Annotated in this window: 53 protein-coding genes and 7 pseudogenes (2 of these 60 cut by a window edge); 25 read left to right on the top strand and 35 right to left on the bottom strand. The window is 37.7% G+C overall.

Translation table 11 applies throughout. The features are described from left to right. Positions 1–403, top strand: partial view of a CdaR family transcriptional regulator gene (locus NSQ71_RS06185; protein ID WP_339211216.1) — the final stretch only. The gene continues 728 nt to the left of window position 1, outside the view; only the last 403 of its 1,131 coding nucleotides appear in the window; the start codon falls outside the window, past its left edge; its stop codon occupies positions 401–403. 396 nt (positions 404–799) lie between these two features. On the opposite strand, the gene NSQ71_RS06180 is transcribed toward NSQ71_RS06185, so the two are convergent. The 4 genes and pseudogenes from NSQ71_RS06180 to NSQ71_RS06165 all read right to left on the bottom strand — a co-directional run. Further along, entirely contained in the window at positions 800–1,372 is a 573-nt protein-coding gene (locus tag NSQ71_RS06180; RefSeq protein ID WP_063386439.1) for a DJ-1/PfpI family protein, read from the bottom strand. 56 nt (positions 1,373–1,428) lie between these two features. Next, entirely contained in the window at positions 1,429–2,139 is a 711-nt protein-coding gene (locus tag NSQ71_RS06175) for an iron-sulfur cluster assembly protein (protein WP_339211215.1), read from the bottom strand. 68 nt (positions 2,140–2,207) lie between these two features. Then, positions 2,208–3,236 (bottom strand): amidohydrolase family protein, encoded by a 1,029-nt coding sequence (locus tag NSQ71_RS06170; RefSeq protein ID WP_339211213.1) that lies wholly within the window; start codon positions 3,234–3,236, stop codon positions 2,208–2,210. Between the two features lie 268 nt (positions 3,237–3,504). Further along, positions 3,505–3,675, bottom strand: a pseudogene (locus NSQ71_RS06165) (NAD(P)-binding domain-containing protein); the annotation flags it as partial. 408 nt (positions 3,676–4,083) lie between these two features. Between NSQ71_RS06165 and NSQ71_RS06160 the strand changes: the two are divergent. After that, positions 4,084–5,283: pseudogene (locus NSQ71_RS06160) on the top strand (GTP-binding protein). Between the two features lie 20 nt (positions 5,284–5,303). Next, the gene (gene dcd / locus NSQ71_RS06155; RefSeq protein ID WP_340733367.1) at positions 5,304–5,774 is read left to right on the top strand and encodes a dCTP deaminase; all 471 of its coding nucleotides are present in this window, start codon (positions 5,304–5,306) and stop codon (positions 5,772–5,774) included. A gap of 60 nt (positions 5,775–5,834) precedes the next feature. Here dcd and NSQ71_RS06150 read toward each other — a convergent pair whose 3' ends face one another. The 9 genes from NSQ71_RS06150 to NSQ71_RS06110 form a co-directional block, all read right to left on the bottom strand. Next, positions 5,835–7,445 (bottom strand): IS1634 family transposase, encoded by a 1,611-nt coding sequence (locus tag NSQ71_RS06150; protein ID WP_340733366.1) that lies wholly within the window; start codon positions 7,443–7,445, stop codon positions 5,835–5,837. 184 nt (positions 7,446–7,629) lie between these two features. Further along, entirely contained in the window at positions 7,630–7,782 is a 153-nt protein-coding gene (locus NSQ71_RS06145; protein WP_339199336.1) for a hypothetical protein, read from the bottom strand. A 47-nt stretch (positions 7,783–7,829) separates the two neighbouring features. After that, positions 7,830–9,116 (bottom strand): CapA family protein, encoded by a 1,287-nt coding sequence (locus NSQ71_RS06140; protein ID WP_340733365.1) that lies wholly within the window; start codon positions 9,114–9,116, stop codon positions 7,830–7,832. 15 nt (positions 9,117–9,131) lie between these two features. Then, positions 9,132–10,532 (bottom strand): allantoinase AllB, encoded by a 1,401-nt coding sequence (gene allB / locus NSQ71_RS06135; RefSeq protein WP_339199332.1) that lies wholly within the window; start codon positions 10,530–10,532, stop codon positions 9,132–9,134. Between the two features lie 18 nt (positions 10,533–10,550). After that, on the bottom strand, positions 10,551–11,474 hold the full coding sequence (locus NSQ71_RS06130; RefSeq protein WP_340733362.1) for a dihydroorotate dehydrogenase: 924 nt from the start codon (positions 11,472–11,474) through the stop codon (positions 10,551–10,553). Continuing rightward, positions 11,471–12,256: a dihydroorotate dehydrogenase electron transfer subunit gene (locus tag NSQ71_RS06125; protein ID WP_340733360.1), complete on the bottom strand. Its 786-nt coding sequence runs from the start codon at positions 12,254–12,256 to the stop codon at positions 11,471–11,473. Before NSQ71_RS06125 ends, NSQ71_RS06130 begins: the two co-directional genes overlap by 4 nt. Then, a complete protein-coding gene (locus NSQ71_RS06120) occupies positions 12,238–13,506 on the bottom strand; it encodes a M20 family metallo-hydrolase (protein WP_340733358.1) in 1,269 nt (422 codons plus the stop codon). The genes NSQ71_RS06125 and NSQ71_RS06120 overlap by 19 nt, the downstream gene beginning before the upstream one ends. Before the next feature lie 92 nt (positions 13,507–13,598). Beyond that, positions 13,599–14,372 (bottom strand): IclR family transcriptional regulator, encoded by a 774-nt coding sequence (locus tag NSQ71_RS06115; RefSeq protein ID WP_340733356.1) that lies wholly within the window; start codon positions 14,370–14,372, stop codon positions 13,599–13,601. Positions 14,373–14,418: 46 nt separating this feature from the next. Beyond that, positions 14,419–15,672 (bottom strand): MFS transporter, encoded by a 1,254-nt coding sequence (locus tag NSQ71_RS06110; protein WP_339199321.1) that lies wholly within the window; start codon positions 15,670–15,672, stop codon positions 14,419–14,421. Between the two features lie 371 nt (positions 15,673–16,043). Here NSQ71_RS06110 and NSQ71_RS06105 point away from each other — a divergent pair, with 371 nt between their 5' ends. Further along, on the top strand, positions 16,044–16,718 hold the full coding sequence (locus tag NSQ71_RS06105; protein WP_340734409.1) for a LysR family transcriptional regulator substrate-binding protein: 675 nt from the start codon (positions 16,044–16,046) through the stop codon (positions 16,716–16,718). Positions 16,719–17,077: 359 nt separating this feature from the next. On the opposite strand, the pseudogene NSQ71_RS18500 reads toward NSQ71_RS06105, so the two are convergent. From NSQ71_RS18500 to NSQ71_RS06080, 6 genes and pseudogenes are all read right to left on the bottom strand, one after another. After that, positions 17,078–17,182 (bottom strand): annotated as a pseudogene (locus NSQ71_RS18500) (transposase); the annotation flags it as partial. A gap of 238 nt (positions 17,183–17,420) precedes the next feature. Then, positions 17,421–18,392 (bottom strand): carbohydrate kinase family protein, encoded by a 972-nt coding sequence (locus NSQ71_RS06100; RefSeq protein WP_340733353.1) that lies wholly within the window; start codon positions 18,390–18,392, stop codon positions 17,421–17,423. A gap of 16 nt (positions 18,393–18,408) precedes the next feature. After that, a complete protein-coding gene (locus tag NSQ71_RS06095) occupies positions 18,409–19,890 on the bottom strand; it encodes a glycoside hydrolase family 32 protein (RefSeq protein ID WP_340733351.1) in 1,482 nt (493 codons plus the stop codon). Between the two features lie 79 nt (positions 19,891–19,969). Then, positions 19,970–21,412: a sucrose-specific PTS transporter subunit IIBC gene (locus NSQ71_RS06090; protein ID WP_063386454.1), complete on the bottom strand. Its 1,443-nt coding sequence runs from the start codon at positions 21,410–21,412 to the stop codon at positions 19,970–19,972. 96 nt (positions 21,413–21,508) lie between these two features. Continuing rightward, positions 21,509–22,507, bottom strand: coding sequence for a LacI family DNA-binding transcriptional regulator (locus tag NSQ71_RS06085; protein ID WP_340733349.1), 999 nt, complete (start codon positions 22,505–22,507; stop codon positions 21,509–21,511). A 769-nt stretch (positions 22,508–23,276) separates the two neighbouring features. After that, positions 23,277–23,786, bottom strand: coding sequence for a hypothetical protein (locus NSQ71_RS06080; RefSeq protein ID WP_340733347.1), 510 nt, complete (start codon positions 23,784–23,786; stop codon positions 23,277–23,279). Positions 23,787–24,063: 277 nt separating this feature from the next. Between NSQ71_RS06080 and NSQ71_RS06075 the strand changes: the two genes are divergently transcribed. Continuing rightward, positions 24,064–24,543, top strand: coding sequence for a hypothetical protein (locus NSQ71_RS06075; protein WP_340733346.1), 480 nt, complete (start codon positions 24,064–24,066; stop codon positions 24,541–24,543). 63 nt (positions 24,544–24,606) lie between these two features. Here the strand turns inward: NSQ71_RS06075 and NSQ71_RS06070 are convergent. Then, a pseudogene (locus tag NSQ71_RS06070) lies at positions 24,607–24,829 on the bottom strand (helix-turn-helix transcriptional regulator). Between the two features lie 133 nt (positions 24,830–24,962). On the opposite strand from NSQ71_RS06070, the gene NSQ71_RS06065 reads away from it, so the two are divergent. The 8 genes and pseudogenes from NSQ71_RS06065 to NSQ71_RS06030 all read left to right on the top strand — a co-directional run. After that, the gene (locus tag NSQ71_RS06065) at positions 24,963–25,391 is read left to right on the top strand and encodes a helix-turn-helix domain-containing protein (RefSeq protein ID WP_340733343.1); all 429 of its coding nucleotides are present in this window, start codon (positions 24,963–24,965) and stop codon (positions 25,389–25,391) included. Between the two features lie 71 nt (positions 25,392–25,462). Continuing rightward, complete coding sequence (locus tag NSQ71_RS06060; RefSeq protein ID WP_340733341.1) at positions 25,463–27,037, top strand: restriction endonuclease; 1,575 nt, start codon at positions 25,463–25,465, stop codon at positions 27,035–27,037. 194 nt (positions 27,038–27,231) lie between these two features. Further along, a complete protein-coding gene (locus tag NSQ71_RS06055) occupies positions 27,232–28,902 on the top strand; it encodes an AAA family ATPase (protein ID WP_340733339.1) in 1,671 nt (556 codons plus the stop codon). Positions 28,903–28,945: 43 nt separating this feature from the next. After that, positions 28,946–29,848, top strand: coding sequence for a DNA adenine methylase (locus tag NSQ71_RS06050; RefSeq protein ID WP_340733338.1), 903 nt, complete (start codon positions 28,946–28,948; stop codon positions 29,846–29,848). A 91-nt stretch (positions 29,849–29,939) separates the two neighbouring features. Beyond that, a complete protein-coding gene (locus NSQ71_RS06045) occupies positions 29,940–30,467 on the top strand; it encodes an ImmA/IrrE family metallo-endopeptidase (RefSeq protein ID WP_340733336.1) in 528 nt (175 codons plus the stop codon). Between the two features lie 355 nt (positions 30,468–30,822). Beyond that, positions 30,823–31,551, top strand: coding sequence for a hypothetical protein (locus NSQ71_RS06040; RefSeq protein ID WP_340733334.1), 729 nt, complete (start codon positions 30,823–30,825; stop codon positions 31,549–31,551). Next, entirely contained in the window at positions 31,514–32,002 is a 489-nt protein-coding gene (locus NSQ71_RS06035) for a site-specific integrase (protein WP_340733332.1), read from the top strand. The genes NSQ71_RS06040 and NSQ71_RS06035 overlap by 38 nt, the downstream gene beginning before the upstream one ends. Before the next feature lie 781 nt (positions 32,003–32,783). Beyond that, positions 32,784–33,107, top strand: a pseudogene (locus NSQ71_RS06030) (ATP-binding protein); the annotation flags it as partial. A gap of 609 nt (positions 33,108–33,716) precedes the next feature. Here the strand turns inward: NSQ71_RS06030 and treR are convergent. The 4 genes from treR to NSQ71_RS06010 all read right to left on the bottom strand — a co-directional run bounded on the left by treR (position 33,717) and on the right by NSQ71_RS06010 (position 38,225). Further along, positions 33,717–34,463, bottom strand: coding sequence for a trehalose operon repressor (gene treR / locus NSQ71_RS06025; protein WP_340733330.1), 747 nt, complete (start codon positions 34,461–34,463; stop codon positions 33,717–33,719). A gap of 23 nt (positions 34,464–34,486) precedes the next feature. Further along, positions 34,487–36,172 carry an alpha,alpha-phosphotrehalase gene (gene treC, locus NSQ71_RS06020; protein ID WP_094245396.1) on the bottom strand — a complete coding sequence of 562 codons (1,686 nt, stop codon included), beginning with the start codon at positions 36,170–36,172 and terminating at the stop codon, positions 34,487–34,489. Positions 36,173–36,289: 117 nt separating this feature from the next. Further along, complete coding sequence (gene treP, locus NSQ71_RS06015; RefSeq protein WP_340733329.1) at positions 36,290–37,705, bottom strand: PTS system trehalose-specific EIIBC component; 1,416 nt, start codon at positions 37,703–37,705, stop codon at positions 36,290–36,292. Positions 37,706–37,739: 34 nt separating this feature from the next. After that, a complete protein-coding gene (locus NSQ71_RS06010; protein ID WP_063386461.1) occupies positions 37,740–38,225 on the bottom strand; it encodes a PTS sugar transporter subunit IIA in 486 nt (161 codons plus the stop codon). A 426-nt stretch (positions 38,226–38,651) separates the two neighbouring features. Here NSQ71_RS06010 and NSQ71_RS06005 point away from each other — a divergent pair, with 426 nt between their 5' ends. Together NSQ71_RS06005 and NSQ71_RS06000 are read left to right on the top strand one after the other, a co-directional pair. Continuing rightward, positions 38,652–40,247: a hypothetical protein gene (locus NSQ71_RS06005; protein WP_340733327.1), complete on the top strand. Its 1,596-nt coding sequence runs from the start codon at positions 38,652–38,654 to the stop codon at positions 40,245–40,247. A 12-nt stretch (positions 40,248–40,259) separates the two neighbouring features. Continuing rightward, positions 40,260–40,793 carry a hypothetical protein gene (locus NSQ71_RS06000; RefSeq protein ID WP_066249858.1) on the top strand — a complete coding sequence of 178 codons (534 nt, stop codon included), beginning with the start codon at positions 40,260–40,262 and terminating at the stop codon, positions 40,791–40,793. A 178-nt stretch (positions 40,794–40,971) separates the two neighbouring features. Here the strand turns inward: NSQ71_RS06000 and NSQ71_RS05995 are convergent. Continuing rightward, positions 40,972–42,138 (bottom strand): annotated as a pseudogene (locus NSQ71_RS05995) (IS3 family transposase). Between the two features lie 257 nt (positions 42,139–42,395). On the opposite strand from NSQ71_RS05995, the gene NSQ71_RS05990 reads away from it, so the two are divergent. The 4 genes from NSQ71_RS05990 to NSQ71_RS05975 all read left to right on the top strand — a co-directional run bounded on the left by NSQ71_RS05990 (position 42,396) and on the right by NSQ71_RS05975 (position 44,025). Beyond that, positions 42,396–42,752, top strand: a complete 357-nt coding sequence (locus NSQ71_RS05990; RefSeq protein ID WP_340733325.1) for a hypothetical protein — start codon at positions 42,396–42,398, stop codon at positions 42,750–42,752. Positions 42,753–42,782: 30 nt separating this feature from the next. Further along, a complete protein-coding gene (locus NSQ71_RS05985) occupies positions 42,783–43,076 on the top strand; it encodes a hypothetical protein (RefSeq protein WP_066249852.1) in 294 nt (97 codons plus the stop codon). A gap of 338 nt (positions 43,077–43,414) precedes the next feature. Then, on the top strand, positions 43,415–43,846 hold the full coding sequence (locus tag NSQ71_RS05980; protein WP_340733322.1) for a hypothetical protein: 432 nt from the start codon (positions 43,415–43,417) through the stop codon (positions 43,844–43,846). Positions 43,847–43,860: 14 nt separating this feature from the next. Next, positions 43,861–44,025 carry a hypothetical protein gene (locus tag NSQ71_RS05975; protein WP_340733320.1) on the top strand — a complete coding sequence of 55 codons (165 nt, stop codon included), beginning with the start codon at positions 43,861–43,863 and terminating at the stop codon, positions 44,023–44,025. Between the two features lie 140 nt (positions 44,026–44,165). On the opposite strand, the gene NSQ71_RS05970 is transcribed toward NSQ71_RS05975, so the two are convergent. Beyond that, positions 44,166–45,395 (bottom strand): IS110 family transposase, encoded by a 1,230-nt coding sequence (locus tag NSQ71_RS05970; RefSeq protein ID WP_027725928.1) that lies wholly within the window; start codon positions 45,393–45,395, stop codon positions 44,166–44,168. Positions 45,396–46,028: 633 nt separating this feature from the next. Here NSQ71_RS05970 and NSQ71_RS05965 point away from each other — a divergent pair. The 4 genes and pseudogenes from NSQ71_RS05965 (at position 46,029) to NSQ71_RS05950 (ending at position 47,753) form a co-directional block, all read left to right on the top strand. Next, positions 46,029–46,490, top strand: coding sequence for an Imm30 family immunity protein (locus NSQ71_RS05965; protein WP_011886783.1), 462 nt, complete (start codon positions 46,029–46,031; stop codon positions 46,488–46,490). Positions 46,491–46,896: 406 nt separating this feature from the next. Beyond that, positions 46,897–47,029, top strand: a pseudogene (locus NSQ71_RS05960) (recombinase family protein); the annotation flags it as partial. A gap of 85 nt (positions 47,030–47,114) precedes the next feature. Next, complete coding sequence (locus NSQ71_RS05955; protein ID WP_063389303.1) at positions 47,115–47,417, top strand: contact-dependent growth inhibition system immunity protein; 303 nt, start codon at positions 47,115–47,117, stop codon at positions 47,415–47,417. A 90-nt stretch (positions 47,418–47,507) separates the two neighbouring features. Continuing rightward, positions 47,508–47,753, top strand: a complete 246-nt coding sequence (locus NSQ71_RS05950; protein ID WP_340733313.1) for a DNA-binding protein — start codon at positions 47,508–47,510, stop codon at positions 47,751–47,753. A 250-nt stretch (positions 47,754–48,003) separates the two neighbouring features. On the opposite strand, the gene NSQ71_RS05945 is transcribed toward NSQ71_RS05950, so the two are convergent. After that, a complete protein-coding gene (locus NSQ71_RS05945; protein ID WP_340734408.1) occupies positions 48,004–48,870 on the bottom strand; it encodes an IS3 family transposase in 867 nt (288 codons plus the stop codon). Positions 48,871–49,134: 264 nt separating this feature from the next. Here NSQ71_RS05945 and NSQ71_RS05940 point away from each other — a divergent pair, with 264 nt between their 5' ends. Continuing rightward, entirely contained in the window at positions 49,135–49,761 is a 627-nt protein-coding gene (locus NSQ71_RS05940; protein ID WP_340733312.1) for a transposase, read from the top strand. 19 nt (positions 49,762–49,780) lie between these two features. On the opposite strand, the gene tnpC (NSQ71_RS05935) is transcribed toward NSQ71_RS05940, so the two are convergent. From tnpC (NSQ71_RS05935) to tnpA (NSQ71_RS05925), 3 genes are all read right to left on the bottom strand, one after another. Continuing rightward, a complete protein-coding gene (gene tnpC / locus NSQ71_RS05935) occupies positions 49,781–51,358 on the bottom strand; it encodes an IS66 family transposase (RefSeq protein ID WP_094245431.1) in 1,578 nt (525 codons plus the stop codon). Positions 51,359–51,419: 61 nt separating this feature from the next. Beyond that, positions 51,420–51,776: an IS66 family insertion sequence element accessory protein TnpB gene (gene tnpB, locus NSQ71_RS05930; protein WP_157727923.1), complete on the bottom strand. Its 357-nt coding sequence runs from the start codon at positions 51,774–51,776 to the stop codon at positions 51,420–51,422. Continuing rightward, on the bottom strand, positions 51,770–52,090 hold the full coding sequence (gene tnpA / locus NSQ71_RS05925) for an IS66 family insertion sequence element accessory protein TnpA (RefSeq protein ID WP_003352856.1): 321 nt from the start codon (positions 52,088–52,090) through the stop codon (positions 51,770–51,772). Before tnpA (NSQ71_RS05925) ends, tnpB (NSQ71_RS05930) begins: the two co-directional genes overlap by 7 nt. Positions 52,091–52,130: 40 nt before the next feature. Between tnpA (NSQ71_RS05925) and NSQ71_RS05920 the strand changes: the two genes are divergently transcribed. Further along, positions 52,131–53,426, top strand: a complete 1,296-nt coding sequence (locus tag NSQ71_RS05920; protein ID WP_340733309.1) for a transposase — start codon at positions 52,131–52,133, stop codon at positions 53,424–53,426. Here NSQ71_RS05920 and tnpC (NSQ71_RS05915) read toward each other — a convergent pair. The 5 genes from tnpC (NSQ71_RS05915) to NSQ71_RS05895 all read right to left on the bottom strand — a co-directional run. Then, the gene (tnpC, locus tag NSQ71_RS05915; RefSeq protein ID WP_094246405.1) at positions 53,358–54,935 is read right to left on the bottom strand and encodes an IS66 family transposase; all 1,578 of its coding nucleotides are present in this window, start codon (positions 54,933–54,935) and stop codon (positions 53,358–53,360) included. The genes NSQ71_RS05920 and tnpC (NSQ71_RS05915) overlap by 69 nt on opposite strands. 59 nt (positions 54,936–54,994) lie before the next feature. Beyond that, positions 54,995–55,351 (bottom strand): IS66 family insertion sequence element accessory protein TnpB, encoded by a 357-nt coding sequence (tnpB, locus tag NSQ71_RS05910; protein ID WP_063389611.1) that lies wholly within the window; start codon positions 55,349–55,351, stop codon positions 54,995–54,997. Then, complete coding sequence (gene tnpA / locus NSQ71_RS05905; protein WP_063389610.1) at positions 55,348–55,671, bottom strand: IS66 family insertion sequence element accessory protein TnpA; 324 nt, start codon at positions 55,669–55,671, stop codon at positions 55,348–55,350. The genes tnpB (NSQ71_RS05910) and tnpA (NSQ71_RS05905) overlap by 4 nt, the downstream gene beginning before the upstream one ends. A 78-nt stretch (positions 55,672–55,749) precedes the next feature. Continuing rightward, the gene (locus tag NSQ71_RS05900; RefSeq protein WP_162877076.1) at positions 55,750–55,923 is read right to left on the bottom strand and encodes a transposase; all 174 of its coding nucleotides are present in this window, start codon (positions 55,921–55,923) and stop codon (positions 55,750–55,752) included. Positions 55,924–56,526: 603 nt separating this feature from the next. Beyond that, positions 56,527–57,671: the 3' portion of a DUF2326 domain-containing protein gene (locus NSQ71_RS05895; protein WP_340733304.1), read on the bottom strand. Its footprint extends 463 nt past the window's final position; 1,145 of the gene's 1,608 nt are visible here — the last part of the coding sequence; its start codon lies beyond the right edge, outside the window; the stop codon is at positions 56,527–56,529.

Below are 57,671 nucleotides of genomic sequence, written 5' to 3'. Positions count from 1 at the left end.
TATTGGCATAGGAAAAACAGCTTGCAAACACATGATCAATAAATCTTTTAAAGAAGCACAAAAAGCATTAAAGGTAGCGCGAAAAAATAAAGGCATTGTATTTTATGAGGATCTTATATTAGAAATCATCTTGGAAGATATCCCATCAGAGATGCAAAAAGATTTTTTGAAGCAAACCATTCATATGATGGAAAAAGATCAAATTCTAATCGAAACGTTACAACACTATATGAACAATAATCAATCGATCAAAAAAACAGCAGAGGAAATGAATATCCATATTAATACACTGCACTACCGTTTAAATAAAATCGAAGAGCTGACAGGAATTAACCCTAAAACAACAGAAGGAATTGTCATATTTTATATATCGTTACTGTTATTAAATTCTTTAGACCGTTAAGTCCGTATAATTTGATCGAAACGGGAGTGAATGAAAAAAGACAATCGGCAAATGTTGTTCGGGGAGACGACCGGCAGGAAAACTTGGGATTGCTACCATACACCAAGTATTAAGTCCATAGTGTCTTTCAATGGGCAATTTCCTTTTTAGACAAGTAATTAGGAACTGCTCTAAATGTGGAGAACGTCTGGACACATGTTTGACATTCCAATGATTTTCTCTAACTGTCTCATTTGAACGTCACTCAAATCATCCTCATTGGATTTTCTCCGCTTACATCTTGGATTCGATGATAAACGTATTTTTCCTGATGAAACAAAAAATCCCGAATATCGAACTTTTTTCAAGTATCCGATATTCGGGGGGCATTTTCAAATACATCAGCCCTTTTATGTTTTAAACAGCAGACTTTTCTCTTACATTCAACAATTTAAAGAATTCTCTCATGAATCCCGGTAAATCCGGCCAAGCGTGGCCCGATACAATGTTCCCATCCACATGAAGCATTTTTTCCACATAAGTAGCTCCTGCTGCTTCCACTTCTGGTCTACAAGCAGTGTAAGCTGTCATCTCTCTTCCTTTGATGTATTCTCTTACAGTTGTTAAGACTAATTGTCCATGACAGATCACCCCAAGAGGTTTATTTTCTTTTAAAAAGTGAGCAGCAATTTCCTGAACCTTTGGATTCATACGAATATATTCAGGCGCACGCCCTCCTGGGATAATTAATCCATCATAGTCGGCCGGATTAATCTCATCTACTGATGCATGAGATTCGATTTTATATGCCCATTTTTCTGTAAAAGTCTCCATTTCAGGAAGGAAATCATGGACAACCGTCTGGAGCTTCTTTTTAACAGGTGAGGCAATTGTACAATTAATATTTTCTTCAATACAACGATAATAAGGATAAAACACTTCTAATGCTTCAGCAGCATCGCCAGTAATAATAAGAACATTTTTACTCATCTTACATCACCTTTCCTTTTATTATGAAATTATTTGTACGCTGTAAAAATTATGAATCATTTTGCCAAACTGCCTTCATAAGCAGCAGACAAATTATATCGTGCCTCCAACAATCCCCGGCAATAATGCGCATTAAACTCCATGCTCAACCTTGTCAGCTTGGCGCCTTTCAAGTAATCTGAAAACTCTTCTTCAGTCAATGGTTTCCCTTCTGGAGTTGTTATGGCAAATGTACTTGAGTGATGGAATACTTTTTTCTTCTCCAAATATTTTTCTCTTAACAGCCTCCCTTCTTCGGGCAGGGACAGTTCATTCAGTTCTTGTAGAGATAAAGACGTAATTTCTTCCTTTGACATTCCTATTTTTAGTAGATATTTCATCAGTTTCTCTTGCCTTGCATAGTAGGCTTTTATATCAAAAGTTTTGCGCAATTCTTCAAGGTCTCCGTCAGATAAAGCGCCGAAGACTTCGCTAAATGATTTTCCTGCTGATGCTCCGTGATTAATTTCATCGGATGCACAATGATCCAGTAAATGAACTTGAACCGTTTTTACCCATTCTAACTCAGACACATATTTCCTTATATCTTCAGCCATGATGTATGCAAAGTTAGGAGAACACCAATAAGTTGGAAGACGAATGACTACTTCAACATGATTGTCTTTAATTACAATATGGTCGATAAATCCCAACTCTGTTAACGGCTGATCAAGTTCAGGATCATACACTTTTTCAAGCATGCTATACACTTGCTTTTCTTTATCCATTAACTTCGATGCACCTCCCCATTCAATGGATTAGATAAGTCTTTTAATAAGTTATTCCCTCATTTCAGTTATGCTGTTTGTTTAGATAATTTACAATTTTTTAACTTTTCTTTTTGTTTTTCGATATCAATGTTATATAATCTCGCTACATTTCCTGCTAAAATCTTTTTCTTAACTTCCAAATCAAATGTAACTCCAGTTTCTTCTTGTATATCTTCTGGAAGTTCAAATTCAAGAAACTTTTCAATGATCCACTTCGGTTCCCATATAGCATAATCACTTCCAAAAATGATTCGGTCTTCATCAAGCCAGTACAACAATTCACTAATAATCTGAGCAAAATAACGAGGTCGAGTATGAATTAAAGCAATGGCAACTGACAAACCTGCATAGACATTTTTCTCTTGTGTAGCAATCCAACAAAAATCTTCTAATCTTGGAAGTCCTACGTGTTCGACAATAAAGTTCAGTTCAGGGAAACAACTTGCTGCATCATCAACATCTGCTACGTCAAATGCATCCCGATTTAAAGGAGTGATCGTTGGACCCTTATGAATATGAATATTTCTTATCCCCAGCTCTTGGCATTTTTCAAGATATCTTTTTGACCAGTCATCAGATAGTTTATAGCCCTTTGAATTACCGTACCAATCAGCTGTATATAACTTGACACCTTGCCAGTTGTATTTTTCTTTATTTTCTTCTAATTTTTCTAAACCTCGTTCACCATGTCGGGGATCGAATGTTCCATTGCAAATAAAACGATTAGGGTACTTTTTTGAAAGTTCCTCATTTGCATCAAAATTACCAAAACCATTTTTATAAAACTCTTTTAGAAGAACTGGTTGGAAAATCGCCATATCCACATATCCTTCAATAAACACATCATTCACAAGTTTTTCTGGAGAATACTTTACGAACTCATCTTTCGGCCACCAATATTCTTTCGGACTTAGATTTTTGTGATAATCATAAAAGCAACTAATAAATTGTTCTCCGTGGATATTCAATTGATTCTCCTTACTTCCATCCCATAAGGCAATGTGTGCATCAATAATAAAAATTTCTTCACCATTAGATGTTTTGATCAATTCCATTCCCCCCTCACATTAGATTAATTTAATTAATTGAAAGCGGTATCATTTTTTACGAATATTCATTGATGTTTATCAGGTAATAAAACTTTATTTTCTTTTTATTCAGAAATTTTTAATCAAATTATACTTGGTTCATCCTCAATTTGATATATACACTTAAACAAAAAAACAACCATTTCTCCAGCAATTTTTTGGGTGATTAAACAAATTTTTTATAATCAAAAACAGACAGCGAAACAGCGTTTAAATCTAATGCACCAAATCCTTATCCTGTGAACGATGGCGTAATAAATCTCATCTCCTTCGGCTATTGCATAAACGGTGACCCAATACGGTCACGCTCTAAAATTCCGAAATTTTTAATTCCTAATTGTTTTAATAATATCCCCATTCCAATCCCGGCAGGACCCGCTCCTACGATTAGAATAAAAGGGTTCATCTCTTTTCCACTCCTTGAAAATAGTAAAAACTATACCATCTAAAACGGAATTTGTGAATGGATAATCTTTTTTCCATTTATAAAAGCATTGTGCACATTGATTTCAAGCTTCCAGAAATTGTTCATGATGTGTATTGTACGATTGTTTTGTAGAAGACCTTTCTCTGAAGTACTTTTTGGCAGCTATGGATGGATTGCACCAACCGTTCTGCTTTTATGTATATCGTTTAATATTCGGCTTGCGGCATTCTAAATCAATACTCCCACAGTTTATTTTGCATTTACGAAAAAAATATGTTTAAATATTATATAAATCGTAATGATTACGATTTATATAAATTGGTTTTCAATTATCTCGAACCAATCTGAGGTCAAAGAAAAACTTTAATTGTTGAAAGGAAGATGACAATGGATAAAAAAATACCTGTGACCGTTTTAAGCGGCTACTTAGGAGCAGGGAAAACTACCATTTTGAATCATATTTTACAAAATCGCCAAGGGCTCAAGGTAGCCGTTATTGTGAACGATATGAGCGAGGTCAATATTGATGCTGAATTAGTCAAACAAGGCGGAGAGCTTTCAAGAACTGAGGAGAAGCTAGTCGAAATGTCAAACGGATGTATTTGCTGTACATTAAGGGAAGATCTATTAATTGAAGTAGAAAGGCTCGCTAAACAAGGAAATATCGATTATATCATTATTGAATCGACTGGAATTAGTGAGCCAATCCCAGTTGCTCAAACTTTTTCATATATTGATGAAGAACTAGGAATCGATCTGACGCGCTTTTGTCGATTGGATACGATGGTGACGGTTGTAGATGCCAATCGATTCTGGAAGGATTACCAGTCAGGTGATCGGCTATTAGATAGAAAGCAAGCGTTAAGTGAAGACGATACTCGTGAAATCGCAGACCTTCTTATTGACCAAATTGAATTTTGCGATGTGCTCATCTTGAATAAGTGTGACTAGGTGTCTGAAGAAGAATTGGCAAAGCTGGAAAAGGTATTAAAAACATTGCAGCCAAAAGCGAAACTTATTCGTACTGTCAAAGGTGAGATTGATCCTCGAGAGATTTTAAACACTGGACTATTCAATTTTGAGGAAGCAAGCTCTTCAGCAGGATGGATCAAGGAGTTAGAGCAAGGGCATGATCAGCATACACCGGAAACTGAAGAATATGGAATTTCTTCCTTTGTTTATTCAAGACGTTTGCCTTTCCATTCCGAGCGCTTTTACAATTGGCTTCACTCCATGCCCGAAAATATTGTAAGGGCAAAGGGAATTGCATGGTGCGCAACTAGAAATAACCTTGCCCTTTTGATGTCTCAGGCAGGACCTTCTGTTAGTATTGAACCGATCTCTTATTGGGTCGCTTCTTTGCCGAAAGAAGAGCAGCAGCAAATTTTAAAAGAAAACCCTCATTTGCTGGACGAGTGGGATGATCAGTTCGGAGATCGGCAAACAGAATTAGTATTTATTGGAATAGATTTACGCCCTGAAGAAATTATAAAGGAATTGGATAAATGTTTACTAACCGACGCTGAGTTTGATCAAGACTGGTCTACTCTTCCAGATCCATTCCCTTGGAATTTACAAAAAGTGTAACTGGAGGAAGGAAAGAAGGAATGATTTTATCTGGAAAAACTATTCTTGAGAAAATACAACATAAAGAATTGGTCATTGATCCCTTAACAAAAGAGCAAATTCAACCTGCTTCAGTTGATTTGCGCCTTGGAAATCATTTTCTTGTGATGGCTGAGCACGCCAATGCTCATCTATCATTAGAGGCGAAAGCGAAATATAAAGAAGTAGTAGCTGAAAACGAGAAAATTGTCATTCCCCCCTTCTCTTTCTTGCTTGCTACTACTATAGAAACCATCGAGCTGCCGGAAAATCTTACTGCTTTCGTAGAAGGAAGAAGCTCGATCGGCCGCTTAGGGCTATTTATTCAAAATGCCGGTTGGGTTGACCCGGGATTTAAAGGACAAATCACGTTGGAACTGTTTAACGCGAATCGCCTACCGATTGAATTAACGATAGGAAGAAGAATTTGTCAGATTATCATTTCTAAACTCAAGTTTGACAGAGTACACTAAAGAAAAGCCCGAAAATACTGGTGTTTTGGACTTTACCCACAACACGTACCACTACACTTGTTAGTGGCACGTGTTTTTTTCTAATACTCTAGGAGGCGCTTGTGTGACAAGTGCTTCAAATGCTAGATTTGCTTGACCTTGTAATTCTGTACGAACGATTTGCTCTTCACCATTCACGCGTATTTTCGAGGCCTTCACCTGGCTTACATCATGCAAAATATCCTTTACACTTGTTTGGCATCCTATTTCTTTTAGCTTATAGGCCAAAAAGGATTCCATGACAAGCGCAAGGAAACAAACCATGATATGGCCTCGAATACGAGATTCCACTCGATGGTACATCGGGCGAAGTTCTAGATTCGACTTCAGGTTACGAAAGGCTTGTTCCACTCTCCACAACTCTTTATAGGCAAGTGCTGCCTCTTCATCCGTTAATGACGAGTTGGTCCGAATGGCGTACTTTCCGTCAAACTTTTCGTCATTGGATACCTTCTCTTCATCAATTTTGGCCGATGCTTTTTCTATCGTTAAAAACTTGGAATACGCACGGTTTTTGACGAGTCCAGATGGACCGAGTTCATCAAGCTTCGATTGAAGGTTTTCTAACACGACTTGACGACTCGCTCGATCACGTTCTTCAGCGTCCGGATTGTAACAGAGTACATACGTTTCGCCATCGATTTTCTTTGACTTCACTTTTAGATTCGGGAGAACCTTCTTATATGGCCCACGGATGGATAATAGCTCTTGGGCTTTCTTCGACTTTCGTAATTTGACACCCACTATATATTCCATGCCCAGTTCACGAATTTGATCTAAGTTGGCTTCACTAACCATTCCGCGGTCTCCCACTAGAATGACTTTCTGAATAGGATAGCGCTTCTTCAGGTCTTCAACCACCATGCCAAACGTCTTCGTATCATGCATGTTTCCAGGGAAGACTTGATGCCCAATCGGAATCCCTGTTTTGGTCATTAATAAGCCAATCACGACTTGTTTTCGATCTCCACGATGATCTTTGGAGTAACCATAGTGAGCCAGCAGTTCGTCTGCTTCCTCTCCTTCGAAATAGGTGCTTGTCGTGTCGTAAAACACGATATCTACTTCTAATGAGGTTAAATCGGTTAAATGTCTATAAAGTTGTTCCTCAATTTTTTCTTTTTGTTCACTTAAGAAGTCTAATGCACGATAGTAGTGATGGAGTTGAATGTCTGAAAGACCTTCTGCATAAATCGTGTCGATCCATTGTTTGAAGATATCATGCTTACTATTGGGATCCATGAGACGGTTTAACACCATAGCAAAAATGGCTTCGTCATACTGAGAAGCAGCCTCGGAATCATCCATGATTTTACGTAATAGCCGACCAAGCCCTAACTTTTCCCATACCTTTCGGAACAGATAAACCGGCCCAAACTCTTTTGTCCAAAGCACGGAGACAGAAGAGGAAGAGCCTTGCCCGTGAATTCGGTCAAAGTAACGCTCTGAAAATTTGGCTAATCCCTCGATTATGTTATCGACAGAGCCATTCTCTAATAAATGTTCTAACCTCCCTAGATTACAAAGCGTTTGTTGCCGAACTTTATTGTCTACACGAAATGTACGACATATTTGTAGATATTGACGAACAGAACCATTTTTATTTTTTTGCTTATTAATTCGAATATACATAGCACTAATAGTATAACATATATTACATATTATTGGATATACAAAAGTTATCCACATAACACTACATAATGATTATATTTTCGATAAAAAAAGTGGATAACTATTGGTATAATCACCTTTAGTTATCCACATGTAGTGAAATGGTGTCAAACTTGAGTGAAGATTAACCAACTGCAAATGTTGATCACGCTGACACAAAAATTTGGGCAAAACTGGCCGAAGCAGAGAGCCAACTTTGAATAAAATGATCATCAGCTGGTTGATCACGATACTCATAATAATAATTAATAAGGTCAAATAATTGTGATAAAACTTTCACTTTTTCTACCTTATCCATTTTATTCACCCTTTATATATTTCTTACTCAGGAAATTACAAAAACATTTAATTTAACATTACTTTGGCTGTTCCATCTTTAATGTCAAATTTGGTTCCATATTGTTTCGATAATATTTCCAACCTTTTCAATATTTCGATATTATCCGATAATTTAGGCCAGCCTCTTCGATATCGTTTTAATCCATATCCTAATTCTATTGGATAAAAAGTTAAACTTGTAAGAGCACCTTCCTTCATTTCCCAAAAGGCAACCACAGATTCCCATACTGCCTTATTAACCCCAAGACCTTTTGTATTATTGTTGCTTCGTTTATCAAGTGCATCCGCCACAGTAGCCGTCAATGGTAAATCATATTGTTCATAGAAATCGCTAGGCAATTTCTGCACAGAATCGTTTTGAAAAATAAAATTCCCTAAACTGTAAAAAATCGGTCTGTTTTTATAAATTTCTACGCCTCTAAGAATATGGGGGCCATGGCCAATCACTGCATGAGCACCTTCATCGATACAATGACGGGCAAAGGCTTCCAGAAAATCAGGCGCCTGATCTTTGCGATCCTTATTCATTTCATGGCAATGAATACTAATGATGACGTAATCAGCCTGGCGCTTTCCTTCGTGAATGGCTTTTGTTATTCTCTTTAAATCCTTTTCATAGGGAACTCTAACCATTCCTTCTTTGTCGCCTATGCAAAATGTATATTCCCCAAATTTAAACTGATCATTTTCAGCAGAAAACCCCTCTTTAATTGCCAGATCATTTTCCGCATTCATTCCCGTAACATCAGCAATTTCCCTGAGAACCTTCATATGTTCCGGTTTTACATAATACGTAGTCTTGTAGCGAAGCGGATTGACCCCAGGACGTCCTTTCATATCAGAGCGTTGTTCACCAGCCCGCCAAAAATCATGGAACGTGGAAGTGGCTCCAATTATAGCTACTCTTCCTGACTCGCAGTCTAAATATTTAGGGGAACTTGCAGCAGCCAAATTTTCTCCTGCACCTGCATGTACGATATTAGATGCATTCAAATATCGTTCCGTTGCACTCAAACCGCCGTATAAATAATCAAGCGTATGGTTATTGGCCCATGTCATACAATTAAATGTATACTTTTTTAAGTCATCCAGCCGTTCTGGATCGGCCATAGCCCACGTACCACCGCTTAGCGCAGAAGGATACCCTTCGTTATGGTGAAGGGTAACTTCTAAATTTGTAAAACGAAATTCCGCTCTCCCAATCAATTCAGCAAGATGACGATCATAGTCTTTCTTAGACAACCTTCTTGTTATAAAACTGTCTCCTGTCGCAACAAAACTCATACCTGTCATTCGCCAATCTCCTTATCAGTTTGATGCATTTGGTGCAATGAATTTTCCTGTTGGCGGGCCAATTATTTCGCCATCCCTCATAACAATCGTACCTCCTACAATTGTCTGTTCGGGAACCCCTTTCACTTTAAACCCATCAAAAGCGGTAACTTTACTCTTGCTATGGAGCTCATTGCGTTTAATTGTATGTTCTTTATTCATGTCAACAATCGTGATATCCGCATCGGCGCCTATACGAATAACACCTTTATTAGGATATAAATTAAATAATTTTGCCGGCCCTTCCGAAAGAAGGTGGACAATATCATGGATTGAAATTTTTCCTTCGTTGACTGCATTTAACATTAGCGGAGCCATTGTTTCAACTCCACACATACCTGCCGGGATTGACCATAAATCTCCTGCTTTTTCTTCTTCAGTGTGTGGAGCGTGATCAGAACAAACATGAGAAATGGTCCCATCTTGCAACGCATCCCAAAGGGCTTCTTGGTCTTTTTTATATTTAATCGGAGGATAAACTTTCATCTGTGGCCCTATATGATCATAATCTTCTGCTGATAAAAACAAATAATGCGGGCATGTTTCTGCGGTAATTGGATAGCCTTCTTTTTGCGCCTGGCGAACTAATTCTATCCCTTCGGCAGTACTAACATGCAATATATGGAGTCGCGCCCCGGTTTTTTTTGCCATAGCTATCCCCGATTGTATTGTCAATTCTTCGGCAAGACTGGGTCTGCCTTCGAGCAGATCCATGTAAGTGCGTCCATTCCGATCCTCAACTTTTTGTGTCAGCCGCTGGATGAGATCATGATTTTCCGCATGAATCGCAAATATTTGCCCGGTTTTTGCCACTTCCTGAAACATTTCATATATTTCACCGTCTGCAAATGGCGGGATTACATCTTTCATCCCCGGTTTATAGTTATATATCAATTGGAATGTTTCCGAATGTACAGCATATCCCCAGAAAAATTTAAAACCAATGACACCAGCATGGTGAAGCTTTTCGTATTCTTTCATATTTAAATGCCCAAGACAAATTCCCCAAACGCCAAAGTTAACAAAAGCTTTACTTTTCAAATTTGCAACCTGTTTCCGGAAATTTTCCACATTATTTACCGGCGGATTCGTATTTGGCATTTCAAAAACAGTCGTAACACCTCCGGCTGCGGCAGCTTGAGTAGAATGGTAAAAATCCTCTTTATAGGTAGCACCGGGATCCCTCGAATGCACATGGGTATCAATAAAACCAGGAAATACAAATTTTCCGTTTGCATCCACGACTTCCCCTACATCGCTCCGCAATTCATCGTTTGTGATAGCGGCAATTTTTCCATTTTTTATATAAATATTGCCTTTATAAGCATCTTCTGGGGTCACAATCGTTCCATTTTTTATTAGTAAATCGAACTCCATAGATTCCATCACCCCTTGTTATTGATTTATTACTACTTGTCCGATGATTTCACGAATATCTTTTATTTGATATTGCTCCATATATGATTCAATCTCTTTCAATATTCTGATCATCGCATCAGGTTGAATGAAATTTGCCGTTCCGACTTGAACAGCAGTTGCCCCAGCTAACATCATTTCAATGGCATCTTCTCCTGACATAACTCCGCCACATCCAATAATCGGAATGTGAACGACTTGGGAAACTTGATAAATTAGTCTGACAATGATCGGTTTCGTTGCGGGTCCAGACAGCCCGCCCATAATGTTCCCAATCTTCGGCTTTCTCGTATGAACATCAATGGACATCGCCAAAAAAGTGTTAGCGACATTTAAACAATCGCTCCCAGCTTCTTCAGCCGCTACAGCTATTTCTTGTATGTTTGTTACATTGGGCGTAAGCTTTGTAATGATTGGTTTATCCGTTACAGCACGAACCTTCTTTACAAGGTTAAACGTGATGTCTGCATCCATACCGAATGCAAGGCCGTTTCCTTTTAAATTAGGGCAGGAAATATTTAATTCTATTGCATCCACATCATTGCTTTTTGTTACAATTTCAGCCAGTTTGGCAAATTCATCAATGGAATCAGCTGATAAGCTGGAAATGAGGGGTGAATCATATTTTGAATAAGAAGGGACGGAGTTTTCCAAATAATACTCTATCCCTTTACTTGGGATCCCAATGGAGTTTATCATTCCAGCCGGTGTTTCACACACGCGTGGAGCTGAATTTCCAGCACGCGGAAACATCGTAATGCTTTTAAGAACAATCGCACCTAAGCGATTAAAATCAATCACCTTTTCCATCTCAGGGCCGAATGTACCTGAAGCTGGCATAACCGGATTTTTCAAAACTAATCCACCAATATCTACACTCATATTCACTGCCGCATTTTTCATTGTAGGATCACCTGTTCTAAAGGAAATACAGGACCGTCAACACAAACTCGGGCACTTTTCGCTTCATGGCCATCATGTATATGACAAAGACATGCAAAACAAACTCCCATTGCACATCCCATATTTTCTTCGAGAGCAATTTCTCCCCACAATCCTTCCCTTTTTCCGATACTTTGCATTAATCGAGCTAATCTTTTTGAACCGCATGTATAAAGAGCATGAATGTCATTTTCAATAAGAAGTTGATTGATTAATTCCTTAACTTTGTGCAAATCGCTTGTTCCTTCTTCATCAGTCACTTTATACACTTGAACGCCAAAACTGGTTAAATAATCAGCAGCCAAGAGATCATTTCGGCATCTGGCGCTTAGTATTGCAATGACTTTTTTGTTTTTGCCGACAGCTTTATAAGCTAATGCCGCCAATGTCGCAATGCCAACACCTCTGGCAAGAAGGAGGATATTGGAATCGGATTCTTTTAAATGAAATCCGGTTCCAAGCGGGCCAAATATATCAATTTTTTCTCCCGCCTTCAGCTCAGTCATTTTCTTTGTTCCCAAACCTTTTACTAAATAAAGAAATTCAAGAGTATTGCGATCCGAATCGATTCGGTATACACTAAACGGCCGTCTCAGGAATGGATAGATACTATTACTGCAAAGAAAATGAAAGAACTGGCCGGGTTCCACATTCTCTTTTATATCACTTGCATCAACAATCATATGCCAATAGCGTTCACTTACTTTTTCATTTGAGAGGATTCTCACTTGGTGCGACTCCATACTGAATCTCCTTTCTTGCTTAAAGTTATCGCACTGGTTAAGACCGCTTGCTCTAAAAGTGCTATTCCAGCTGCAATATCCTCTTGTTTCGTGTATTCATCAGGATGATGGCTCAAACCATCGACTGACGGGACAAAAATTAAGGCAGTAGGCCAGCGTTTTGCCATATTCATTGAGTCATGGCCAGCTCCACTTGCCATAAACATATAACTCAATCCTTGCTCCTCGCAGATTGAAGCAATCGTTTTAGCGATCCCTTGATCCATCATGACCGGTTCTTCTTCAATCATCCAATCTATCTTGATCACAACTCCCCGCTTGTTCTGCAGGAATGCTATCTCTTCTTGAATTTTTTTGAAAACCCGATTACGAGATTCAATGTCAGTACTTCGAATGTCAATCTTTAATTCCGCTAATCCCGGAATCACATTCATGGCGCAAGGATGAACATCCAACACTCCCACCGTTGCCACTGTTTCAAAATCGCTTTCAGCAAGTGCCGCTTCTTCCACAGCTAAAGATAATTCGGCAGCAGCCAATAAAGCGTCTTTGCGATGCCCCATCGCCGTTGTCCCGGAATGGGAACTTTTCCCTTCAATACTTACGGCTAATCGCAATGGAGCTGCAATGCCAGTAACAATTCCTATTCTTTTTCCGCTTTCGATTAGCTTGGCGCCTTGTTCGATATGAAGTTCAAAAAACGCCTTTAATTCCCTTTCTGTTCTTTCCGCCATATGGTAGTTTTCGAGGTGTAAATTTTGCTTTTGAAATGCATGTGCTAAGGAAATGCCATCATGATCTTTCAACTGTTTAAGGGTTTCGAGGTTTAAGCTGCCGATCATCGCTTTGCTGCCTAATGTTGAAAAATTAAATCGGGATGATTCTTCACAAGCAAAACATATCAATTCAATTGGATGAAGCGTTGTGATCCCTTGTTCCACAATGCTCCTAACAATTTCAAGTCCTGCTACAACACCCAGCACACCGTCAAACTTGCCCCCATTGTAAACAGTATCTAAGTGGGAACCAACAGCTACAGCAGGCAATGTATGATCCAATCCTTCATAACGGGCGATCATATTGCCAACCGGGTCGACGCTTATTTTCATCCCTAAATTCCGACATTGCTCCAATAAATAGAATTTGGCCTGTTGTTCTTCATCTGAATAAGCTAATCTTGATATACCGCAATCCGTCTTTCCAAACTCGTTGATTTTTTCTAATGTTTGCATAACCCTGGAAATTTTCAAAAAACCACCTCATATCTGTCCCCCAATGTTTCAGATAATTCCATTGTTTTTCCCACCCCTCTTTTCCGACTTGTTTTTGCTATTCTTTTTCTCTAGATCCGATTGGAACTTAATAGATTCATAGATATTAAATGCTCGCTTGCCTGTTCGGAAATGTTTTTCAGTTCCTTGATGAATTGCATTCGGTTTTCTTGAATATATTGGCATTCCCCGACCAAGCTAAGACTTATAGCCGTTTTATGATTTTCATGAAAAAGCGGTACGGACATAGCATAAACACCTACTTCCAATTCTTGATTGCAAAAAGCAATACCGTCCTGGCGAATTTCGGATAATTCCCTTTTTATCAATTCAATATTCTGCTTTGTGTATTCGGTGTACTTCATTAAATCTTCTTTTTGCAGAAGGCCATCTACTAAATTAGGAGGCTGGTAAGCCAGTATTGCTTTTGCCGCTGACGTACAGTGCAGCGGCATTCTCTGGCCGAGATGGACAAAATATTTATGGCGTACATCTGATGGTTGATGTGTATAGGTACAATAGACTTGATTGGATTGGAATCTGCAAATATAAGAATATAGGTTGGTTTTATTGCCAATTTCATTGCAATACTGAGTTAACAAGCCTGTTGGATCTTGGTTGCGAAGAAATTCGCTACCCCATAACATTGATTTTGGCCCCAGCATATATCGTTTCGTAACAGCGTCCTGGGTAAGCAGTTTATGTTCAACCATGTTTTTTAACATCCGATGAAGAGTTCCCTTACTTATAAGGGTTTGCTTGGATAATTCCGTTATACCAATACCTTCTACCGATTTTTCACTGATTATGTCCATGACCGATATCATTCGATCTAACCATTCCATAAACATTAACCCCTTTTTACTAAATAAATAACGGAAACCGATCCGACTACTTCAATTCTGTTCCTTTCGTTTCAGGGATTAAAAAGATAAAACTTAACGCTGAGATTATATACGTAAGAGAAATTAGCCCTAAAGCAAAGCTTAAGGAGTAATTTAATGACAGATAACCGATAATCCATGGCGCAAATCCGGCAAATCCCCGGCCGATGTTAAAAATGACATTTTCAGCTGTCGATCTTGCTTCGGTTGAATAATGTTCGGCAAGCAGAGCGCCATATCCGCCCATCATGCCGTTTACAAAAAATCCGAGCACTCCTCCCAAGAGCAGAAGAATCGTTGTAGAAGTTTGATGAAAATAAATCCAAACAATTGTCGCAGCTGAAAATAAATAAATGATATAGGACGGTCTGCGCCCGATTTTATCTGCCAAAATGCCAAATGTAATAATGCCGATAATCATGCCAATAATAGTGACTACTGTCCAAACGGTCGTTTTGTTAAAAGAGTAACCCATTTCAGTAGCGAGCATGGTCGGCATCCAGGTCATGATTCCATAAAAACCAAAGTTCTGAACAGTCGTCGCGATGATAAGGCCAATCGTAGTTTTTGTTTGTTTAGCAGAAGAAAAAAGTTGTCCAATCGCAATTTTATTTTTATTTTCCTTTTTTAAAACCTTCCAAATTTCCGGTTCTTCTAGATTTTTACGAGACCAGAATGCTAACAATGAAGGCAATACCCCTGCCAAAAAGACACCTTGCCAACCAAATTCAGGTGCGATAAATAACACGGCTAGTGTAGCCAGAACGGTTCCAAACTGAAAACCGACTGCAACAATCGATGTTGCTCTTGAACGATATTTTTTATGCCAGCTCTCGCTGACAATGGTCATGCCAATACCGAACTCTCCGCCAAGACCAAGCCCGGCCATAAAACGGAAAAATGCAAAGGCCTGCTCGTTAGGCGCAACAGCACAAAGACCAGTGAAAACCGAAAAAATTAAGATAGTCCATGAAAAAACCTTAACTCGGCCAAACTTATCTGCCAAAGTGCCGAAAAAGATCCCCCCCAGTACCGATCCGAGCAGAGTGATGGTAGAGAGAGCGCCGCCTTCAGCTTGATTCAGCCCATAGAAGGCCATGATCAGAGGCAATGTATATGCAAGGATCATCATATCCAGTCCGTCCATTGCATAGCCAATTGTGGATGCCCACAATGTTTTCCACTGATACTTTGTAATCTTAGGTTTGCTCTCTATACCTATTTGTTCCGATAAATTTTTGTTCATTTCCAATTGTTCCATCACATTCCCTCCTCACAATTTGAACCTCTTTATTTCATTACTCATTTTGTTCCGCTAAGAGGAACATCGTTCTATTTTAGAGTAAAAAATAATAGGTCTTGAATATGTAAATTAATATACTCTCTTGTTAATTTTTTTGTAATATTAATGTAATAAAATCTTACATACTTTTTTAACATTGCGAAGAGAAAGGGCAGTATCGGCAAGTTGGAAGGAATCAAGCTGACGAAGGAGCTACTCTAGATTGAGTATCAATCTCGCTAACTTATTTCCGGAATTGTGTGAACATCACAGAATATGGTGATGAGACAAAAAAGATAAATGCGACAAAAAACAAAAGATTTCTATTGGTATAACACAGTCCCTTTCCCATATTATTTTGCCCGGCCTTTTTTACTATAATTCTTGGCTATCCCTCAATAGAATGGAAAATCTTAACTGGTCAATCCAAAAACTTAGTTCTTAATATCCTTTCCCACCAACTCGATGTAGCAATAATTAATAATGGTTTCATATTAGATAATAAAGAGATTATACAAACCACTTTATTTGAAGAGAGAATCGTGTTGATTGGCCCAGTCGATTATAAAAAAGATTGGAAAAGCCTTCAATACTTCATCAAAGAAGCGATTTTTGTGTTACCAGAAAAAGGAATGCCTTTAAGAAACTTAATTGAAAATCAAATCTTTACTCCATTAAATATCTATCCTAAAAAACTGATTGAAGTTAATACAACAGAATTAATAAAAGAATTTGTAAACAATGGAGTTGGGTTTTCTTTTTTACCGCTATCTTCTCTTTGGCAAGAAAATGTCGTTACAATAAATCAAGATTCTCCTAAAATAAAAGATGGAAGAAAATTTAGAATTATCGATTTGGAATTCATTAAACCTACTCAAAAGTTTATTTTCGTAAACCTTCCAACGCATAACAAGTCTATTAACAAAATTTTTAATATTTTACAAAAGGAGATTTATTGTAATGTTAATTTTTATAAGAAGCAACACGAATTCTACGAAAAGATAAAGCTTAAAGACCGCTGTTGATATTATTTTTGATTCGATTGCGGAAATGGTAAGCATCAAGCAGTTTTAAGATGAAGGTACTGTATCGCTGCAAGGGGATGTCTCATGTTTTGAGACATCCCCTTCTTACAATTAGTCAAGAGTTTTTAGTAAAACTATTTGTTTCAGTGGATTTATTTAGGGGGCTGTCCAGAAAGTCAAAATCCACTGAAAACGAAACATCATAAGCATTGATATATCAAAAGGGGCGTCTATAAGACGGAAAATCGACTTATTAGAAGCCCCTAACTAAATAAATTTACGCATGCCAAATAGCCCCCACGATTTTGCTTTTTTTCCTACACAATTACGAAGTTGCTGATTCGATTTCGTAATTGTAGGCGATTATGTAATATTTCCCCCTCATAAACACAAATCTGAGCAGAATTATAGATAACCATATAGCTCTTTCCCCTACTAACATCAAAGGCAATGACACTTTGCATAAACCTTCCTCCATTATTTGTAGAAGCCTTCATATAACCTTAATGATTCCCTTTTCTTATCCACGATCTCATGGATCCAACATATTAAATCTGATTCTTATAAGATCCGTGAAGTAGGCCAGTTTTTTCATTGCGAACCTATCGTTCTTTAGGCTGTCACGACCTTTTCTCCACTTCTACTAAAAAAATAGCAGCACAGACCTTGACTGTGGTCTGTGCTACTAATTTTAATATGTTTTTATTTACATGAAATGAAGTTAAGGATTTCTTCTTTTGTTGGTAAGGATGAAATGGCACCTTTTCCTGTTGTTGTGATCGCACCGCTTGCATTGGCAAAGGTGAGGATTTCTTGATGGTGCTCATTTAATACATCTATTAAGTTATCATGGTTTACTTCTTTTTCGAGTAGTTTATATAAAAAGCCACCGATAAAGGCATCTCCTGCACCTGTAGTATCCTGAACCTCAACTTTGAAACCAGTTGATTCATATTTGGTATTCTTCGTGTAAAGGTCGGCTCCATGAGCTCCTTTTGTGTAAATAACGGCTTTTACATCACCTGTGAATAAGTTTTCAATCGCCTCTTTTTCATTAGTGATTCCTGTGATAAACGCTAATTCTTCATCGGAAATTTTGATGATATGTGCTTTCGGAATAAATTCTAAAATCGTTTGTCGACATTTCTCTGCACTGTTCCATAGTGGAAGGCGAACGTTGGGATCAAAGCTAATGATTCCCCCATTTTCTTTAACAAGTCGAATTGCTTTTTCATGGGCTTTTTTCATTGGGCTTTCGACTAGATCGACGGAGCAAAAATGTAAAATATCTCCTTTAGCAAACCAACTTTCTTCAATTTCATCTTCTGAAAGCAAAAGATCTGCAGAAGGATTGCGATAGAAGGAAAAATCACGTTCACCATCATCGAGCAGTGAAACAAATGCTAATCCTGTATTCGCTTCCTTTGTTCGCTTTATTTTATCTGTTTTCACACCGATTTTTTGTAACTCTTCAATTAAAAAGTCACTAAAGGCATCCATTCCAAGCTTTGTGATTATTGCAGATTCTGCTCCAAATCTCGCAACAGCTGCTGCAACGTTTGCTGGGGCTCCCCCAGGTGCACGTTTAAAAGATTGAACATCCTTTAATGCTTTGCCTTTTTGCATTGGAATAAAATCAATTAACACTTCACCAATTGAAAATAAGCGCCCCATTGTCTACCCCTCCCTTTTAATTCATAGTGGATAAGTTATATTTCGTTGTGTCTAATGTAACTTTTCCGTTTCGTGCAAAGAAGCGAATATCTGTGCTTTCAAGTCTTGGAAAAATTCGGCTCGTAAATACTTCAACGCCGTCATTGATAAAAATTTCGACAGAAGACGTATCAACAAACAGATGAAGCTTTAACGTATCCCCTTCAACGCTGCACGTTCTTGTTGTTCCATATTCTTTAGCTGGAACCTCCCCTGAATGGGTACGGTCTAAGGTCACCTTTTGTTCCTTTCTGTTATAGGAGATGACCGTTTTTTCATCTTTACATGACCGGAATTCAATCCCGACTTCATCTGCTTCCATGTTCGTAAATTCACAAATAAGTTCATACGTCGTCCCATTGAATCCTTCATACATTTTTTTCTCATCATCGAGAATATCTTTCACATTTACCGAATCTTGTCGCAATGTTTCTAGTTCTTTTACAGGACACTGAATAAGCTTTCCATTTTGAACGGTCAACTCTCTCGGTAATGTTAAACAATGAGCCCACCCATCCTTATCAGTTGGATACTCGATTTCGGGAAGACCCATCCACCCAACTAAAAGGCGACGTCCCTTATGGTCAATTGTCGTTTGTGGTGCATAAAAGTCAAATCCACGGTCTAACTCAACAAACTCACCGTGTTCAAAAACTTTTGTCTTTAAATCTAGTGTGTTCCCTAAAAGATAACCAGATTGATAGATATTTTGAAATTGATCTCCCTTTGGCTCTAACCCTTGTGGTGAGAAGATCAGCACACCTTTTCCATCTAGTTCAAAATAATCGGGACATTCCCACATAAATCCAAATTCCTTTAAGTTTGTTTGAACCTCACCTTCAAATGTCCAATTTTTTAAATCAGGTGATGAATAAAGAACAATACAACCTGTTTTGTTTTCCCTCTGTGCCCCGATAACAGCATAAAATGTGTCATTTTCCTTCCAAACTTTCGGATCGCGATAATGATCGGTATAACCTTTTGGAACTTCTTTAATAACCGGCTCTTGTAATTTTTCAATACGTCCATTTTCATTCATTACCGCTAAGCACTGATATGGATGACGAACCCAATTTTCATCTCTTGTATTTCCTGTATACATTAAATGGAGCTTACCGTCATGACAAATAGCACTACCTGAATAAGCTCCGTGAGAATCAAAATAATCGTTCGGCTTAATACCAATTCCGACATTTTGCCAATTGACAAGATCTTTTGATTTTGTGTGATACCAATATTTTAATCCATGAACAGGACCTAGTGGAAACCATTGATAAAACAAGTGATATTCTCCGTTAAAATAAGAAAAACCATTTGGATCATTTAAAAGACCCGTTACTGGTTGAATATGAAATTTCTGACGCCAAATGCTTTTGTTGACTTTTTCTTTTAATGCATTCAATTCTTCTTTTGTCGCTTCTTCGATTCGGCGATACCGTTGTTTTCTCGTCCATTCCATCTTTAAACCTCAAACTCCTTCACGATGTAAACACAGGGCCTGACCTCTTTTTAAGGATCAGACCCCAATATTTAATTTATTAAGATGCTTTTTCTGCTGCTTGTTCTTTTTTCGCTGCACGTTTCGCTAAAATGATGGTTGTTACGAATGCAACGATGAATGAAATAACCATTCCAATTACGTATGGAGCTATGGAATCTGGACGAATTGAAATAATACCTGGTAAACCAGCTGCTCCAAGCGCAACAGCTTTTACTTTAAAGATCGTAATAAATGCGGCTGATACAGCTGCACCTGTAATAGCACCAATAAATGGATAACGTAGCTTCAAGTTAACACCAAACATAGAAGGCTCTGTAATTCCTAAAAGAGCCGAAATACCAGCTGCGGATGCAATACCTTTAATTTTCTTATCATTAATAATCATAAAAACAGCTAATGTTGCTGCACCTTGAGCTACGTTTGACATAGCCGCAACAGGGAAAATAAACGAACCACCTGTTTTAGCAAATTCTGCTAACAATTGTGTTTCAACTGCAATAAAGCTATGATGCATACCTGTAATAACGATTGGGGCATAAACTAAACCGAATAACGCACCACCAATGAGTCCCGTAGTATCATATAACCAAACAAGTCCGTCTGTTAATAAGTTACCTGCAGAACGAGTAATCGGTCCTACTGCTGTAAACGTTAAAATGCCTGTAATAAAAATCGTTAATAATGGCGTTAATAAGTTATCAAGTGCAGACGGAATATATTTGCGTAAGAATTGTTCTGTTTTCGCTAAAATAAAGGATGCTGCTAATACAGGTAATACGGTCCCTTGATAACCGACTTTTTCAATTTCAAATCCGAAAATACTCCAAACTGGAATTTCACCGTTCGCTAAGGCGCTACCATATCCCCAACCATTTAATAAATCAGGGTGAACCATTAACATACCTAAAGTAGCTCCTAAGTACGGGTTACCACCAAAGCGCTGTGTAGCGGAGAAACCAATTAAAATTGGTAAAAAGACAAATGCCGCATTGGCAAATGTATTAATAAGTGCTGCTAAGTCCGCTATTTCTGGATAAGCATCAATGAGGGACCTACCTTCAATAAATAGATCCTTTGCCGTTAATACGTTATTAATCCCCATTAAAAGACCGCCAGCAACAATGGCAGGAATAATCGGAACGAAAATATCAGAAAGTAGCTTCACTAAACGTTGAATTGGATTTAATTTTTTCGCTCCAGCATCTTTCACATCTTTTGTAGACATTTCTTGAAGTCCAGTTAATTTGGTCAATTCTTGATAAACTTTGTTAACTGTACCTGACCCTAAAATAATTTGGAACTGTCCACCCGTTGAAAAAGTTCCTTTTACATCGTCCATTTTGTCAAGCGCTTCTTGATTTATTTTACTTTCATCATTTAAAACTAGACGTAAACGTGTCGCACAGTGAGCTGCAGCAGAAATATTATCTTTTCCACCAAGAGCTTCTAAAATTTCTTTTGCGATTTGATCGTATTTCATAGCTTCCTCCCCCATTTATTTAGTGGAACCGGTTCCATTTTTCGTGATTTAGGAACCGGTTCCAAACTTTATGAAATGGAACCGGTTCCAGTCTGATTATAAGTCATTAGGAATGATGCTGTCAACGCTTTCTCGTTCAATAATTTCATATTTTGATAATGTTCTTTTTGGAACTGACTCCTCATTGACAAGCTTTACAATGTTTTGCGCTGCCATCTTTCCAGCCTCTTTAAAAAACAGTTTTACTGTTGTTAGCCCTGGGTGAATAATTTCCGTCACATCATATCCTCCAAAACCCGTAATAGAAACATCCTTTGGAATGCTCAATCCTTTTAATTGTGCTGCCCTTAAAGCACCAAGAGCAATATTATCCGTTGCACACACAATGCAAGTCGGCTGAAATCCTTCTAGCATTTCTGTTACTCTTTGTTGAGCAGCAAACATATTAAAACCTGTTTCAAAATAACGAACCTCACATCCTTCCGCTTCTGCTATTGCCCTTTTAAATCCTTCCTTTCTTCTTACTCCAACTGCTACATCCTTTTCGGTAACACCTAAGTAAGCAATTTTTCGATGCCCTTTCTCTAATACATATTTTCCAATTGCATAGCCTGCTTCCAAATCATTATGAATCAGACTATGTACATCAGGATGTTCTTGACCAACAAGAAGAATCGGGATATTCACCTTTTCAAATGCCTCTAAATGTACTTGTGTAATTTGAGTAGCAAGTAAAATAATTCCCGCAACTTTTTGACTAGCCAGACTATAAACCGTTTCAATTTCACGTTCAATTTGCTGATTCGTATTGGATATTAATAATTGAAAATTCAACTCTTTTAATTGTTCATCAATCCCAATTAAAGTATGCGATGCTGCATAGGAATCTAATCGCGGAACAATCGTTCCAATAAAATATGTTTTCTTAGCCTTTAAACTTTGTGCAAAAGGATTAGGTGTATATCCTGTTTCTTTAATGGCAAGTTCAATTTTTCTTTTTGTTGCTTCACTAACAGATCCACCATTTAAGTAGCGAGATACAGTGCTTTTGGAAACTCCCGAAATTTTTGCTATATCTGCAATAGTTTTATTCATTCCTAGTCCACCTCAAAAATGAGTTCTCTTTTTTTTATTATAATATTAAACCCATTTTTAATGCATGGGGTAACAAAATAAGCATTCGAGATTTAAAATCCTGTGCTCCGAATAATAAAGCAATCGGTCATTCACCGATTGCTGCAAATTTGATAGGTTACTTCTAGGATCGATTGATTCCTCCACTTTTGCTGGGGATTTAAATCACTTCTGGGATCTTTCCCATCACTTTGGCTAGGGATTCAATCACTTTTAAACGCCATTCCATTACTTTCCCCTAACATTTTTACGCACCTTTCCATCACTTTGGCGGGTGATTCAATAATCAATCTTTTGTTTCCACTACTCGATCGACTCTCAACTTTTGAACATGTAAATGGGTCAATACCCTATTTCTCAAGGATTTATGACTTTTCATCTCGATGATTCCGACTGGGTTCGAACCAGCGACCTCCACTGTCAAGGTGTGAGTGTAGGAAATATCATAAATTAATAACATATAAAAACGTTTATTTAACAACATTTTGATATCATTATGAGCCAATAAAAAATATTATAAATTAAAAAGTTCGCCGTCAAAATGTCGGCAAGATTGTCGGCGTACAATAACCTTCAATCCCCCACTTCTAATTTGAGGTGGGGTGTTGTTGTTAGTATGAGAATAAAACCAAAACTAAAGATAGGATAAAAAAACATTTAATATATTATATGAACTAAGAAATTTAGTTCATATAACAGTAATACTGGTATATAGAAAATCTCATTTTATTTATTTTTCCACTAATAACTCTTTATACAAAATTGGTTTTAATAACATTAATAAATCCAAATCTTCTTCTGGTGTCCTATTTTGCATAATTACTACAGTCTTGTTAGAAGTTTTAGTAAAATCGTAACTTCTTTTTTCAAATGTAATAGAACAGTTTAGGGAACTTAGTTTTCCTGCAGCTTCTAATCTATTATAATCTTCACTTAAGTTAACATGATCACCAAATAAGGCTACACTTTTTAAATTTCCATCAATAAATCCATTCAACCAACCGCCCCATACATTAGTTGAATGTTCAATTACATAGGGAAAATCTACACTAGACCTAGAAACCGAAAAATCATCTGGGTATTGTTTTTGAAGCTTTCTCACAAATCCATTAACACCACCCTTATCCCCTTCAATTAACAGAAGGGAACTTTCAGAATGGTAATAAGCATTCATACTCGTATTTTTAATTACAGAAACACCGATGTCTGCAGCTGCTTCTTTTGTTGTCATGGTTTCCATAGGATCACCTCCTGTTAGGCTGAATCACACTCTCCTATTTGTGCTACTATTTTCATAGAAAGGGGGAATATAGCTAATAAGACTTCTAAATCATATGACTAAAATTCAAGAAAGGTTGTGCAATCATATGTCATTAGATCTATTTTTAAAAATTGCTCCTATAGTAATTTCCTTTATAGCTCTTATAGTTTCGATCATTGTTGCGTGAGGTAACCGGAAAACCCTCCAAGTTGAAATTTCTGAAAATCTAGAAGTCGTTGAAAGTGGTTCTATCTTTTTGATAAATGACAAAGGATTACCTGAACCATATGGAAATGGAATCATTGCAAAAATAGAAGTAGTAAATCCTTCGCCAAAAGATATTGCTTTTTTTGATTTAAGAGCTTTTTATCCAGAAACTAATTTAAATGTCCACCTATTAACGAAACGTACAATGCTCGACAAGTATAGAGATAAAACACTATGGAGAGCCATTGAATCACAAGAAGGTAATGTAAATTTAATGGAATTAACCATACCGGATACAAACTACGGAATTTTTAAGGCAAATTCTTTTACAAGATTCCATATAGTAATGTTTCCTGATCCCGATGCAAAAGAACTCCTCTTGTCATTTAAAGTTGCAATAAAAGCTAAATTTATCAAAGATCAATTTGCGTTAACAGGTCGCAAAAAATTTAAACATTATGGAATGGCATATGACATTAGTTCCTGGACTGAATCGCTACAACAATCGGAACAATCAGAGAAAGAATAGATAAAATCCAACTGATAGTGGTTAAGATGATATGTTTTTCCCTTTCTGTTAGGCTGAGTTTGTTTAACCACACTTTTCGTGCGGTTGTGGATCAAAAAAAATTTCTTGAACTGATTTTTTGTAATAATTTGCTAAACGAATTTTTATTTCGTCTTTAGGAATTCGTTGGCCATTTTTCATACATTTGTAAAGCACTAACACTAATTCCAACTTCTTTTGCCACTTTGTATCTAGGCATACCTCCTCGCAACTTAATTAGTGTTTTACCTATAAGTTTTTTGTTCATTTATACACCACCTTTCGCACATTCTGTGTTGTTTGATTCAAAAATACACCACACATTATGTGTTGTAAACACATTTTGTGTGGAAAATTTAATTTTGACACATTTCGTGTTATTATTCCTTTAGGTGATGATAATGTCTACATTTGGTAGTAGGTTAAGAGCTCTACGAAAAAACAAAGGTCTATCTCAAAAAGAATTTGGTAAAATTTTTAATTTGAGTGAAAGTACTATAGGTATGTACGAAAGAAACGAACGAAAACCAGATTTTGAAATTTTGGATAAGTTTGCAAGTTTTTTTGGAACGACTACTGATTATCTTATTGGGAGAACTGATAATTCAAATCCACCAGAAAAAGATGACATTCCAGAGGAGTTAAACACACTCGCAAAAATCAACCAGCTCATCAAAGAATACGGCATTGAACAAATGGGCTTCTTCGATATTGAGAAATGGAAAAGTCTATCAGAGGAAGAGTTAGAGGAAATCATCAAGCACTTCGAGTGGGTTGTTCATAAAGCAAAAGAAAAGAATAAAGCAGCAAGAGAAGACACCGAAGACTAAAGTAATCATCTTAAGGTGTCTTTATTTTATCTTTCGAAAAGAGACTTGGGTTTAAACGCAGGAGGTTAACAATGGCAAAAAAGTATTATTATGAAGAAACCATTTATAATGACTACCTAGGAAAAGTGAAAACCATTAAGGCCCAAAGTCAATGGGAGTTAGAATTAAAAATTGAAGAACAAATTGCAAAATGGGAGGCAGAAGAAGAGAGAAAGAGAAAAAGAGAAGCCATCCTTGATATGAAAGAAGAAGCTGAGTTCGAAACAGAACTTGCTAAAGAAAAAATCGAACAGTATAAAAATCTCCTCAATCATACTCTTAATTTAGATGACAAGTTAGACTGGGAACAACAAAAGAAAACCGAACCATTTCATCCTTTTGAGTTTAACAAAAAGGATCTTCAATACTTTTTAAAAAAGCATAATGTCCCTAAAAAATCAATTTTTGAATCATTACTCCCTTTTTTAAGGGATAAAAGAGAAAAATTAGAAAAACAAGCACAGGATGAATATAACGACCACCTCGCAGAATATGAAAAAGCCTATAACGATTACTTAATCGAAAAGGAAAAATACGAAAAAGAACAGAACGAGCACAATAAAGAGATTGGTGAATGGCGTAAAAATTTTGAAGCTGGTGACCCTGAAGCCATCGAAAAATACATAAACGTTGTGTTAGAAAATTCCATCTATCCAGAAGAAATTGATAAAGAATATGAAGTTCAATATCGACCGGATTTAAAGACAGTTATCGTCTCTTACAAATTACCTGCGCCTGATGTTATTCCAAAAGCAATCGAGTTTAAATATTCACCAAGTAAAAAACAAATTGTTGCAAAAGAGATGAAAAAGAAGGATTTTGAGGAATTATACGATTCGATAATTTATCAAATTACATTGAGAACTATCCATGAAATTTTCGAATCAGTATATATAGATCATGTGGAGTCGGTTGTCTTTAACGGTTGGGTTGATTATATTGACCAAGCTACTGGACATGACAGTTCATCATGCATTATATCTGTACAAACTTCACGAAAAGAATTTGAAAATATTAATCTTGAACGAGTAGATTATAAAAAATGCATCCAAAATTTAAAAGGGCTTTTTGCAGGAAAACTTGCTTTTTTAACCCCGGTTAAACCAATTTTAGATATTAACAGAGAAGACAACAGATTTGTTGAATCAAAAGATATTCTGTCCAATCTACATTCTAATCAAAACTTAGCAACTATGCATTGGGAAGATTTTGAGCATTTAGTGAGACAGTTATTCGAGAAAATGTTTAACGAAGATGGGGCAGAAGTAAAAGTTACACAAGCAAGCAGAGATGGCGGAGTTGATGCAATTGCTTTCGATCCTGATCCGATAAAAGGTGGAAAATTTGTTATCCAAGCCAAACGCTATAATAATATAGTACCTGTTTCCGCTGTTCGTGACCTTTATGGCACTATGTTGCATGAAGGGGCAACAAAAGGAATTTTAGTAACAACAAGTAATTTCGGCAAAGATGCATTGGAGTTCGTTAAAGATAAGCCAATTACCTTAATCAATGGTCAAGAACTATTATATTTATTTAATAAATACGGTTATAAAAATTTACAAATAATACTTAACAAGCAGTCAACCACTCGAAAGGAAATTTAAAGAATAATTAAGCACCTTGAGTGATTTTTCATAAGGCAAAAGAAAAGAAACCGAAATAACACGCTGTCAAAGGCGTGTATATTTTTGTTTGTCAAATGTCGTTTTTTGTATTGTTTTGTATTCCAAAAGACATTATTACTGATTTTCGAAAAATCTTTTTTAATATTTTTCACAACTTTAAAGGGGGATTCACAATGTCAACTCGTCATAGAAACTTAATAAAAAACATATATATAAAAAAGTTTCGTAAACTCAAAGAAATCAAATTTGATATTGCTGAAAGAATTACTGTAATAGCTGGACACAACGGGATAGGTAAATCATCTATTCTTGGGCTAATAGCCAATGGATCCGAGTTAAAAGGGCATCACAGTTACTTTGACAAAATATTTCAAAGTAAGTTTGAAGAAATTTTTCATTTAGACATTAATTATGACTACACCAAAAATAAAGAGAACAAATATTCAGTTTTGTTAAAATATGAATATAATAAACATGAAATTTATAAACATTGTACTGTAACAAAACATGGGAAGAGACTAAGGGTTGTCCCTAGAAATGTGGATGAAGAAGGGAAACAAATAAAACAAACTATCAGTGATGTTGGTCCAGATGCAAAAGTTCCTATTCCCACTCTCTACATAGGAATGAGCAGAGTAATACCAATCGGTGAGTCAAAGAGAGAACACTATACTCTAACTCAAACTACTATACACGAGGAAGACTTAAAATACCTCATTGAATGTTTTAAGCAAATACTCGGTAATGAGGATTTTAATAAAGAAAGAGTTTCTAAACAAGATTTAAAATATTCAACTAAACGATCCATTGGGCCAGATTTTCAAAATTACTCTTACCAATCAATCTCATTGGGCCAAGATAGTCTAAGTAGCATTTTAACTGCAGTAATTTCATTTAAAAAACTTAAAAGAGAATTGGGAGACCAATATCACGGTGGAATTTTAGTCATAGACGAAGTTGACGCATGTTTACATCCATCAGCACAAAGAAATTTATTAGAAGTACTTGACGCAGCAGCAAAAAAACTCGACTTACAAATTATTTGTACGTCACACTCACTTACTGTTATTCAAGAAGTATTAAGTAAACAAATAAATACTCAACAAAATAAAAATGATCAACGGATATATTACAATGTGGTATATATACAAGATACTATCAGACCACGTATAATGAAAAATCCTTCTTATAAGAAGATAAAAAATGATATGTTTCTTCGTTTAAATTTGTACCAAGATGATAAGCAAGATGTGAAAGTCTATTTTGAAGACGATGAGGCTATATTTTTCTTTAACCAAATCGAAAAAATTGCTTCAGACAAATTAGAAACGGAGGGATTGCGTTTAGAAAAAATAAGTACTCAAATTAGCTGTGACACGTTATCAAAATTACCCAATAAAGACTCCTACTTTCGCAGTGTTATAATAGTGCTAGATGGGGATGTATCAAACAAAGGAATGTATAAGCATATAATAGATGAAAATAAGAATATTTGCACATTACCCGGTAGTGAATCTCCAGAAAAAATAATCCATCTCTATCTAGAAGAGTTGATAAACGATACAGATCATAGATTTTGGGCAGATAATCAAGAAAATATAACTGTTCAACTTGCTAGGGATCATATTCTCAAGAAGCTAAATGAAGAGTTGAATGGCTCAAACGATAAACGAAAAAGAGATATATACAAAAAATGGTTTAATGAATTTAAAAGGATATTCGAAACAACGAACATAATTAGCTATTGGTTAAACGATAATTCTGAAGAAGTTCAAAAATTCATAGACGGTTTCAACAATTCCATGAAATACATTCGAACATTTTATATTCAAAACCACCACTAAAAAACAATGTCCAAAATCAATAACTTATAGTATTATGGCCGTAATGGGGGTGATTATAATACCAGTTACAGATTCTCCATTAAGATATCCTGGTGGCAAAACTCAACTAAAAGGTTTCATTAATGAGTTAATCCAAACAAATTCAATAAAAGACTGTATTTATGTGGAACCTTTTGCTGGTGGAGCAGGAGTGGCAATGTCCTTGCTTCTTAGTGAAAAAGTTCAAGAAGTCATTATAAATGATATTGATTTGTCAATTTATTGTTTTTGGAAATCAATTTTAGAACATACAGACGATTTTATTAAACTACTTGAGGAAACCCCTGTTAATCTAAATGAATGGTATAAGCAAAAGCATATCCAGGAAAATAAGGACAAGTTTAATGTTTTGGAAATTGGTTTTTCAACTTTCTTTCTTAACAGAACAAACAGGTCCGGGATAATAACTGGTGGACCAATTGGTGGTTATTCTCAACAAGGCCAATACAAAATAGATTGCCGCTTTAATAAAAAAAATTTAATAAAAAAAATCCTAAGAATAGCATCATACAAAAAACGTATAACCATAACAAATTATGATGCATCAGTTTTTATTGATAAAGTAATAAAATTTCTTGATAAGGACAAGACCTTTATATTTTTTGACCCACCTTATTATGAACAAGGTAAACATCTTTATACTAACTTTTATACTCATGATGACCATGTACACTTGAGTAAAAAAATTCTTTCGCTAAAGGATTATTATTGGATTACTACTTACGATTTATCAAAAGAAATTATGGAAATTTATAACATAAAAAATCAAAAAATATATCGTCTTAATTACTCAGCAAACAACAAGAGAAAAGCTGCGGAACTGCTTTTTTATAGCAAAAGAATTACTTTACCCAAAACTAATCATATCGAATTAATCTCTAATATCCTACCATCTGAGATTTCATAATCATTTTCACAAAGCCCTTATTTAAGGGTTTTTTCTTTTTATTGCCAAACCAAACATTCGTTCCTATAATACCTCTTAGGAGGGGAACAATATGGAGCTACGCCGCTACTACACAACCGCGTTGGAAGACTGGGTGACCAAGTTTTATACACGACTAAACATCTTTTATCCTTATCAAATCGATCCATCGTTTATTGCTCGGAAGATGAACACTTTCTTGCGTCAAAAGCCTTTTCCATCAACACATCAAGTTGTGGGCCGCTTTCGCTGCATTGTTGTCGACTCCCGACTATCTAAAGAAGAAAAACGCGAAGCATTCTTTCATGAATTATGTCACATATTGAGGCACGTTGGTATACAGAGTATGATGCCGGAGGCTTTTCGAGAGCTGCAAGAACGCGATGCAATTCATTTTACGAAATATGCTGCTATTCCCTTTCACATGTTAAGATTCATTGACTGGCACGAGCCATACATAGTTGAGCATATGTCCAATATGTTTAAGGTAACACCAGAGTTATGTGAAGAACGCTTAACACAGGTTAAAAACCGCATATTAATCAAACAATCGAAATCTGTACCAGCAAATCTATCTTGCGAAAAATCGGTCACATTCTAAAGACAAAATACGATAAATTGTACCCAAAACCATCTGGAAAACGTTTTAACATAACAATATCAGCATCACTCGAAAGGAGTGATACAAATGGCTTCATTCCAGAAATACAAAACAAAAAACGGCGAAAAATAGATGTTTAAAATGGATGTGGGAATTGATCCCGCGACTGGAAAGAGAAAAACAACAACTGCAAAAAGAACTAGACAATTAGTGAAGCAGGCAAACTTATGTATTTTTTCAGTTAATGTAGAAAAACCCTTAGCAGGGCTTTTCTTTTAAACACAAAATAGAAAAAACTGTAAAGATACTTGTCCTATCAAACTTACGTATGGTTAATGGCAGGCTAATAGCATTAGTGAATGATGTTATAGAAATACCTATTGAATGGTTGAAGGAGGATAAAAATAATGGCAAAGGGACAGTTAGACCAATAGGAAATAATAAATGGCAATTAGAAATAGATTTAGGCAGCTATGTGGACCCAAAAACCGGGAAGAAAAAACGAAATCGCAAATATAAAACAATTACCGCAAAAGGACAACGACAAGCAGAGCGAGAACTTGCTAAATTTGTTGCTGAGGTAACCGGAGATGGATACTTTGAACCGGAAAAGATCAATTTTGTTGATTTTGTTCAAAATGAATGGCTTCCGAAGTGCGCCAAAAAACGTTTGTCACATACTACATTAGAGAATTATTTAGAATGTCTAAATAATAGAATAATACCAGCCTTTCAATATTTGAGAATGGATCAAGTAAAACCTAAGCATATTATTGATTTTATCAACAATTTAGAAGAAGAAGGAATGCGGCTTGATGGGAAGGAAGGAACCCTATCAAGTTCTAGGGTATATTATCATTACCGTGTATTGAAAAACATTTTTAATTTTGCTGAAGAAATTCAGATTATCAAAGAAAACCCCGTGAAAAAAATCAAAAAACCGAAAGTTGAATATAAAAAATCGGAAGTATATACAGCTGAAGAAGCTGCTCACTTAATAAAAGTGTTTAGAATCAGAAACACAATCTCCACATTGGCAAATCATTGTGAAACTTGCTATTACAACCGGAATGAGAAGATCTGAATTGTTCGGGCTTGAATTCAAACATTTTGACTATGAAAAACGCATTGTACATGTTGAACAAGCGTTGACATATACAAAAGAAGGAGGTTACCAGGTTCATGAAATTAAAAAAGGGAGCAGATCCGCACGTAAAAGGGATATTGTGATATCTCAATCATTGATCGAACCAATAAAAAAGCTAGAATTACAGCGAAAAAAAGAGCGTCTAGCTGCAAAAGAACTATGGATGGATGGGAAATACAATTTCATTCTCTGTGATGAAACAGGAAAACCGTTTAATCCTAACTCTTTAAAAAATTGGTGGAAACGATTTATCAAACGTCATAAACTTAAATACATTAATATCCACGCTCTTCGACATACGTCGGCAACTTTGCTGATCAATGAAGAGGTGTGCATGCCAAAATTATTTCCGAACGACTTGGGCATGCGGACATCAAAACGACAATGAATATATATGGACATGCTCTAAAACAGGCTGATGAGATGGCAGCTAAAAAATTGGATGAAGCACTGTTTAGTAACAATATAAAGCATTAAAAACAATTAAATTTTTCGATTTCGCCATCAAAGTGTCGGCAAAAATGGTAGGTAGAATCGAGTAGGAGGGAGCGATTAACTCCCGTCCTCTCACACCACCGTACGTACGGTTCCGTATACGGCGGTTCAATTAAGATAATTGACGCAAGTCTTTATAACTTCCGTGAATAGCTGTTCTCTTTATGCCAGTGGTCACTCCACCCTCCAAGAGATCTCCCACGGGATTCACCGCTTCCTCCCTCAAGTGAGGTACTACGTTTTCTGTGTTCATCATGACTCACTGAATGCCAAGGGCTATTCTCTCTTAATTGTTCGGTCCTTCTTAGTTGTTCTAGACCAACTAATACTATGACCTCTGCTGACTTCTGACTGTTCAGCTATCTATCACTAGATAGGTTACCAAGGTTACTTGGCGTGCCAGCCAGACCTCCCCGGGTAAGAGTGTAATCTTTCCTTCCATCCATCTGCTTCATTTACTCTGTATCACCTTCGGCAGAAAGGGCTTTGTTTTGTCTTGCAAACTCACCCAGTGATACCTAGCCTCATATGAAGTTCGTGTTCCTCAGACCGGAAGTTTGCCGCTCGCTTCCTTCAGATTCCGCGTCACCACGGACACCCTTGCGTTAAGCTAACTGCTACTTCTGCCTTCGCAGCTCGGGACTTTCACCCTATAGATTACACCCATGCCGGGCGCACAAGAAGAGCACAAACTTGGTGCGTTTGAGAAGAAGTGGCTCAAATATGATGTGATCATCGTAGATGAACTGGGATATATCCCCTTTTCCAAAACAGGAGCAGAGCTATTATTTCAGTTCTTTTCCAATCGCTATGAACGTGCAAGTGTCATCATTACAACAAATCTTGAATTTGTAGAATGGACGAACATTTTTGGGGATGAAAAGATGACAGCAGCGTTGCTTGATCGGCTCACTCACCGTTCGCACATTCTTCTTCTAAACGGAGAATCTTATCGATTCCGTCAAAGTATGAAACAGAGGGAAAATGGGGAGTGGTAGCCAGGTGCGCGAAGCGTTTGGATGAGTTGCCCCTAGGGGCAACTCATCCAAACACCCACCTTCTCCCATTTATGGGAACTCTGATTCTAAAAGTGGCTCACTTTTGAAGTGATCGCTCTGGCTCAATTTATTATTGACAAAAACACAAGATTTTTGAGGATGATTCCGACTGAGCTCAAACCAGCAACCTCCACCCTGTCAAGGTGGCGCTCTCACTAAAGAAGATGGAGATTTACTACCTTCCGAATTTGAAAAAGACTTTAACATAATTTCTACAATGAAGATTTTAGAGAAATAGAATTCTATGATGAGCCATCGATTGATTGCCGTGTTCTAATTGAAGGCTTTTCTTATGATGAGGAGAAAATTCAAAATTTATAGAGTTTTGCGGTGATCGTTTAAATCAAGAAGCGAACTCAGTTCTTTTACTTTATAACTTTCAATATAATGGAAATGTCAATGAAAAACATCAGTTTAGATTTCTAGGAGCCGTGCAATATAAGTAATTATAAACACCTTGAATGAGTGTTCGACACTCTTTCAAGGTCAGCTTGTCAACCAAGTCTACAAGCTGAGTGGAGAAAAACAACTCGTTTTTCTCCACTGGCTTCATTTTAAGGACTTATCGGACATCCCCGGGTGATGAGTACGCCGCGCAAAATCAACAAACCGAAATTTATCGAGCCGATGTCTCGATTCGGTATACTGAAACAAGCTCGCATCTTCTAAGTAGACAAAATTTTTCACCACTACTACATGCTCGTAGCCGTTTAAATCCATATATTTTTGATCCTCAGCTGTCACTCGGTCGACAAACATTTCTTTTTTCGCAAAGCTAATGCGAAGCTTTAATTCATTTTCGACATATTCATAAATCGAATTTTCACAAATGCCGCGCGTCAATGTTGGAACGAATTTTTGGCAAAGAAAGTCCTTGTCTAAAATAATTTTCTCTTCTTCTATTTCCCTAGCACGAATCACTTTCCAAACTTTTTCCTTATTTTCGGTTTCCAATTGTCTTTTAATATATTCATCAGGCTCGATCAATTCCAGTTCATGTACGATCGTTCTTGCCGGCTTGTTCATTTTTTGCGCCAATTCTTTAAAGCTGACAAGTCCAGAGACAGGAAAATCATATTTTCCTACATCTAACACAATCGAACCTTTTCCTTTTATTTTTTGAATATAGCCATGCTCTGATAAAAGATTGAGCGCTTTGCGAATCGTCTCACGCGCTGTTTGATACCGCTGGGACAATTCATTTTCAGAAGGCAGCTTTTCGTTCGGCTGAAAAATGCCTTTGCGAATATGAAGCAAAAGGTCGTTGTAAATCGCCATAAATTTATTTTCCTTCATAGTCATCACCGAATTGTATAGTATCATTTTGTTAAATGATACACAATCGCTTCATATGGACGCAACATGATTTCTTGTACATGTTCAGAAGAGTCATTATAGTTGGAAAGCAGGATACGGCTTGTATATCCGTTTATATCAAGCTCATTCGGCAAAACAAATTTTGTTTGGCCGCCAAAAAAGTTGGCCACTACTAGAAGCTTTTCACCATCTCCATTGCGCACATAAGCAAAAATTTGCGGATGATCCTCTAACAATAGCTGATAGTTTCCTGTTGTAATAATGTCATAGTTCTTTCGCAATTCAATCAAACGTTTGTAATGATAAAAAATCGATGTTGGATCCTCTAATGCTTTTTTCACATTAATCTCTTTAAAATTCGGCGCGACATGAATCCAAGGAGTCCCAGTTGTAAATCCGGCATGCGGACTGTCGTCCCATTGCATAGGTGTCCGTGAATTATCGCGCGATTTACATTTTAAAATTTCAAGCACCTCTGCTTCTGTTTTTCCTTGCTCAAGCAAAATTTTATACATATTTAATGTTTCCACATCACGGTATTCTTCAATTCGCTCAAACTTCGGGTTGGTCATGCCAATTTCTTCACCTTGGTAAATATATGGTGTTCCTTGCATCATATGAATAACTGTTGCCAGCATCTTCGCCGATTCTTTATGATATGCTCCATCATTGCCATAGCGCGACACAATTCTCGGCTGGTCATGGTTGCACCAGAAGAGCGCATTCCAGCCTCCGCCTTTATTCATCTCCACTTGCCAAGTAGATAAAATTCGTTTTAGAGCCAGAAAATCGAATGGAGCTGCCACCCATTTTTCACCATTTGGGTAGTCTACCTTTAAATGGTGGAAGTTAAACGTCATATTCAATTCGTTCCGTGCTGGATTAGTATATTGAATGCAATGGTCAATGGTGGTCGATGACATCTCACCGACTGTCATAATATCATATTTAGAAAATACTTCCCTATTCATTTCCTGCAAAAACTCATGGATGCGCGGACCGTCTGTATAAAATCGGCGGCCGTCACCCAATGGCAGGGATTCGTCATCATCGAGAAAACGTTGATCTTTCGAAATCAAATTAATGACATCCAAGCGAAAACCGTCGACGCCCTTTTGAAACCAAAAATGCATCATTTCATAAATCGTTTTGCGCAGTTCTTCATTTTCCCAATTTAAGTCCGCCTGAGTGACGTCAAACAAGTGCAAATAATATTGTCCCGTTTGCTCATCATACTCCCAAGCCGATCCGCCAAATTTGGACGTCCAGTTTGTTGGAGGGCTGCCGTCTGGTTTAGGATCCTTCCAAATATAAAAATGGCGGTAGCGGTTTTCTTTTGACGAACGCGCCTGCTGAAACCACTCATGATCGGTCGAGGTATGGTTTACGACCATGTCCATTATCACTTTGATACCGCGCCGATGGGCTTCAGCAAGCAAACGCTCGAAATCCTCCATTGTTCCATAATCTTGATGAATGCTAAAATAATCACTAATATCATAGCCGTTATCTCGCTGCGGCGAAGCATAAATAGGCGTCAGCCAAATGACGTCAATCCCTAATGTCTTTAAATAGTCTAATTTCTCGATAATCCCTTGCAAATCTCCTATTCCATTTCCCGTCGTGTCTTTAAAGCTTTTCGGATAAATTTGATAAACAACGGCTTTTTTCCACCATGGCTGCTTCAATGAATATCACCTCGTTTATAATTTTGAGACTATCGGGAAAAACGATACCATTGGCGGTTATTCACCAATGGTATGAATCTTTGATTATTCATATTTATTATTTAGAACACAGTTCTATTAATTATAATCTTTGCGAATTTTTCCTAACACAAATGTAAGGGCAAATGGCAGCACAATCGCGATCGCCATTCCAATGAAAAACGGCGCCCATTTTTGCTGAACGATTGATAAAAACCCAGGAAGACCGCCAACACCAATAGAAAATGCGATCACTTTATTAAGCGTAATGAACATTCCGCCAATTGCTGCTCCTATCATCGCAGAAATAAATGGATAACGGTAGCGTAAATTCACTCCAAACATGGCCGGTTCCGTGATACCCAAATAAGCTGAAACGGCAGATGTGAATGACAGCCCTTTCAGTTTTTCATCTTTTGCTAAAAACATCATCGCTAACGCCGCCGAACCTTGAGCGATATTAGAAAGAACGAGAATCGGCCATAAAAATGTTCCGCCAGTGTTGGTGATCAGCTGCAAATCAACCGGCAAGAACGTATGATGCATCCCCGTGACAACAAGAGGGGCATATATCGCTCCATATAGAAGCCCGCCAATTGCTGGAACATTATGAAACACTGAAACAAATACACTTGTAATCCCGTTGCCGATTGCAAATGTAATCGGTCCGATCGCAATAAACGCTAAAAAACCGGTAAATAGCAGCGAAAGCGGAGCGACTAACAGCAACTGAAACGCATCGGGAATTCGTTTACGCCAAAACAGCTCTGTTTTCGCCAGCACGTACGATGCCACTAGCACAGGCAATACTTGACCCTGATATCCTACCTTTTGAACATCCAATCCGAACAAATTCCATACAGGAATGTTTCCTTCTTCTTTCGCTGCTCCCCAGCCCCATGCGTTTAACAAATCTGGGTGAACAAGCATTAAGCCTAGCACAATACCAAGCAATGGACTGCCGCCGAATTTCGTTACCGCTGACCAACCGATTAAACCTGGCAGAAAGACGAACGCCGTATTGGCAATTAAGTTAATAATGCTGGCAAGATCGGCCCACTCTTTATGCACTTCCACAAATGATTTGCCTTCATAAAAAATATTTTGGCCTGTCAGGATATTATTAATTCCCATCAACAAACCTGCTGTCACAATCGCCGGCAAAATCGGAATAAAAATATCAGCTAATGTTTTAATCGCACGCTGAAGCGGGTTTAGCTTCGCTTCCGCTGCATCTTTAATCTCTTGCTTTGTCGCGCGGTCAATCCCCGTCAACTCCACCATTTCGTTGTACACTTTATCGACAAGCCCTTGTCCAATCACGACTTGAAATTGACCGTTTGCCGAAAAGGAGCCTTTGACGAGATCAATGCTTTCCAAAGCCTCTTTATCTACTTTTCCCTCATCCTTTAATGCAAATCTTAACCGGGTAACACAATGTGTTGCCGCTACAATATTCTCTTTTCCTCCAACAGACTCAACAATCTTTTCAACTGATTGTTTGCTGATATTCATGATGATCCCCCCGTAATCGTTTACAAAACAAGTGTTATTTTGCTACGACAACCATAAATGAATCCGTTCCTGCCTGCACGCTTTCGAGCGACTTCTTTTCGAGTGATTGAACGGCATCCATATTGGTGATGACAATCGGTGTGATCGTGCTTGCTGCTTTTTCTTTGATCAATGCAAGATCGAATGTCAGTAAACTGTCGCCCGCCTTGACTTTGTCACCGACCTTCACATGTCCAACAAATCCTTCACCGTTCATCATAACGGTGTCTAAACCGATGTGGATCAATAGCTCCAGTCCCGTCTCAGAACGAATACCAATCGCATGCTTCGTATGGAAAAATTGAATAACTTCCCCATTGACCGGCGAAACGACAATTCCGTCTGCAGGATCAATAGCCACTCCATCCCCCATGAGCTTTTGGGAAAATGCTGGATCAGGAACTTGTTCGATCTCGACTATTTTTCCGGTTAAAGGTGCTAAGAGCGTTTCCTCTTTTTTTCGAAACCATTTTTTTAACATTGTGAACTCTCCTTTTAACCGCTTTCAAAACTTGTATATACAAGATGCTTTTATTTTAACCTGTATATACAAGTTCGTCAATAAAAAAGTTGCCCGTATACATCGTCACCACTGAAAAAGTACTTTATTTAATAAAAGAGTTCCTAATTTTGAACTTCCCCCTGTCAAGTTTACAGTGGAAATAATAAAAGTTGCTTTATACGGCTTTGGTCCTATATTCCATAAAGGGCATTTTTATTCGAGACAATATAATCGGTCTCTATTACCTAAATAAGAAAATAATCTAGAAACCTCTTGGTAGTTTTTTCTTAAAATTCCCCTTTTTCATTTCTATTTACCAAAAATTCCTTTATCTGTCTTATAATGAAACAAAAAGCTTTTCCACTTGATGGAATCCATTTCGTTTCAATCGGAGGCATGGATACAGTGAATGTCAACTATATACCTTCAGAATGGGAAAGGACCAAGAAAGGAATCGGCAACCTGATCGGCGTCGGTGTATGGGGAAAAGGCATGATCGACAACTTAAAAGATATCAGCGATCTTTTGGAAGACGCCCAGTCAGACATCGCAAAATATGATAGCGACGGTGTCATCTCTTTTACCCATACCGATCGCAAAAGCCAATATCAAAGCTTATATGAGGATTTTCTTGTCATGCACCGCTTTAGCGGCCGCATCGGAGATATTGTCGACCGCACCATCGATGAGCCGTTTTATCAAGATATCGATGCTTTTGTCGAAGCGATGCGCGACTTATCGATATCAGAGATCAAGACGAAAAACCGCATCGGCGCAAAAGAAACAATCGTTGTTCCAGGAACTTATGGCTCACAGGAGACGATCGAAGTGCCGAAAGCCGAGGTCGGACTGGAAGATTTGTTCAGCGGCAGCAACTACTATGCCAGGCTGATGGAACGGGAATACGCCTCATGGAAAGAACTGAACCCCCGCCAGGACTTTTCGAAAAAAGAATATATACAGACGACATTGAATTCCCATGCTTTTCAGTATGAATCGATTAAAGACGGACAGTTGAACAAAGAATTCTGGGGACAAATTACGGCGCTTGCCGTGATTGTCGGCGCTTCATTCATTTGTCCGCCGGCAGGGATGGCATTGGGTGTGGCTTATGGTACACTGGAATTAAGTTCGACCCTTTCCGGAAAAGACTGGATTTCAGGGAGAAAACTGGGAACAGGCGAAAGAGTATTCCGCAGTGCCCTCGCCCCATTGGATATCGTCCCTGGCGTCAGCGCGCTTTCGAAATTCAGCAGTGCCGCCCGGTTCGCACCTCTTCTAGAAGCAATGGATCCCAAGCTATTTACAAGCTTGAAAGCTGGATTGCACCAGAAATCACAACGTGCCTGCGACCTGGTTGTCCATGCGGAAAACAGCATATTGGCCCGCATCAGGAGTGCCAAGGCATGGACGAAAGAAATGACGCAGCATTTAAAAACCGGTGCAAAAAAAGGTTCGTTGCAAGTCGGTCGGTTCGTAGACAACGCCGCAACAAACTTAAGACACCTCCTGCCAAGCCGGCAAATGGGATTGGCCATAGAAGGGGTTGGGAATGTTAAGGTTCCGCCCGAAAACACCAAAGGATTGGAGAATAAAGTTCGAGCTTATCTAAGTGAGAAGACGGGGGTAAATTTAGGCGGAAGTAAAGCAGGCAACGATGGCGTTGAACTTGGCACTAAGGGTACGGGTAAAACTGTTAAGCTACCAAGCCAAGGGACGGTGGATGCAGGCGTTCCGGGAGCACCAAAAGTAGATGCTGGTAAGCAAGGAAAGCATGTTTTAGGTCATCCTAATAGTATGCCTGGTAAGAAAACTCAATGGCCAGAAGGAGAAGATGGAGTTAAATTGACTCAAGAGGCATGGGTAAAGGGAACTGTAGTTAAGCCAGATGGTAGTGTTAAAATTTATGACTTTCACAAACCAATTGGGGTGAATGGAGAAACTAGAGTAAAAGTTCATATGGATAAAAAAGGAAACATCCATGGTTACCCAGTAAAATAACGGAGGTATATCATGAAACAAAATGTATTAAATACAATTGAACAATTATATCACCATGGTGATTTTGGATATGTTTTATTGAATTATGTCGATACTAATGTTTGGGCTAATAAAATCACTCATGAAATAAAAGGAATAAACGTTGAGAATTTAACAGATTTTAATTATTCAAAATGTTTCACATTATATATTATGCCTTCGATCCATCCTAAGATAAAAATTGGTACGGATGAATTTAGAGCATATATCAGAGAACACACTTATTTAAACGGATTATTGGTTTATATTTCGGCAATTGCTCCATTCGCAGCAATAAAATATGTTAGGTATGAATATGTTGATGGAGAGATTGAAATGCAAGAACAATACCAGCCATTCGATGAAGAAACAGAACGAATCGGCAAAGATATTTTGAAATTATTAGAGAATGAGGGGATAGAAGTTCTTGAAAAAAGCTTATTAGAAATAGAAGTACCTAATATTTCGTTAGAACTTAGAGAGGAAAAGGTAACAGTATTTCATTGCCTATTTGAAGATAGTTATTAAAAAGAAATTATACTTGGATTGGCATTAAGCAAGAGACTTTAATGGTTGTAGATTATTTGAACAACGAAGACAATGAGAGCATTAGTTTTGGAGTTTTTAAAAGATAAAGTAAATTTTAAACTCTATGTGGTGTTATGTCAAGAAAACGGACACGTTAAACAGAGAGAAATAGCTGAATTTAGGCAGCTACTTTTCTCTGTTTAGCGTAATATGCAGCTTCAAATTCACATGGCGATACATAGCCAAGGGCTGAATGGCTTCTTTTGTGGTTGTAGAAGCATTCGATGTACTCAAAAATGGCTTGTTTCGCTTCTTTTCGCGTACGGAATCGATTCAGATAAATACACTCTTTCTTGATGAGGCTATGAAACGACTCTATACAAGCATTGTCGTAACAGTTCCCACGTCTCGACATGCTCACTTGAAAATGATGTTCCTATAAAAGTCGCTGATAGTCATTCGAAGCATACTGGCTTCCACGATCCGAATGATGAATCACTCGTCCCGTTGGTTTTTCGCTGTTTAGAGCCCGTTGTAACGCTTTGATGACTAACTCTTTCGTCATTCGTGTATCAATATACCATCCTACAATCTTACGAGTATATAAATCCATGATACTCGCTAAATACAACCAGCCTTCGTCGGTAGGAATGTACGTAATATCTGCCATCCATATTTCATTCCGAGCCGTTGCTTGGAAGTTCTGTTTCAATAGATTGGCATATACGTTGTAAGGATGGTTACTGTTCGTAGTGGCTTTGAATTTACGGACGGTAATGGATCTCAAGCCTTCTTCGCTCATGATGCGAGCGACCGTCTTTTGAGACACACGAATCCCTTGTTTGCGTAGTTCTTGCGTAATTTTCGGACTGCCGTAAATCTTACGGGACTTTAGATACTCATTTCGAATTTGTTGAGTGAGTTGTTCTTTTCGTTCTTTCTGTTTACTTTTCGCACGCTTGAGCCAGTGATAATACCCACTTCTTGAAACACCGAAAACTTGGCACATCTTCACCATGCGAAATTCATTACGGTGTTGAAAAATGAATGCAAATTACTTCTGGTTTCTGGTGAAGATGCCTAACGCCTTTTTTAGGATCGCTAATTCCTCCTCCAACTCTTGATTGCGACGGCGTAACTCGATGATTTCTTGATTTTGTGGCTTGATGTTGCCTGAACCTACAAAGCTTGTTCCATTGCTTTCTTTGTATTCTTTGACCCAACGATGAAGAGTGTTGTAAGCCAAACCTAGTTCTTTTGCCACTTGGGCGATGGACTTGTCCCCCTCCAAGCATAACTCAACAGCTTGAATCTTGTATTCTTGATCAAATGTTCTCTTTTTCATGATTGAACACCTCGAACCTATTGTAATTAAGTTTATTATAATCTCCCTGTTCTCCGTGTCCAATTTTTAGACTAACATCACGCTTATATCATGCCTGAACGGAAAGTCAGTTGATATAATGGGTGATGGTTAGTGAAACTGCCGCCCATTTATAAAGTACATTTTTATAATTTCCTAAGGGTACTGGTAAAAAAACAGTTGAAAAAGGAAAAGATTACTCAACTCGTATTGACAATCAGGTAGAGGAAATTGAAAAAATGCCTTTACCTTCGAGTATTGCTACTACATTTAAAGATTCAAATTATAGAAATAGAACAGTGATTACAAAAGAGAATGTTACAGTCTATAGAGTATTTGGCGGGCATGCAGATGCAGGCGGAACACTTGCTACAACTTCTCCGGCTGTAAATAGGATACAAACTAAAATTGACTTAGCTTTACTCCCAGAATGGAAAAATACGAGGAACTATGAAGCCGTAATTGAAGTTCCAAAAGGAACTATATTGAATATTGGCAGAGCTGAAAAACAAATTACTAAAACCGGTAGTATTCTAAAAGGGGATGCTGACCAAATTTCCTTTAAATTATTCTTTAGAATGGATAAAGGAAATTAGGCCAATACCTTCAAAATAGGAGGTTTTGTTATGCAAAACGAAGAAATGGATAATATTAAAATTCAAATACAAAAGGTTATGGATTTAGTTTATGAAAAAAAAAGTCAGAGGGAACATAAATTTTTAGATACATTAATAGATAAGTTGAAAGAATTATCAGAAACTGTAAATACCAATAGCAATATTGATGAATTAAGGAAAGATTCTAAGCTAAAAGGAGCCTTGAGAGCGTATTTTGATACCAACTTAGTTGAGAGTTACGATGAACCACTAGTAATTGAGTTAGATAAATTAGAAGTAATGTTGCAACAGAAGACGAATTAAAGTGTTTTTTTATTTAATATCTACACGGAACATATTTATTCCAAAGAATTTAATGGGGGGAAGGACCAGGAATTTTAAAAATATGTTTCCTCTAAATTTAATATTGGGTAGTATAAACAAAAAATTTACTAAGTATTTAAGAAAAAAAGAGTAAAATTATTATCTTCGTATAGTTATGACATCAAAAAATAGACAGTTCAAAATGCATATACAGCTAAAGATGACTCCAGTACAGTTGGGGTCATTTTTTACATAATGAACCGTTAAAGGAGAAATAGAGAAGCCAAATTAAAAACAATAATAAGGGTACGGGTAAACTTTATAGAGGAGATAGTTTATTGCATTCACCTAAAAGATCTAATGGAATTGGTAAGCCATTTATATCAGATTCAGGTAATTTAGTTCCTGCAAATAGTAAAGGTATATACAAAAATCGACAAGTTACTGTTATAGAGCATATTTTAGGAGGTTACAGAAGGGGAGCAAAATCAAATAGCCCTTATATTAATTTCACTGGTAATAAAGGTATTATTGGAAATTATGGGAATTACTTAATAGAATTAGATATTTCTTCTTTGAGAAAAGCGATTAGATCAGGAGAAGTTAAAAATGTAGCCATTTTATCCCAAAAACAGATTCGAAAATTAATTGAGAGAGATAGCTCTTCTTCTGATTTTTGGAAAAATAGAGCGTTAACTTGGACTACAAGAGACAATGAATATTTGATCAGAGGAGAGATACCTAGCAAATTCATAAAAATTTCTCCCTAAGGAGTGAGTATATTATGTTTTTATATTTCCAAGATGAATGTCTAGGCGAAATACAAGATATCAACACTGAAGGCATGTGGATGTATGATAAACTTATACCTAATCAAAATATAGTAAAGTTTAAAGAGTTTTTTAAGGCTCTAACGGATGAAGAAAACGATTTTAAAGTCCTGCGGTAATATGTCAAGGTGAAAAATCATAGAAATTGGAAATTCCCTTGTCCGATGATCCGAAAAAAGGCAATACTGAAGAAACCCAGTATTGGTACATGTAATAAACTGGGTCTAAAGGTTGATATTGGTATACCAGATCGATCCTCTTATCGATCTTCCCCCTTTCTTGGCGTGTAGATTTGACCGTTGCGTAGCAGCGCATCGATCACACGCACGAGTTTTCTAGCGGTGAGGACGAGGGCTCGTTTATGTTGGTGTTTGGGCACTTCCTCATACTTCTTCCGGTAGTACGCACGAAACGTCGCATCATGCCGTTGCACCGAGTTGGCAGCCTCCACTAGGTAGTAACGGAGATAGCGATTGCCGGAACGAATGAGGGAGGTGTCCTCGGCTTGAAAACGGCCCGATTGGTGCTTGGACCATGTCAAGCCGGCATATTTTGCCAAGGCGGCCTGGTTGTGAAACCGCTCGATTTGCCCGATTTCGGCCAGGATGCCTGCGGTATAAACCGGTCCGATGCCTGGGATGGTTTGCAGTGTGTTCGGAATGCCTTCAAGATGGCGGGTAATGGCTTTATCGAGCTCTTTGAGCTGCGATTGCAGGCTGCGGATTGATTGAATCGACAGCCCTAACAGCAAGTCGATGGAATCCTCGACACACTTGGACAACCGATACGACGAACGGGCCGCCTTTTGAATCGACTTGGCGATGCATTCCGGATCGGCAAAGCGATTGCGCCCTTTTTGGCGCAGGAAGTCGGCCAACTGCTTGACATCCATTTGGCAGATGTCATCGAGGCTCCACGACTCAAGCAGCAGTTCGAGAATGGCATGTCCGAAGATCGAACTGTCCACCTCTTGGGTAAAGGAACTGCATTTGTAAAACAAGTGCTGGAGAAAATACTGTTTCTCACGGGTTAACTGGTGGACGAGATGATATCGCATGCGTGTCAGTCGCTGAAGCGCGAGAAACTGCTCCTTGAGGACAGCCGTCATCTTCAGACGGCCGAAGCGAAGCCGATCCGCAATGATCCAAGCATCGATGTCATCCGTTTTCTCCAAGTCGACATAGGCTTCTTTAAACTTGCGAATGAGCTTTGGATTGATCGTAAACACCTTGACGTTCCAAGCCTGCAAGGCCTCCTGCTGGTGGAAAAACATAGCTGGATGCCAACTGTAGACCGAGGTGGCTTCCATCCCGATCAGAATTTCGGTTGGCTTTCGCTTGTTAGCCCACAGGAGGATTTGATCCCGAAGGAAGGTGGCGCCCAGAAGATGATTATCCACTTTGAAGCGTGCGCACGTATTTCCTTCATGATCCATAATGCAGGTGGCTAAGTCGCGTGAGCTCACGTCGATCCCGACGTAGAGTTTCATGAGATCACCTCCTATTGTTGTAGGATCGAGGGGTAGGACTCTTCGGGATGCCCCCGGATCGCGCCTGTTGACCAGTCACCCTCGCATATGAGAACTCACGTTGGACCATGGGCTGCCCTGGAAGCTGCTCCTTCCAGCATGGGGAAAACCAACGGGAACAGCCTGCGGGTTAGACGTCCAAACAGGGGCCGAGGAGACAGACTTTACAAGTAGTCAAAGCTACAGGAGTGAGAAGAGTATCCCCGATGATCCTAAGACCATTATCCAGGAACATTGCGAAAAGTCCAACCCCGGTACGCTGAACCCTTTGTGGGAGGGGCGCGCCCCTCCCACAAAGGCAACCACCCAAGATATGCGATTGTCAAGGAGCGTATCGGACTGGAAATTCGATAAAAAAACTTTCTGAAACTTAGTATACGAGAGAGTGAATATAATGAAGAATGGCTGAAGGATGAAAATTGGTTTATTGTGAATGATCATCAATATAAAAGAGGAATTTATTTGCCGGCTGTGTATGAAGACTGGGAAATAAATTGGAGATGGAGGTAACTGATTTAGAACAAAAACCTTGATTGGCTATAAGCCATTCAAGTTTTTTCTAATTTAAATCTAACAGCTAAGGAGGGAATATTTTTGGATATTAAGTCGGAAATAAAAAAGGTATACGATAACCGTCTGCTTAAGACAGAAAAACAAGTGGAAGAATTTGAGCAAGCTTTAAAAAATATATATGAATATGGTGAGGTTTCAATTATTAAAGATTTAATTTTAGCTTTTGATGATAATACTGAACACCATGAGGTAATGTTTAACTTGGTGCATACTATTGAGCATTTATATAAGAATAAAATAGAGGAAGGGTTAAAACTAATTGCTACTTCTGTGCCAACGGTTATAAGTTATGGGAGGGAATGGATAGAAATTTTACATTACAGAATATTAAATCACCCCCATGTACGTACAATTTATGCAAAAGTTTTGGAGAATATCGACATCAAAACAAGAAATATTATTAAAGATTTGTTAGGAGATATAAAGAAAGAAGATCCAGAATTGTTTGGTGAGTCAGTAGATGAGGTATTAGATAATATTTAAGAACTAATTATGAAAACCTTGATTGGCTTTATGCCTTTCAAGGTTTTTTATTTTAAAACTAACAGATGTATCAAATAATAAAGTGCAATTACGAGAAAATTTATATATCGTTTTTACCAACATTTTAATTCAGACTTCATAATGGTTCCGCCTACTATGAGTTTGGCTGTGATGCATGGTGAAACTATTAACAACACTAATCCCCTTCGAGTATGCTTTAAAACACGAGAGAAAGCTTTCTCGTGGCAAGAAAGAGGGTATAAACTTTTAACTGACTGTGACAATAAAAGCTGGCAAATTATTTTTGTATTGTATTTTCACTAGAGACGGTCGTATAATACTCGTCATTGTTTTGTTAACAAGCGTTACGTTAATCTGAATTTGCGTAACGGAGGGGGAAGGTATCATGAATGTGATTGGATATATCCGAGTTTCCACACAAGGGCAAGCAAAAGATGGATACAGCCTTGCCTACCAAGAAGATGAAATTAAAGGCACAAGGATACACTCTCTTACGTGTGTTTAAGGATGAGGGAATGCTAACATAGTATTAAAGAAGGATGGAGCAGGGAATTTTATTTTAACTGGTTATCCAACCAAATAATGGAATGGAGGGAAAAATGCTTGTTAGTCAAAAATAATCCAGAAGATCCAGTTTTTCAGTTCTTGGCTGGGACTTTTCATCAAGATGCAGATTCACCTGAAGAGGCATTACAAGAATTGTTAACAGAGGAAAGTAAAGAATATCTTAAATCTGCTATCGTATTTTTAACAGAATTCATTAATAGTGAGTATTCGGATGATGAAAAGAATGAATACATTCAACACTGTGCAGACGGAGTATATTTTCCTGATCTTGAGCTAACTCCAATTCAATGGCTAAAAAGTGTAGTAGAACAATTAAAAGAAGCTGTAAAAGCAGAATAGAACTACAAATTCTTGAGTACCTTGATTGAGTAAAAACTCTTTAAAGGTTTTTTTCTAGCAATGGGAATTATATTGGAAAGTGGTGAAAAAATGAAACAACCAACAAAAGAAGAAATAATTAATAAATTAAAAATGATTTTACAAGGAAAGCTAACACGAGAAGAAGTAGCAGATTGGGCTTCAGAATATGTAATGCAGGATGAGCCAAATATATCAGAAGAAACTGTTTGGGAACTTTTACAAATTGTTTCCGGAATTGATTTAAAAGATAGTCCAAATGAATATCTACATGTAGAACAAGACATTATAGATTGGATAAACAAGTATAGCAATTAAAAAGCGTTAAATAACCTTGAGTGGTTACAAGGCTTGTAATGCACCCCTTTGTCAAGACACAAATTGATAATATTTAAGTTATCCATTCTCTCCTTTCGCTATGAATGTGGTACGTGTGCGATAAAGGCTTGACATGGAGCCTCTACGGGCACGATTTTTTGCGCTGGAGCGATGGACAGATAACATCGCATGGCTAAAACAGCCTATCATGCCCGTCTCTCCATATAAAGCCTCTCATCACGTTCGATGGTTAGGATGCTTGAGCCATCTTAGGTTGCTTGTACACTGTTGCTGGCGTCAAATAGTCCAAGGATTGGTGAGGTCGGTCTGTATTATAGAACGTAACATAGCGTCGAATGCCTTTTCGCAACTCTTTAGGATTCTCGAATTCATTGAGATAGATACATTCATACTTTAAAGCTCTAAAGAAGCGTTCCGTACGACTATTGTCTGTTGCTCGTCCTTTGCCATCCATTGATACCTGGATGCCATACTCTTTCAACAGCCCGAGATAGTCAGCGTTTGTAAAATGGCTGCCCTGGTCACTATTGATGATGGCCGGCTTACCATGACGCAATGCCCGTTTAAGACAGTTGATGACAAATTCTTTCTCCAGCGTACTAGATAACTCGTAATCGATCACTTTGCGGCTGAACCAGTCGATGATGGTAAACAGATACATAAAGCCCCGTCCCATACGAAGGTAGGTGATATCCACTCCCCACACATGGTTCGGATGGGTGATCTCCAATCCACGGAGCAGGTAAGGTCGGCAGTACTTGGCATGTAGCCTCTTACTAAGGTTGGGTTTTGGGTAAATAGCTTGTATACCCATAAGGCGCATGAGACGGCGTACGCGTTTACGATTCACATCAAATCCTTTCTCACGAAGTTTCGCAGTCATGCGCCTGTAGCCAAAGTAGGGATGAGCTGTATAAAGCATATCCATTTCATGCATGAGCATGATGTTTTCTGAGCTTTCTGTTTGCCCCTTTGATTGGCGATACACGCTAGTACGATGAATACCTAATAACTGTGCCTGACGCTTGATGCTGATCGATGGGTGATTGAATTCGACCATAGCCTTTCGTTCGTCAACAGACTTATTTGAGCCCAGATTTTTTTTTCAGCCAGTCAACTTCAACCGTTAACTGACCTACCAATTTCTCTAAATTTTCTTGTTTGGCCTCATATTCTTTACGGATTTTATCCACTTCGCTTGAGCCTTTTTCAAAGTAAGCGTAAAATAGGGGCTGTCCGAAAAGTCGATTGAATCGACCTTGGGCTCAGCCCTTTTTTCTGTTTTTAGGGTACAAAAAAATCGTCCTTTTTTATAGAATGAAATTGACCAAAAAACATTCTACAGAAAGGACGATTTCTTATGAATAATCAAATGACTATTCAAGAAAATTATAACACGCAATTAGAAATGACTCTAGAGGGTATTCAAAAAATAGAGGTTCAAAAGAATAAGAAACGCAAAAAACTAGTTTTCCAACCTTATTGCAATCGTCAAGTCATGAGCATTTTAGATATCGAAATGTATATTCCTGAAAATCATGTCGCCCGTTTAGTGGATGAAATGGTGGAATCGATTCCGGATGAAGTGTTGTATACTCATTATGTTGGTGGGGGTCGTGCACCCTATCACCCTAAAATGTTATTGAAAGTGATTTTATATGCGTACACTCAAAATGTTTATTCAAGTCGGAAAATAGCGCAAATGGTGAAAGAAAATCTTCCGATGATGTGGTTGGCGGGATTGCAAACCCCTGACCATCGCACAATAAATGATTTTCGTAGTGTTCGTATGTCAAACATGATGGATTCTGTATTTGAACAATTTGTCCTTCAACTAGTAGAACAAGGACTTATCGACCTCGACCATATTTTTGTGGATGGTACGAAAATAGAAGCGAATGCCAACAAATATACGTTTGTATGGCGAAAATCCGTAGAAAAATATGATCAGAAACTACGTAAGCGTAAAATAATCCCCACCTTTTAATGATAGGGATTAAATACTATTATTGTGATAAGTTATTAAAAACCCGACAATTCAAAGGAATTGTTTTGGACCAAGGAAGTAGTTGATCAAGCTCATCCATATTGCTTATATCCATATTGGGAAGCCTTTCAAATAAGTAGCGAAGATAATAAAATGGATTTAATTTATTCTCTTTTGCTGTCTCCACAATACTGTAAATGATTGAGCTGGCCTTAGCTCCTTTCGGAGTATTGCTAAAAATCCAGTTCTTCCTTCCGATCACAAATGGTTTAATGGATCGTTCACTTCGATTATTATCGATTTCTAATCGTCCATCCTCTAAAAATGCCACGAGTTTTTCCCATTGGTTGAGGCAGTATGTAATGGCTTGACCTAATAGACTCTTTGGTAAAACATTGCTTTTCTCTGTTTTTAGCCATGCTGAAAAAGCCTCCAACAATGGTTGGCTGTGTTTAAGTCGTTTTTTATATCGTTCTTCTGGTGTACATTCTTTCAAATCACGCTCGATGGCAAATAGCTGATTACAGAAATTGAGTCCTTCCCGAGCTGTGACTGCTGAATGACGTTTGGATTCAGGAAGTACGTTTAAAGCCTCATCGAACTTTCTGCGGGCATGAGCCCAACATCCAACTAATGTTACGCCGGATACCTTATGGTATCCTGCATATCCATCGACATGCAGGTATCCTTTAAACCCTTTTAGGAATTCTTTGGCATGTTCTCCTGCTCTAGTTTCCTGATAGTCATAAAGGACAAGTGGTGGATCCTCTCTTCCAGTCCGATAAAGCCACATGTAAGATTTCGATGTGCTTGACCTTCCAGGTTCATGTAAAACCTGAACAGTTGTTTCATCCGCATGTAGAATGTCTTTAGAGAGGAGATGCTCTTTCATTCGTTGATAAATTGGCGCAAGCCATTTTTCGGCACCATAAAGCATCCAATTGGCCATGGTTTGCCTGGATAAGATCACACCTAATCGTTTGAACTGTTGTTCTTGGCGATATAGAGGTAGCCCCTCTACATATTTTTGATTCATAATATATGCCATGCTTGACGGTGAAGCTAAACTTTTTGGATACACAGATTTTGGGGCAGGTGCTGTAACGATTGGTGTCTCTATTTCATTACGCTCACAATGACGGCATCCATAGACATATCGAACGTGTTTTAAAACTTTGACTTGAGCCGGAATAATCACTAATTCTTGTCGTACTTCTGTGCTCATTTCGTGTGTTTTTTCACCGCAACACGAACAGACCTGCTCTTCTTCGGGTAAACGATATTCAATCGTTTCCATAGGCAGGTTTTCAAACGTAGCTTGACGTTGACCACGTTTCTTTTTACGACGATATGTAATTGTTTCAACAGTTGGCTCTTCGGCTTTTACATTAGACTCTACCTCTGCTTCATTGAATAAAGGTAGTTCTAATTGATTAGGATTTGTTTTTTCGCTTGAAGAGCCAAATTTTCGTTTTTGACTAAGACGATACTGTTCTTCATACCATTGTAATTTCGCCGTCAATTCAACGATTTGCTGTTGAAGTTTTTCAATTAATTCAAATGGGTTTTGGTTAGGATTCTTTAAATTTTTCATCATGTAGTAATAATTCGACGGTTTTAGCTATTTTCCTCCAAGGTTTTTGTTAAAAGTAAAAAATTCATATAACTGTTCTAGCCTTTACTTCTGGGTGTGCTTTCTTTTGCTCCATTGCAAGACCATCCAATAACCAGCGTAATTGCCGATAACTAATTTGTATCGTTCCAGTGTCATTTTCATTTGGCCATTGAAATTTTCCTTTTTCCAATCGACGATAATAAAGCCAAAAACCATTATAGTCCCAGTGAAGAATTTTTAATTTATCTCGCTTTCGATTACAGAACACAAAATAGCTTGATGAAAAGGGATCTAAATCAAATCCCTCTTTCACCAAAGCAGCTAATCCATCAATGGATTTTCTCAAATCAGTACTTCCTTTTGCCAAGTAAACTCGTTCAGCTCTTGTACCAGCTAACATGTTGATTTCAAAGTCCTAACCACTTCTGAAAGAAAGGCCGGATCGAAACCAGGTTTTACTTCAATTGAAATCCCACTAATTTCAATCCGTAATGAATTTTCAACTGTTTGTGAATGATCTTCTAGGGTAACGGATGCCCATTTTGTAGACTTTCCTTGATTTTTTATTGGATTTTCAATTTTTCTTAACCAGTATTTAAACTGGTGAATACTCCATTGATTTTCCTTGCACCAGTTTACTTGAGTTTGACCGCTTTTACGATAGTCAGCGATTCGTTGTTCCCAAACCTTTCGTAATTCAGGATTCTTAGGCATAAAAAAACCTCCTTCAATTTCATCTTGAGGAGATTATCTCATGAAATTAGCACATCAAGAAGGTGTGCAAGATTTGACGCTTACGAAACTACGAGCCAAAATTCAATCGTTTCTACAAGAAGCGCACCAAATCGCCTTGGAGGAATTAAAAGAAGAACAATTAGAAGAAGAATTAGAAAAATCATCGGCACAACTTTCTGAGAGAATAGAAGCTTTGGAAAAAGATTATAAACAGGAAGAAGACAAAGAAAGAAAAAAAGAACTTCGCTCTAAAAAATCCCAACTCACCAAACAACTGAAAACGATTCAAACGGATTATCTTCCACGATTACGAAAATACAAAGTACAAAAACAGATTCTAGGTGAACGAAATAGCTACTCGAAAACCGACCATGAGGCCACTTTTATGCGAATGAAAGAGGACCATATGAAAAACGGCCAACTCAAGGCGGGTTATAATGTTCAACTCGCCACACAACATCAATTTATCGTGGGATTTGAAATTTATCAAAATCCAGGAGATACTCGCTGTTTCCAACCATTTATGGAAAAGTTATTGGAATCGATGCCGAAGGAAAAGAAACTCAAGTATGTCATTGCCGATGCAGGATATGCGAGTGAAGAAAACTATTTATATGCGATTGGCGAAGAAAAAGAACCTCGTTTTGAATTATTAGCCCCATACCAAACCTATTTGAAGGAACAAAGTAAAAAGTTTAAAAAGGATTTATCAAAAGTACAAAACTGGAAATACATCGAAGAAGACGATTGCTTTATCTGTCCGAACAATCGGAAAGTCGTATTCAAGTATTATCAAAAAAGAAAAAATGCATCTGGATACATACAAGATTTGAAAGTGTACGAGTGTGAAGATTGTACGGATTGCCCGTTGAAGAATGGGTGTACGAAAGCCAAAGGAAATCGTCGAGTATATTGGAACACGATTTATGAAGAAATGAAAGCGAAAGCCAAAGCAGCTCTTGGTGACGAACAAAAGGCAGCTCTTTATGCGAAGCGTAAAGTGGATGTCGAAAGTGTGTTCGGTAACATCAAGGGCAATTTGCGTTTCACTCGATTTCTGTTACGGGGGCTTCATAAAGTCCGAACAGAATTCGGGATTGTGGCAATGGCCCACAACATACTGAAATGGGCCGCAAATTCCCAAACCAATTTCAAAAATAAGGAAACAGAGCGAATGGAAAAACTCATTGTTTTCTCCATTCGCTCTGTTTTTATGGACTTTTTAGACAAGCCCTATTGTTATGATTTATTTAGCTTTATTAGGAACACGACATTCTTCTGGAATTGTTGTGGACCAAGGAAGGAGTTGATCTAATTTTTCTTTGTCAGTCAGATTAATATTTGGAAGCTGTTCAAATAAATATTTAAGATAATTGAATGGGTTTAATCCGTTTTCCTTCGCAGTCTCCACAATGCTATAAATGATTGCGCTGGATTTAGCTCCCTTTATGGTATTGCTAAACAGCCAGTTTTTCCTCCCGATTACAAACGGTTTAATGGATCGTTCTGCGCGGTTGTTATCAATCTCTAAACGACCATCCTCTAAAAAAGCTACTAAACGGTCCCATTGATTACGACAATATTTAATGGCTTGCCCAAGTGCACTTTTTGGCAACACTCTTGGGGCTTGTTCATGAAGCCATGCCAAAAAAGCCTCCAATACCGGTTGGCTGCGTTCTAAACGTTTCTTATAACGTTCTTCAGGACTAACATCCTTTAAATCCCGTTCTATCGAGAAAAGTTGGTTACAGAATGCAAGACCTTCTTTGGCTTTTACGTGAGTAGTTTTAGCCGATTCAGGAAGAGCCTGCAAAGCTTCTGTGAATTTACGTCTGGCATGAGCCCAACAACCGACCAGACTGACATCAGGGATTCCGTTATAACCGGCATACCCGTCCACATGTAAATATCCACGGAAACCTTCCAAAAATCGTAAAGGATGCTTGGATGCACGGGTTCGCTGGTAGTCATACAAAACAATTGGAGGCCCCATTCGTCCTGTCCGATAAAGCCACATAAATGATTTGGAAGTCGCTCGTCGGTCAGGTTCTGAAAGAACCTGTAAGGTGGTCTCATCCGCATGGAGGATATCCTGATTCAATAGATGGTTACGCATTTGGTCGTAAACAGGACTCAACCAGGTGTCGGCTCCATACAAAATCCAATTGGATAAAGTTTGCCTGGAAATGAATATGCCAAATCGCTCCAGATGTTTTTCCTGGCGATACAAAGGCATACTTTCAACGTATTTCTGCGTCATCGTATAAGCCATTGACGATGGAGATGCCAGACTTCCCGGAAAAACAGGAGCCGGCATTTTCGCCGTGACAATAGGCGTTTCTATTTCATGGCGTTCACAATGACGACAACTATAAACATATTGGACATGCTTTTTCACTTTTACTTGTGCTGGAATAACTTCTATTTCTCTGCGTACTTGCGTACTCATTTCGTGTAGAGGTCCAGCGCAACACGAACAAACCTGTTCCTCAGCTGGCAAACGGTATTCCACCGTTTCAGTAGGCAGGTTTTCTAGTTTTTCATCTCGACGATTTCGCTTCTTCTTGCGTGTATATGTAATGGTTTCAATCGTCGGTTCTTCATCATCAGGATTTGCGGTAGCTTCAGCTTCATTGAAAAGGGACAGTTGGTCTGAATTGGTCTTCTCACTGGAAGAACCAAAACGACGTTGTTGACTTAACCGAAATTGCTCCTCATACCATTTTAGCTTCGCTTCCAAAGCTTCCTTTTCTATTTCAAGCTTTTCGTTACGCGCTTTATAGTATTCAATTGTTTCTTGAGTTTTCATGTCCATGTTTTTCATAGTTCCAGTATACGCAAAAGAATCCGGCTTGACCAGTCGGATTCTCAAGTTTTTTAATTTCATAGAATCGTGCGTGCTTTCACTGTGGGATGGGCTTGTTTTTGTTCGATGGATAAGCCATCTAATAACCAGCGTAGCTGACGAGGACTGATATCCATCGGCACTCCTTCTTGTTCAGATGGCCAGTTGAAAGTTCCTCTTTCTAATCTTCTATAATGGAGCCAAAACCCATTATTATCCCACTGTAGAATTTTAAGTTTATCCCTTTTCCGATTACAGAAAACAAATAAACAAGGGGAAAATGGATCCAAATCGAAGCATTCTTTGACGATGACTGCGAGACCATCAATCGATTTCCGGAGATCGGTGCTTCCACGTGCAAGGTACACTCGTTCAAAATTTGCGTTAGATATCATCGATTTTGAATCACACGCACTACATCGGAAAGTAGATTCAAATCGGTGCCTGGACGTACTTCGATGGACAGTGCACCGTAATGAATAAGGACAGATTCCTGACCCGTATGATGGGAGGAGATTTCTTGGACATCCACCGTCAACCATTTTGATTGATGCTCGTTCGTAGAAATTTCTTCCTCTCGAAACTTTCGAATCCAGTAGTACATCTGATGTATATTTACATCATTGATGCGAGACCACTCAGAAGCACTCAATCCACTTGTTTTCCAAGCATCATACCTGGATTTCCATTCTATTCTTTTGTCAGCATCATTCATAGCATAACCTCCAGCATTTTTTCTATGGAGATTATCTCATGTAACATTCACAACTAGAAGGTGCTGAGTATTTGACGCTTACTTTTCAAAGACCATCGAGGATCGTTCTAGAAATTCTGCTTTCCAACGACTGACCATGACTGGGCTTAATTCATATTTGGCGGCTATTTCATTGACGGTTTGCTCTTCACGCAACACCTCAAGAACCACCTTAGCTTTAAATTCTGCGGTATATCGGTTTCTTTTTTTCATGGTATCATTATAACTTATTTATCACGCTCATGTGTCTCACCTTATGGGAGCATTATAGCTTTCAAGGTTTTTCTATTTTAAAGCTAACTCTACAACTGCCTTCATGGTTCGTGCCTCTCACCCTGTAGAATGGATCCATGCCGGACGCACAAGAAAAATGCGATTCTTGTATTTCACAAGAAACGCGTCATACCAAGGTTTTTAATGATTATTCCGACTGGGCTCGAACCAGCGGCCTCTACCCTGTCAAAATAGAAGGGGGAAAAACAAGTGAGTTAAATACGTAAAATGAGTTAAATCGAATTAAAATGTGTCTTGAAAATACGCGATATTTCAAGGTTTTTCTGTTTAAGAGAGTTAATAAAAATTAAATAAATTAATTGTGTTAAAGTGCCTCTTGTGCAGATTTTGTGCAGATTTTTCTTCGGTGTGTAGTATGTGGTTCACCTTAGTGATTTAAGATGCAAAAGATAGCACTGATATTTTTTAGCTAAATGATAACAAAAGATGAGCGGGTGGCTTCGAAAATACTCGATAATACATCTCTTTGCTTTAGTATTTAATATTTAAATCTTCAATGAAATTTTTCATAATCAATCCTTTCTATTTTTGACCATTTCTCCAGTCTTTTATAAAAAGCAATTTATCTTTTGAAAGTTGAATTACTTTTTTATTCTGTAATATTTTTTGTGTCTCTTTATTGTATAGGTTAATTACATCAATAGCGATAAATACTTGCTTATCAAGGGAATTATAATAACTAATGATGTTTTCTACTACATTTTTTTCTATATTTTTAAATAAAAAAGAATCGTGAATAATAAAAGGCAGCTCTGTTAGGCTAAGTATTGCCAAATCAAATATAATTAGATTTTTAAATGCGTTACCAGTTCCAGTATTGTCTAAAAACTGGTACTCATAATCACTCGTTGTTAATTTTAATAATGGCGGAGTTCTTTGGTTATCATGTAAAAGTGTATTTAACTCCCTTAGTTTTGCATTAATTGTATCACTAATATTTTTTACAATCTTCTCTTTTTTATCTGCGAGAGATTTTCTTTTTTGATCAATATCATCTGTGAGTTTTTTTAATTTCTCAAAATAACTGTTTTCCAACTCTAAAGTTCTTAATTTTGAGGATATCTCAATTAAATTTTCAATAAAAACATTGTGCTTATTTTCCGGATTTAAAACCTCTTCTAATTTTTGATTTATTTCATCTATTTCTTCATCTAAAGCAGAGATTTTATCACTTAATTCTTTTTTAGCACGTTCTAATTCATGATTTAAGATTGAACTAATATCCTGATGAAATTTTTCAATCTGTTCTAACCTTTCTTTATTAACATTTGGAAAAAATTCAATTAAACTGTCGAATTTTGCATTTGCTGAATTGGACATTGTTTTTTCAATTCTAATGAGTCTACTCTTATAATAACTTTTTTGATTAATTAAGATCCTTTTCTGTTGTTCTAGCTCGATTACTTTATCTGAAACAATCTCTGAAATATTAATTGTTGGACTATATATGCTTTGGCTTAATTTCTCAATTTCTCCTTTCAATTTTTCAATTTCTTTTATGTTTTTTTTATATACCCTTTCAGTTATTTTAGGAATTAATTCTTTGTTGCCTGCTTTATTAACCAAAGATTTAGTTTGAACAAGATCTTTTAACTCTTTATCTTCTTTATCTATCTCATCATATTTATTAAATAATTTAATTAATCTTGTTATTGTTTCTGAGTTTT

The sequence above is a fragment of the Aeribacillus sp. FSL M8-0235 genome, from assembly GCF_038000355.1.
GTDB lineage: Bacteria > Bacillota > Bacilli > Bacillales > Aeribacillaceae > Aeribacillus > Aeribacillus composti.
This window is presented reverse-complemented; position numbering and strand designations above follow the sequence as displayed.

What these genes read in the sequence shown, in the direction of transcription:
- NSQ71_RS06115 (WP_340733356.1), bottom strand. Translation starts at nt 14,372, where the DNA reads ATGGAATGGTTAGATCGAATGATATCGGTCATGGACATAATCAGTGAA.
- NSQ71_RS06145 (WP_339199336.1), bottom strand. Translation starts at nt 7,782, where the DNA reads ATGGATAAGGTAGAAAAAGTGAAAGTTTTATCACAATTATTTGACCTT.
- NSQ71_RS06050 (WP_340733338.1), top strand. Translation starts at nt 28,946, where the DNA reads ATGGGGGTGATTATAATACCAGTTACAGATTCTCCATTAAGATATCCT.
- NSQ71_RS06080 (WP_340733347.1), bottom strand. Translation starts at nt 23,786, where the DNA reads ATGGAAACCATGACAACAAAAGAAGCAGCTGCAGACATCGGTGTTTCT.
- NSQ71_RS06110 (WP_339199321.1), bottom strand. Translation starts at nt 15,672, where the DNA reads ATGGAACAATTGGAAATGAACAAAAATTTATCGGAACAAATAGGTATA.
- tnpB (WP_157727923.1), bottom strand. Translation starts at nt 51,776, where the DNA reads ATGTTAGCTGGTACAAGAGCTGAACGAGTTTACTTGGCAAAAGGAAGT.
- NSQ71_RS06100 (WP_340733353.1), bottom strand. Translation starts at nt 18,392, where the DNA reads ATGGGGCGCTTATTTTCAATTGGTGAAGTGTTAATTGATTTTATTCCA.
- NSQ71_RS06170 (WP_339211213.1), bottom strand. Translation starts at nt 3,236, where the DNA reads ATGGAATTGATCAAAACATCTAATGGTGAAGAAATTTTTATTATTGAT.
- NSQ71_RS05975 (WP_340733320.1), top strand. Translation starts at nt 43,861, where the DNA reads ATGTTTTTATATTTCCAAGATGAATGTCTAGGCGAAATACAAGATATC.
- tnpC (WP_094246405.1), bottom strand. Translation starts at nt 54,935, where the DNA reads ATGAAAAACATGGACATGAAAACTCAAGAAACAATTGAATACTATAAA.
- NSQ71_RS06130 (WP_340733362.1), bottom strand. Translation starts at nt 11,474, where the DNA reads ATGAAAAATGCGGCAGTGAATATGAGTGTAGATATTGGTGGATTAGTT.
- tnpA (WP_063389610.1), bottom strand. Translation starts at nt 55,671, where the DNA reads ATGAATGATGCTGACAAAAGAATAGAATGGAAATCCAGGTATGATGCT.
- NSQ71_RS06175 (WP_339211215.1), bottom strand. Translation starts at nt 2,139, where the DNA reads ATGGATAAAGAAAAGCAAGTGTATAGCATGCTTGAAAAAGTGTATGAT.
- NSQ71_RS06060 (WP_340733341.1), top strand. Translation starts at nt 25,463, where the DNA reads ATGGCAAAAAAGTATTATTATGAAGAAACCATTTATAATGACTACCTA.
- NSQ71_RS06125 (WP_340733360.1), bottom strand. Translation starts at nt 12,256, where the DNA reads ATGGAGTCGCACCAAGTGAGAATCCTCTCAAATGAAAAAGTAAGTGAA.
- NSQ71_RS05985 (WP_066249852.1), top strand. Translation starts at nt 42,783, where the DNA reads ATGCAAAACGAAGAAATGGATAATATTAAAATTCAAATACAAAAGGTT.
- NSQ71_RS06045 (WP_340733336.1), top strand. Translation starts at nt 29,940, where the DNA reads ATGGAGCTACGCCGCTACTACACAACCGCGTTGGAAGACTGGGTGACC.
- NSQ71_RS05940 (WP_340733312.1), top strand. Translation starts at nt 49,135, where the DNA reads ATGAATAATCAAATGACTATTCAAGAAAATTATAACACGCAATTAGAA.
- NSQ71_RS06010 (WP_063386461.1), bottom strand. Translation starts at nt 38,225, where the DNA reads ATGTTAAAAAAATGGTTTCGAAAAAAAGAGGAAACGCTCTTAGCACCT.
- treP (WP_340733329.1), bottom strand. Translation starts at nt 37,705, where the DNA reads ATGAATATCAGCAAACAATCAGTTGAAAAGATTGTTGAGTCTGTTGGA.
- NSQ71_RS05900 (WP_162877076.1), bottom strand. Translation starts at nt 55,923, where the DNA reads ATGAAAAAAAGAAACCGATATACCGCAGAATTTAAAGCTAAGGTGGTT.
- NSQ71_RS06180 (WP_063386439.1), bottom strand. Translation starts at nt 1,372, where the DNA reads ATGAGTAAAAATGTTCTTATTATTACTGGCGATGCTGCTGAAGCATTA.
- NSQ71_RS05970 (WP_027725928.1), bottom strand. Translation starts at nt 45,395, where the DNA reads ATGAAACTCTACGTCGGGATCGACGTGAGCTCACGCGACTTAGCCACC.
- dcd (WP_340733367.1), top strand. Translation starts at nt 5,304, where the DNA reads ATGATTTTATCTGGAAAAACTATTCTTGAGAAAATACAACATAAAGAA.
- NSQ71_RS06150 (WP_340733366.1), bottom strand. Translation starts at nt 7,445, where the DNA reads ATGTATATTCGAATTAATAAGCAAAAAAATAAAAATGGTTCTGTTCGT.
- tnpA (WP_003352856.1), bottom strand. Translation starts at nt 52,090, where the DNA reads ATGCCTAAGAATCCTGAATTACGAAAGGTTTGGGAACAACGAATCGCT.
- NSQ71_RS06055 (WP_340733339.1), top strand. Translation starts at nt 27,232, where the DNA reads ATGTCAACTCGTCATAGAAACTTAATAAAAAACATATATATAAAAAAG.
- NSQ71_RS05950 (WP_340733313.1), top strand. Translation starts at nt 47,508, where the DNA reads ATGAAACAACCAACAAAAGAAGAAATAATTAATAAATTAAAAATGATT.
- NSQ71_RS06000 (WP_066249858.1), top strand. Translation starts at nt 40,260, where the DNA reads ATGAAACAAAATGTATTAAATACAATTGAACAATTATATCACCATGGT.
- tnpB (WP_063389611.1), bottom strand. Translation starts at nt 55,351, where the DNA reads ATGATATCTAACGCAAATTTTGAACGAGTGTACCTTGCACGTGGAAGC.
- tnpC (WP_094245431.1), bottom strand. Translation starts at nt 51,358, where the DNA reads ATGATGAAAAATTTAAAGAATCCTAACCAAAACCCATTTGAATTAATT.
- NSQ71_RS06065 (WP_340733343.1), top strand. Translation starts at nt 24,963, where the DNA reads ATGTCTACATTTGGTAGTAGGTTAAGAGCTCTACGAAAAAACAAAGGT.
- NSQ71_RS06140 (WP_340733365.1), bottom strand. Translation starts at nt 9,116, where the DNA reads ATGACAGGTATGAGTTTTGTTGCGACAGGAGACAGTTTTATAACAAGA.
- NSQ71_RS06090 (WP_063386454.1), bottom strand. Translation starts at nt 21,412, where the DNA reads ATGAAATACGATCAAATCGCAAAAGAAATTTTAGAAGCTCTTGGTGGA.
- treR (WP_340733330.1), bottom strand. Translation starts at nt 34,463, where the DNA reads ATGAAGGAAAATAAATTTATGGCGATTTACAACGACCTTTTGCTTCAT.
- NSQ71_RS05990 (WP_340733325.1), top strand. Translation starts at nt 42,396, where the DNA reads ATGCCTTTACCTTCGAGTATTGCTACTACATTTAAAGATTCAAATTAT.
- NSQ71_RS06085 (WP_340733349.1), bottom strand. Translation starts at nt 22,507, where the DNA reads ATGAATAAAACTATTGCAGATATAGCAAAAATTTCGGGAGTTTCCAAA.
- NSQ71_RS05920 (WP_340733309.1), top strand. Translation starts at nt 52,131, where the DNA reads ATGAAATTAGCACATCAAGAAGGTGTGCAAGATTTGACGCTTACGAAA.
- NSQ71_RS06095 (WP_340733351.1), bottom strand. Translation starts at nt 19,890, where the DNA reads ATGGAATGGACGAGAAAACAACGGTATCGCCGAATCGAAGAAGCGACA.
- allB (WP_339199332.1), bottom strand. Translation starts at nt 10,532, where the DNA reads ATGGAGTTCGATTTACTAATAAAAAATGGAACGATTGTGACCCCAGAA.